The following is a 57,671-nucleotide window of genomic DNA, read 5'->3' as shown; positions in this document are numbered from 1 at the left end:
GCTAAACCGTGCAGAAATGACTTACGCACTTTGCCACACATTAGGTGTTCGTCCACAAGTCGCTGCGCTTTAAGCAAAGTCTAAGAAGTAAAGCCTAAGTGCTTGTAAAAGCCTCTGGCTGTAAAATTTCAAATCCTATAGATACAAAAAAGGCTTGGACTCTAAGAGTTCAAGCCTTTTGCTATTCTAGCTTCTAGCTTCTAGCTTCTAGCTTCTAGCTTCTAGCTTCTAGCTTAACTTAAGCAAGAGCGCCAAGTTCAAGCAGTACTTCTTCAGCCCATACAATCCATGCTTCACGGATAAGTAGGTTACGACGAAGAGTAAGACGCTCAAGGCGTGCTTGCTTGTCTAGAGTTGATGGCGTTGCGTAGTAAGCTGCTTCAATCTCTTTGTAGTGAGAAACCAGTTTGCGAGACTCTTCTACTAGCTCAGCAAGTTGTACACGGTAAGCGTCAGAAGGTTGTACAGCACAAGCCATTAGCTTAGCTGAGAACTCGTCACGAACGGTTGGGTGTGCAGTTGGTTGTTCAAACCATTCACCTAGCGCGCTACGGCCAGCATCAGTGATAGAGTAAACTTTACGATCTGGTTTGCCTTCTTGAGGCTCAAGCACGCAAGTTACCTGGTCGTTCTGAGCCATTTTATTTAGCTCGCGGTAAACTTGTTGGTGGCTAGCTTTCCAGAAGTAACCAATGCTTGCGGAGAATTCTTTTGTGATATCGTAACCAGTAGCATCGCGTGTACTTAAAACGGTTAGAATTACGTGTGGTAATGACATGTCTGAAATCCAAATGGTAAACAGTAAACAAATACTTAAACAACAAGTGTGCTTCTAATGGCACGTTATATTGGTTATGTCTAAGTAGCACCAACTCATCGGTTGGTTATGTCACCTTACAAAGCCGTTTATCACCTAGGTTGACCAGTTTATTGATCAAATTGCTGCAGATTATTTTTTTGGAGTGTTTCCGCAGCGGAGCAGTAGTATATCTAAATAATAAGCATAAAGTAGAATACATGGACAAAATAACCCAAAAAACTGACAAAATACTCACTAGTGGTTATTTTGCAAAATAAAAAGGTCGCGCGTGGCGACCTTTTGTTCTTTTTATAGTAGAAATCACTAATTAACCAGTGTTTCGCATACCTGCTGCAATGCCTGCAATCGTCACCATTAGCGCTTCTTCTAGCTCTGCTGGTGGTGTTTCACACTTACGAGTACGGTACAGCAGTTCTGCTTGAAGCATGTTTAGTGGCTCCACGTAGATGTTACGTAAGCGAATTGACTCAAGCCCCCAAGGGTCGCTCTGCATCAAGTTCTCGTTATTTTCTACATTCAGTACCGCTTTGATGTCTTTTTGTAGCTGTTCACGCAGTAACTCACCCAGAGGCAATAGCTCTTCGTCAACAAGACGTTGATCGTAGTACTTCGCAATTTCCATGTTGCACTTCGAGTACACCATTTCCAACATACCCAGACGAGTTGAGAAGAATGGCCATTCACGACACATCTCTTCCAGTAGCGCTTGATGGCCTTGGTCTACAGAGTATTGAATGGCTTCACCAGCACCTAGCCATGCAGGAAGTACCAAACGGTTTTGGCTCCAAGAGAAGATCCATGGAATTGCACGTAGGCTTTCTACGCCGCCATTCGGGTTACGTTTTGCAGGGCGAGAACCAAGAGGCAGTTTACCTAGCTCCAGTTCAGGCGTCGCTTGACGGAAGTAAGGTACGAATTTCTCTTCACCACGAACCACGTTACGGTAAGCCTCACAAGAGACTTGAGACAGCACTTCCATTAAGTCGCGCCACTCTTGTTTTGGCTCTGGTGGCGGCAGAAGGTTCGCTTCTAGAATCGCACTTGCGTAAAGGTTAAAGCTGTTTACAGCAACGTCTGGTAAACCAAGCTTAAAGCGGATCATTTCGCCTTGCTCAGTTACACGTAAACCGCCTTTCAAGCTCTTAGGTGGCTGAGAAAGAAGAGCAGCGTGCGCTGGCGCACCACCACGACCAACCGTACCGCCACGACCGTGGAATAGAGTCAGTTCAATGCCTTCTTCATCACAAACTTTAACCAGCTTGTCCATCGCGTCATACTGGGCCCAACCTGCAGACATTACGCCCGCATCTTTCGCTGAGTCAGAGTATCCGATCATCACCATTTGGTGGTTCTGGATAAATCCACGGTACAAGTCGATGCTCATTAGCTGCTTCATTACCGCTTCTGAGTTGTTCAAATCGTCTAGCGTTTCGAACAGTGGACATACGTCCATGCGGTATGGGCAACCACATTCTTGCAGAAGCAAGTGAACAGCCAGTACATCCGATGCAGTACGAGCCATAGAAATCACATAAGCGCCGAAGGCTTCACGAGGTTGAGCTGCAATTACCTTACAGGTGTCCAAAACCTCTTTGACCTGTTCAGATGGCTCCCAGTCGCGCGGTAGCAGTGGGCGTTTTGAGCTTAATTCATTGGTTAAGAAAGCAATCTTGTCTTGCTCGCTCCACTGGTCGTAATCGCCAATGCCTAGGTAGCGAGTCAGTTCAGATAGGACATCTGAGTGACGGGTACTTTCTTGACGAACATCGAGACGAACTAAATGCACACCGAATGCTTTTAGGCGACGTAGGGTATCAAGCAGAGAACCATCTGCGATTACGCCCATGCCACATTCGTGCAGCGATTGGTAACACGCGTAAAGTGGTGTCCAAAGTTGGTCGATGTTCTGCAGTGTTTCTTTCTTCGGTACTTCAGCATCATGCAGTTTTGCGTCAAGCACTTCTAGCGTGTTGTTCAGCAGAGTGCGTAGGCTCTTAAGGATTGCACGGTAAGCTTCGTGCTCATCACCTGCTAGTTCACGAACCGCATCATTACACTTAGTCATCGACAGCTCGGTAATCAGCTCATTAACGTCGCCTAGGTAAAGGTCTGCAGCTTTCCAGCGAGATAGGCGCAGCACTTCTTTAGTGATGGTGTGCGTTACGAATGGGTTACCATCGCGGTCACCGCCCATCCAAGATGAGAAGTGTACTGGGCGTGCATCGATCGGCAGGCCTTCACCAAGGTAGCCTTTTAGTCGGCCATCCATGTCGCGTAGAAAATCTGGTACTGCTTCCCATAGAGAGTTTTCTACAACCGCAAAGCCCCACTTAGCTTCATCAAGTGGCGTTGGGCGTTGTTGACGAATCACATCTGAGTGCCAACCTTGAGCGATAAGTTGCTCTAGGCGACGTTCGGTTTTCACGCGCTCTTTGTGTGATAGGTCGCTTAATTCTAATTTAGACAGACACTCGTTGATCTTAACCAGCTTGTTGATCATGGTGCGACGAGTGATCTCTGTTGGGTGTGCAGTCAAAACGAGTTCAATGTTCAGGTCGCGAACAGCTTGAGCCGCATCTAGCTTGCTGATGTCGTTTTGGTTTAATTTGGAAAATAGAGATTGCAGCACGTCTGGTTCGCAAACATGCTCCTCACAGTGGCGAGAGATGGTGTGGTACTGCTCTGCCATGTTGGTGAGGTTGAGAAATTGGTTAAATGCACGAGCAACAGGAGTGAGTTGTTCGTTCGGCAGGTTTTTGATTTCTTCAACTAGGCTGTCACGGTCAGCTTTGTTGCCTGCGCGGGCGGATTTGGAAAGTTTACGGATAGTTTCCACTTTCTCTAAGATAACGTCACCATGTGCATCTTGGATTGTGTTACCTAGCAAGCGTCCCAGCATGCTTACGTTACTCTTGAGAGCGGCGTATTTCTCGTTCATTGTCATCCTGCCTCGTAAAAAAATTACATCCATTGTTCCTTGTTAAGTACACAATCTAGCGAAAACTGCTGTATCTAGTCAAATAAAGCATTCTAAGTTTGCAATTATTAGGTTTAGAAATGTGGGAGAAGTAAATTTTTCAATACTGTGGAATAAAGTGAAATTTAATTACAAGAACAGGCTATGTCAGAGATAACAGAATAAAAGCCACCTTTTGGGGTAGCTTTTGTATAAAAATATCGAACGGGTAGCAATAACTAGAAACAATATTTACGGATCGATTTACTCAGAACATCAATTGTTGGGTCAATAAAATCGAAGCTTAAGAACTCATCCGGTTGGTGAGCCTGGTCGATTGACCCCGGACCTAGTACTAAGGTTGGACACAGCTCTTGAAGGAAAGGTGCCTCTGTACAGTAGTTCACGGTTTGCGATTCAATCTCGCACACCGATTCCATACCACCAATAAATGGATGATCGTGTTGGCACTCGTAACCCGGAATCGGCTCATGCAGCGGAGTAATGTCAATTCTGCCCGGCCATTTTGCTTCTACTTCCTTGAGTGCGCTGCGCAGCATGTTATCCAACCCATCTAAGCTGATGCCTGGTAAAGGACGAACGTCGTAATGTAGTTCACAACAGCCACAGATTCGGTTAGCGCTATCACCGCCGTGAATATGGCCAAGGTTTAGAGTCGGACTTGGAATAGCGAAACCTGGGTGGTGATACTCTTTGACTAACTTGTCACGCAGCTGCATCAAAGCAAACAGCACTTCATGCATGATTTCGATGGCGTTGACACCTAATGCAGGATCCGAAGAGTGACCTGATTTACCGGTTACTCGCACGGCATTGGCGACATGACCTTTATGACCACGTATAGGCACAAGGCTGGTTGGCTCACCAATGATGCAGTAATCCGGTTTAAATGGTGCATTCTCCGTGAAGTGACGTGCGCCTAGCATGGTGGTCTCTTCATCACAGGTTGCCAATACATAAAGTGGCTTCGCCTGTTTGCTCCAATCCATCTTCTTTGCCGCTTCATAAACGAAAGCGAAAAAGCCTTTCATATCGGCCGTGCCTAACCCATAGAAGCGATTGTTGTGTTCTGTTAGTGCGTGAGGATCGAAGTTCCAACGCCCTTCATCGAATGGCACTGTGTCGCTGTGTCCCGCTAATAACAAGCCACCTTCACCTGAGCCCATCTTTGCGACCATATTATGCTTGCCGGGCTCGACCTCCACGACCTCAACGCTAAAGCCTAAGTCTTTAAACCATTGAGCCATTTTTTCGATCACTTTTTCGTTGCCATGATCCCAGCTTGGATCGGTAGAACTAATAGAGTCGGTGGAAATTAGGCCTTTGTAGACCTCAAGAAAACTCGGTAATTGCATAATATCTTCACTTCTACTATTGACAGGAAAACTATAAGTCGGTAAAACACATATTAAATCATATTTAATGCATAAGAAATCAAATAAAGCCAAAAATTAAGTATGAATAGTCAAATTTTGAAATGTAACTTACCTCAGGAATGGATGTGTTGAGATGTTGAAAACCACGATCATTGGCGCAAGCGGCTACACAGGAGCAGAACTGGCTCTAATGATAAACAGACACCCTGAGCTCACGCTATCAGGTTTATATGTCTCAGCCAATAGTGTAGACGCAGGTAAACCTATTGCGGCACTGCACGGTAAGTTAGCTGGCTTGATTGATATGCCAGTACAGCCATTAACGAATCCAGAAGAAGTAGCAAAGCAGTCTGATGTGATTTTCTTAGCTACCGCACACGAAGTAAGTCACGACCTAGCGCCAATTTTTCTAGAAAACGATTGCCAAGTCTTCGACCTATCGGGTGCATTCAGAGTTAAAGGCGAGAACTTCTACCAAGAGTTCTACGGTTTTGAACACCAACACGAACAATGGCTAGATAAAGCCGCTTACGGTTTAGCGGAATGGAATGAGCAAGCGATTAAAGAAGCTCAACTTGTTGCAGTCGCGGGTTGTTATCCAACCGCATCACAATTGGCGATTAAGCCTTTGGTTGAAGCGAAGTTACTGGATGAGAACCAATGGCCTGTGATTAACGCGACCAGCGGTGTTACTGGAGCGGGTCGTAAGGCGACTATGGTTAACAGCTTCTGCGAAGTGAGTCTGCAAGCTTACGGCGTATTCAATCACCGTCATCAACCTGAAATGGCTGCACATTTAGGATGTGATGTGATTTTCACTCCGCACCTCGGCAACTTTAAGCGCGGTATTTTAGCGACCATCACCATGAAACTGGCTGAAGGCGTGACAGAGCAACAGATACAAGATGCCTTTGAGCAAGCTTACCAAGGTAAACCTGCAGTGAGACTACTCGAAGAGACACTGCCAAGAATTCAAGATGTAGAACAGACGCCTTTCTGCGACTTAGGTTGGAAGGTTCAAGGTCAGCACATCATCGTTGTTTCAGCGATTGATAACTTATTAAAGGGTGCATCTAGCCAAGCGATGCAGTGTTTAAATTTACGTTATGGTTTTGCGCCATTAACTGCGTTAGTGTAAAGGAATCTAGATATGAGCCTTAATAATCAACCATTAATCATAAAGTTAGGTGGCGCTGCGCTATCTTGTGGTGAAACACTCAGCAAGTTATTTGGTGCTATTTCAGCTTACCAACAGCAGGCACAGCGACCTATCGTGATTGTTCACGGCGGTGGTTACCTTGTTGACGACCTAATGAATAAGTTGAACCTCGAAACCGTCAAGAAAGAAGGGCTACGTGTTACTCCTTATGACCAGATCCCTGTGATCGCTGGTGCACTAGCGGGCACGGCCAACAAACTACTTCAAGGTCAGGCAATTAAAGATGGTATCAATGCCGTTGGTTTGAGCCTTGCAGATGGTGGTTTATGCAAAGTGAGCGAACTGAACCCTGAGCTGGGCGCAGTAGGAAAAGCGGAGCCGGGCGACTCAACCGTTCTGCAAGCGATTCTTAATGCGGGCGCACTGCCAATCATTAGCTCAATTGGTCTGACTGAGCAAGGCCAACTGATGAACGTCAATGCCGATCAAGCAGCGGTTGCCGTTGCAGGCGCACTTGATGCTGAACTGGTGCTACTTTCTGATGTAAGTGGTGTGTTGGATGGCAAAGGCCACCTCATTCCAAGCCTTAATCAACAGCAAGCTGATGACCTTATTACAGGCAAAGTGATTACTGACGGCATGATCGTTAAGGTTCAAGCTGCACTAGAAGCCGCTAACGACCTTGGACGACCAATCGAAGTTGCCACTTGGCGATACCCAGAAAAGCTAACACAACTGTTTTCAGGTAAAAGCATAGGAACACAGTTTTTACCTCAGTAGGTCTTACAACGAGTCACTACTTAAAGAATTTAGACAAATTAAATAAACATATAATTATGAAGTCATTTCCAACGCTGACCGCCATGTGCAGTATGGAAACTAGGAGAAAGAAAATGAGCAAAGTTAACGTAAAGAAAGTTGTAGTAGCCTACTCTGGCGGTCTAGACACATCAGTAATCATTCCATGGTTGAAAGAGAACTATGACTGTGAAGTGGTTGCGTTTGTTGCGGATGTTGGTCAAGGCGACGAAGAGTTGATTGGTATCGAAGAGAAAGCGAAAGCTTCGGGTGCTTCTGAGTGTTACATCGCTGACCTTAAAGAAGAGATGGTGGCAGATTACATCTACCCAACGCTAAAAACGGGCGCTTACTACGAAGGCAAATACCTACTAGGTACTTCTATGGCTCGTCCAATCATTGCGAAAGCGCAGGTTGAAGTTGCTCGTAAAGTAGGAGCAGACGCACTGTGTCACGGTTGTACTGGTAAAGGTAATGACCAAGTTCGTTTTGAAGGTGCATTCGCAGCACTGGCACCAGACCTACACGTAATTGCACCATGGCGTGAGTGGGATCTAGTGAGCCGTGAAGAGTGTCTAGATTACCTAGCAGAACGTAACATTCCTTGTACTGCTTCTCTGACTAAGATTTACTCGCGTGATGCAAACGCATGGCACATCTCTACAGAAGGTGGCGTTCTAGAAGATACATGGAACGCGCCAAACGAAGATTGCTGGGCTTGGACTGTAGACCCAGAGCAGGCACCAAACGAATCTGAAACAGTGACGCTTAAAGTTGAAAAAGGCGAAGTGGTTGCGGTTGATGGTGAAACAATGACGCCATACAACGCACTGGTTTACCTAAATGAGAAGGGCGCTAAGCACGGTGTTGGTCGTATCGATATCGTAGAAAACCGTCTTGTTGGTATGAAGTCTCGTGGTTGTTATGAAACTCCGGGTGGCACAATCATGATGGAAGCACTGCGTGCAGTAGAGCAGCTGGTTCTTGATAAAGCGGCATTCGAATTCCGTGAAGAGCTAGGTGTTAAAGCATCTCACCTTGTATACGATGGTCGTTGGTTCACTCCGCTATGTAAGTCAATCCTTGCAGCGACAGAAGAACTAGCACAAGACGTGAATGGCGAAGTGGTTATCAAACTTTACAAAGGCCATGCAACGGTGACTCAGAAGCGTTCTGACAACAGCCTGTACTCAGAAGAGTTTGCAACCTTTGGTGAAGATGAAGTTTACGACCAAAGCCACGCTGAAGGCTTCATCCGTCTTTACTCGCTATCAAGCCGTATTCGTGCTCTGAATAGCCAAAAGTAATGCTAACAATGAGTTAGTGAGCTAGCCTTTGATGAAAGCTTAAAGGTCAGTAAACAGACATTATTATGCAAAGCCCATTCACTATTGATTAGTGAGTGGGCTTTTTAGTTTCTATTCGCCGAATAAATCAGCTTCGGTTTTTACTATCGAATGGCATATAATTCGCGCTCCACGCTGAAAATAATCAATGGATTGAACTTCTGGTGAATAAATATGTTAAAATAATGAATTAATACTTTATTTTCATTTTGAATTGCCGTAAGTTTAAACCATCAGAAAAATACTGAATCTTAATCAGAATTATCATTTGCAAAAACAGTGAGCACTGTGCAATTAGGAGATACACAATGGCATTATGGGGCGGTAGATTTACCCAAGCAGCAGACACCCGGTTCAAAGATTTTAACGATTCTCTTCGTTTTGATTACCGATTGGCTGAGCAAGACATTGTGGGCTCAATTGCCTGGTCTAAGGCTCTACTGTCGGTCAACGTATTAACAGAAGAAGAGCAGCAGAAGCTTGAGTTAGCGCTGAATGAGCTAAAACTTGAGGTGATGGAAGATCCTGAACAGATTCTACGTTCTGATGCAGAAGATATTCACAGCTGGGTTGAGCAACAACTTATCGGCAAAGTCGGTGATTTGGGCAAAAAGCTTCACACAGGCCGTTCTCGTAATGACCAAGTGGCGACCGACCTGAAACTGTGGTGTCGTCAGCAAGGTAACCAACTGCTATTGGCATTGGATCGCCTACAGAGCCAAATGGTCAACGTTGCTTCTCAGCATCAAGAAACTGTGCTTCCTGGCTACACTCACTTACAACGTGCTCAGCCGGTAACTTTTGCTCACTGGTGCTTGGCTTACGTTGAAATGCTTGAGCGTGATTATTCTCGTTTGAATGATGCGATTAAGCGTCTAGATACATGTCCGCTGGGTTCTGGTGCCCTTGCCGGAACTGCTTACCCGATGGACCGTGAAGAGTTAGCTCACAACTTAGGTTTCCGTCGTGCAACGCGCAACTCTCTAGATTCAGTCTCTGACCGTGACCATGTGATGGAGCTGATGTCGATCGCTTCTATCTCTATGCTTCACCTTTCGCGTCTTGCAGAAGATATGATTTTCTACAACTCAGGTGAATCAAACTTCATCGAGTTAGCAGATACCGTGACTTCAGGTTCATCTCTGATGCCACAAAAGAAAAACCCGGATGCGTTAGAACTTATCCGTGGCAAAACTGGCCGTGTTTACGGTTCACTAGCTGCAATGATGATGACAGTAAAAGCTCTGCCTTTGGCGTACAACAAAGACATGCAAGAAGATAAAGAAGGTCTGTTCGACGCTTTAGATACTTGGAATGATTGTATGGAAATGGCAGCGCTCTGTTTTGACGGCATTAAAGTGAACGGCGAACGTACACTTGAAGCGGCGAAACAAGGCTACGCGAACTCAACTGAACTGGCTGATTACCTAGTAGCGAAAGGGATTCCTTTCCGTGAAGCTCACCATATTGTCGGTGTAACAGTAGTAGCGGCGATTGCTAAAGGCTGTGCATTAGAAGAATTAACCATCGCAGAGATGAAAGAGTTCTCTGAGGTGATTGAAGAGGATGTATATGACATCCTGACCATTGAATCGTGTCTTGAAAAACGTAGCGCGCTAGGTGGTGTATCTCCACAGCAAGTGGCTTACGCGGTTGACCAAGCTGAGAAACGTTTATCACAGCGTGACACTTCCATCGTTAAGGTTCGTCCTGCTCGTCTGACTGATATTGAAGCGTTAGAAGGCATGGTCGCTTACTGGGCGAACATGGGTGAAAATCTACCTCGTTCTCGTAATGAACTGGTGCGTGATATTGGCTCGTTTGCGGTCGCGGAACATCATGGAGAGGTGACAGGTTGTGCATCACTCTATGTGTATGACTCTGGCTTAGCAGAAATTCGCTCACTCGGTGTTGAGGCTGGCTGGCAAGGTCAAGGGCAGGGTACTGCGATTGTGCAGCACTTGGTTGAGAAAGCGCGACAAATGGCCATCAAGAAGGTGTTTGTGCTGACTCGTACACCAGAGTTCTTCATGAAGCATGATTTCTTACCGACATCGAAATCTCTACTGCCTGAGAAGGTACTGAAAGATTGTGACCAGTGTCCTCGTCAACATGCGTGTGATGAAGTGGCGTTGGAAGTGAACTTGGTAGAGCAGATTATCGCTAAGGTTAATGTTGCATAAGACATTGATTTTATAGCTCCTAAAAAAAAGATCAAAAATCTGATCTTTTTTGGGAACAAACTAAGAAAAGCCCGGTCTATTAAAGTACCACTGCTTTTTCTTAGAATTTTCTAAGAAAGCCCTAGAATCGATTGGTTCTGGGGCTTTTTTCTATCCGCTGTTTGGTAAATGATAATAGCTCGATAATTACGGTGCACGATTGATGTATTGAACCTATCATCTAACCATTATTGCCTATCCAGCAAACTCCTCAGCTAACGCTTTTTGTTCCTTAAAGGCAGCACCACTAACTTCATTATCCAATGCAGCGATAACAAGCCACTGAACGCGAAAGCGGCCATCATCAAGGCGATGGCATTGATGGTTTTCGGGTCTTCCCTGAAAAGTAACCACCATGTTCCCCAACTCAAGAGCGACAGCACCATGAGTTGGTTCATACAACGTTGGCAGCGACCGAGTTTGTTGAAGATTTTTTCATTTTTATTGCAATGAATACATGTCATCTTGGGCTTGATTCGCGTTATGCTTGTTGCCCTGATAATACCACGTCACAAGATATTGGATCACGGTGACATAGAGAGAGAAGATCGATGATTGAGCGCCAAGAAACCAAGCAACGTATGAGCCGTATTGTTAAACACAACGGTACTATCTACCTATGTGGCCAAGTTTGTGCTGATGCAACTAAAGACATCACTGAACAAACACAGACCATGCTAGATAAAGTAGAAGCGCTACTTGAGCAAGCAGGCAGCGACAAAGAGCACATGCTGTCAGCAACGATTTACTTGAAAGACATGAAAGACTTCCAAGAAATGAACGCAGTATGGGATGCATGGGTTCCAGAAGGTCACGCTCCAGCTCGCGCATGTGTGACTGGCGACATGGCTCGCGAAGCACTGCTAGTTGAGATCTCTGTGATTGCAGCTGAGAAGTAATTCTCTCGCATTTAGCGATAAGTAACGGTTTTAAGAGATTCCAGATACCTCGTCCCTCGGTTCTGGAATGACGGTTTAAGTTTTGGTTTAGTGGCTTAAATAAATCAACGTCATTCCCGAAAGCGACGAAGGAGCGTAGTCGGGAATCTGTTATTTGTTCGTTGCCGAAAAACAAAAAGGAAAGCCAATGGCTTTCCTTTTTAGTATCTAATTTATGTGTTCTGTCTCAATCAACCGAGATTAACAACCAGGTCCACAATCTAGACAGTGTTTCACCATCTCTGGACCTAAGTGCAGTTTCGCGTTGAGGTCACGCAGCGCTGTTCGTACACCCTCTTCAATTACTGGGTGATAGAACGGCATGTCTAGCATTTCAGAAACCGTCATCTTGTTCTGGTGTGCCCATGCTAACAAGTGAGCTAAGTGTTCTGCGTTTGGTCCCATCATCTCAGCACCAAGGAAGCGGCCTGTACCTTGCTCGCCGTAAACGTGCAGAATACCTTTGTTGCGTAGCATCACTCGTGAACGACCTTGGTTCTCGAACGACACTTCACCCGTTGCGAAACAACCACATGTGCCTAAGCGGGTGGTGATCTCTTTGTAGGATTCACCAACCATCGCGATTTGCGGGTCAGAGAATACCGCTGAGATTTTAGAGCGGCGTAGACCTGCACGAATCTCAGGGAAGCGACCAGCGTTGTCACCTGCAATGCGGGCTTGGTCTGCTGCTTCATGTAGCAGAGGCAGTTGGTTGCTTGCATCACCTGCAATGAATACTGATGGCAATGATGTTTGTAGCGTGTAGTGGTCAGCGATTGGAACACCACGCTCATCAAGTTCTAGAGAGGTATTCTCTAGGCCAAGTTTGTCGGTGTTGGGACGACGCCCCGTTGCTGCCAGTACGTACTCAACGACGTTAGTTTCTAGTTCACCTTGCTTATTGATGAACTGGATTTCGACGCGAGCCTCACCCGATTCAGTGGTAATACGCTTCATGCTTTCGATTTTCACGTCGGCATCTAGGTAGAACTCTTCATTGAAGGCTTTATCTGCGTAAGCCATGATCTCTGGGTCGGTTACTGGGCCAACTTGACCACCTAAACCGAACAGTTTGGTCTTCACACCTAAGCGGTGTAGTGACTGGCCAAGCTCAAGACCAATAACACCAGGGCCAAATACTGCAACCGATTCTGGTAAATCATCCCAGCTGAACACGTCATCGTTAATGATCAGACGGTCTCCAAGCTCATTCCAAACGGCAGGGTATGCAGGGCGAGAGCCAGTTGCGATAACAATACGTTTAGCGGTGACAACCGTGTGGTCATCAATTTGTAGTGTGCTGTCGTCTAAAAACTTTGCGTAGCCAGAGATCTTGTCTTGCTCTGGGATTTCATCAACACCTTCTAAAACAAAACCAACAAAACGGTCACGTTCAAACTTCACTCGGTCCATCACTTCACGGCCGTTAATCACGATATCACCTTGTGGGTGAACGCCAAAAGCTGGTGCTTTCTCGATTTGGTGTACGCTTTCCGCTGCTGCAATAAGCAGTTTAGATGGCATACAACCAACACGAGCACAGGTTGTACCGTAAGGGCCGCCTTCAATCATCACGACACTGTCAGTGTGTGCTTTTGCAGCGCGGTAAGAACCTAAACCTGCCGTACCGCCCCCGATAACTGCTACATCTACATTGACTTGTTTCATAATAATTTTCTCGCAATGGCTAAATTTGGTTTGAACGAACCCCTCCAACTCTGGTGATTTTTTGAGAGTCAGGATAGTGGGTCAGTTTTGTGATTCTGTTTTATTAGGTTTAGCTTGTGGTTCTGCTTTTTGTTACTAACTATAGGTTAGTAAAAGACAGGCGAGTCACCAGCTATATTCTTTTTTCCAAAACTCAGATAAGAGCGTTTGGAATGGCTAACCCACAAGAGGGTGGGTTAGCTGGTATTACTGCTATTTATTTACTAAGCGTTTACTTGCGACTAAGTGATTAACCTAGGAAAGCTTCTAGTTCTTCGCTACCACCGATGTGTTTGCCACCGATGAATACTTGAGGAACGGTAGTGCGACCAGAGATTGCACGTAGGCTTACTGTTGTTGCATCTTTACCTAGAACCACTTCTTCGTAGTTCAGACCTTTGTCGATTAGGTTCTGTTTTGCTTTCATACAGAAAGGACAGCCTGGCTTAGTGAATACTGTGATTGACTCTTGCTCTTTGTGCTCAGGAGCAAGGTAGTTAAGCATAGTATCTGCATCAGAAACCTTGAACGGGTCGCCTGGTACGTCTTCTTCGATGAACATTTTTTCTACCACGCCGTTTTTAACCAGCATGCTGTAGCGCCATGAACGTTTGCCGAAACCGATGTCGTTTTTCTCAACTAGCATACCCATGCCGTCTGTGAAATCACCGTTACCATCTGGGATGAATGTGATGTTTTCTGCTTCTTGGTCTGATTTCCAAGCGTTCATTACGAATGTGTCGTTTACTGAAACACACAGAATGTCATCAACACCGTTTTCTTTGAATACAGAGTGTAGCTCGTTGTAACGAGGTAGGTGGCTTGAAGAACATGTTGGCGTAAACGCACCTGGTAGGCTGAATACGATAACTGTTTTGTCTTTGAATAGCTCTTCAGTCGTTACGTTAACCCATGCATCACCTTGGCGAGTTGGGAATGTTACTTGAGGGATTGATTGACCTTCTTTAGATGCAAACATATTGATTTCCTTAAATAGTATTTTTAATTTTGTTCTATCAGAGCTTAACGTTTTTCTTCGCTCTGTTTCGTTTCGTTGAGCCCATTATTAGATAAATCCTTTGATAGCTCTAATCGTTTGATGTTATGGTTTTGATAGGTAAATTCTATCAATGGCATTTTTCTTTTAAATGTTTTTGTTAGAACCCTTGTTCTTATTAAAACCTGAGGTAAGAAACTGATCATGAACATTCGTGACTTTGAATACTTGGTAGCGCTCGCAGAGCATAAACACTTCCGAAAAGCGGCAGAAGCGTGCTTTGTCAGTCAGCCAACACTAAGCGGTCAAATACGCAAACTAGAAGATGAAATCGGACTTCAGTTAACCGAGCGTAGTCCAAGGAAGGTGATATTTACAGAATCAGGGTTACAACTTGTTGAACAAGCCAAGCGTATTCTCAATGAAGTGAAAACTTTTAAAGATATGGCGAGTGGCCACGGTGAAGCGATGACGGGGCCAATGCACATTGGTTTTATTCCAACCGTGGGTCCTTACATCTTGCCTAAGATTGTTCCTCATCTTAAAGAGAGCTTCCCAGATCTTGAGCTTTACTTGCATGAAGCTCAGACCCATCAGCTAGTGAGTCAACTTGAAGATGGCAAGCTTGATTGCTTGGTACTGGCTGCAGTTGACGAAACCGCGGTGTTCAAAGAGATTGATGTGTATGACGAGCCCTTAAGTGTTGCCGTTCCATGTGACCACGAGTGGGCTCAGCAAGACACTATCGATATGCTGCAGCTAAATGGACAGACCGTACTGGCGCTAGGTGACGGTCACTGTTTAAGAGACCAAGCCTTGGGCTTCTGTTTTGCGGCGGGCGCCAAAGATGATGAGCGCTTTAAGGCGACTAGCTTAGAAACGCTGCGTAACATGGTTGCGGCGGGGGCGGGTATTACCTTGCTTCCTCAGCTATCTGTGCCGAAAGAGAAGCAGAAAGACGGTGTGTGTTACGTACCTGCGGTGAATCCAACGCCTTCACGTAGAATTGTCGTGGCTTACCGTCCGGGTTCTCCATTGAAGGGACGTTTCGAGCAATTGGCTGAGACTATCCGAACTCAACTGGAGAAAACAGCTTAACACTCGATCTCAGAGCCCAAGCTGGTAAGGTATAGATATAAAAAAAGGGTTGATATGAATTCATATCAACCCTTTTTGTTGGTTCAACTTACTAGGTTCAACAAACCCTAGCTAGAACAGTTCTTCTACTGCTTCACCTGATGAGGTTGAGTAGATGTCGTCATTGAAACGTTCTGTGATGTACTCGGTTGGCTCAGTGCCTTTTTCGAAGTACTCGAACATTGATGAGCTATCGAACTTATTAGTCAATAAGCCAGTTTCACGGTCGATACGAACACGAACGATGTTCTCCGGAATCTCTTTACGTTCAGCAGGAACACCCGCTAACGCAGTACCCATGAAATCAACCCATGCAGGTTCTGCTGTTTTCGCGCCAGCTTCTGCACCCGTAATTTGGTTCTTACCAAGGTTTGAGTTCGCTTTGGTTCTGCCTAGGTTGCGGTTGTGGTTATCAAAACCAACCCATACCGTTGCAACCATGCCAGGGCCGTAGCCGCTGTACCAAGTATCTTTCGAGTCGTTAGTCGTACCGGTTTTGCCGCCAATATCACGACGTTTCAGTGGTTGTGCACGCCAACCTGTACCGTTCCAACCTGTACCCGCACTCCAATCACCGCCGCCCCAGATGTTGCTGTACATCATTTCACGAACTAGGAATGCGTTCTGCTCAGAGATAACTTGAGGTGCGTATTGAACTTTCGCATCCACGTCTTGCTCTGCAAACTCATCCGCCATTGGATCGGCTGTGATGGTCTGTTTGCAATCTTCTTTACAGACGACTTTTGGTGTCGCTTCAAACTCAGTCTCGCCAAATGGAGTCTCAACGCGGCTGATGTAGAAAGGTTCAACGTAGTAACCACCGTTAGCGAATACCGAGTAACCTTGCGCTACTTTCATTGGCGTTAAGCTACCAGCACCTAGCGCAATAGTTTCAGAGCGCGGTACTTCGTCAATATCAAAACCAAATCGAGTAAGGTAGTTACGAGTATCATCCAGGCCTACTTCGCGTAGTACACGTACCGCCATTACGTTTTTAGACTGAGCTAAGCCAATACGTAGACGAGTTGGACCCACATAAGTCGGTGGCGAGTTCTTTGGTCGCCATGCTGTGCCTTGGCTCTTATCCCATTGGTTAATCGGGGCATCATTGATCAGTGAGGCTAGCGTTAAGCCTTTCTCAATCGCTGCTGAGTAGATAAATGGTTTGATACCAGAACCCACCTGACGAATAGATTGCGTTGCACGGTTGAACTTGTTGTGTACGAAGTTAAAGCCACCCACCATCGACAACACAGCGCCGTTGTTCGGATTCATTGCAACAAATGCGGTGTTCGCATTAGGTACTTGGCTAAGTCGCCATACAACTGGTGTTTCTGATTCTGCAGTCGCTGACTCTTCTGTCGGCTCTTCAGAGACTTCATCGCCTGTAACGGCTTCATGGCGAACCCAGATTTGTTCACCAACAGCTAGAATCTCTTTTGCTTGAGAAGGCGCTGGTCCTTGGCGGTTATCCGTTAGGAATTTGCGTGCCCAGTTCATACCTTGCCATTCGATAGTGCCTTTACCTTGGTTCTTAACCCAAATTTGCGCACTTTTCGAATTAACTGCGGTAACAACAGCAGGGACTAGGTCACCATAGGTTGGTTGAGACTTAAGGTGTTTAACGATTTGTTCTTGATCCCACGCTGATTGCGCAGTCTGCCACAATACTTTTTCAGCGCCACGGTAGCCATGACGCTCATCGTAGCCAAGTAGGTTCTTAATTGCGGCTTGGTTCGCTGCTTTTTGCAGTTTCGAATCAACAGTCGTGTAGACCTTCATGCCTGATGTATAAGCTTCTTCACCGTAGCGTTCCACCATCCAAGCACGTGCAACTTCTGCAACATACGGCGCGCTCAGTTCGATCTCTGCACCGTGGTATTTCGAGATAAGTTCTTCGCTACGAGCGTCATCGAACTCTGCTTGAGTGATGTATTGCTCGTCTAACATACGACGCAATACGACGTTACGACGGTTAGTCGCGCGCTCAACAGAGTAAATAGGATTCATTGTCGAAGGTGCTTTGGGCATACCCGCAAGTGTCGCAATTTCACTCAGTGTTAGATCAGGAAGATCCTTACCGAAGTAAACACGTGCTGCAGCGCCAAAACCATACGAACGGTGACCAAGGAAGATCTTGTTTACGTAAAGCTCCATGATCTCTTCTTTACTAAGCAGTTGCTCAATGTGGATCGCAATGAAGATCTCTTTGATCTTACGCATAATCTTTTTCTCATTAGATAAGAAGAAGTTACGCGCAAGCTGCTGAGTAATGGTACTCGCCCCTTGTTTTGCTGAACCCGACATTGCAACCACGAGTGCTGCACGTGTGATACCGATTGGGTCAATACCAGGGTGCTCATAGAAACGGCTATCTTCGGTGGCAATCAGAGCCTCAACTAAGTGGCGAGGAATCTCGTCATAAGTCACCGGATTACGACGCTTTTCGCCAAATTGAGAGATCAACTTACCGTCTTGACTGAAGACTTGCATCGGCGTTTGGAGTTCTACGTCGCGCAAAGTGGCAACATCAGGCAACTCTGGTTTTACGTAATAATAAAACCCGAAAATTGTACTGACTCCAAGAATCATGCAAATCAATGTAAATATGAATAATCGCTTTATGAACTTCACCGGATAATCCCTGATTAGTTAAGGCTGATAAGCAGCAAACCCTTGTACTCTAGGCTAAAAACTTAGCTTTCGTTTATTAACGCTTATTTAACTAATAATCACAACCCCTAGATAATCAACGAAATGCTTGGCACTTCAGGAGCTAGGTCACATGGGTTCATCATTAATTACAGGTATAGATATAAATCATCACAGCATCAAAGCCGTGGTACTAAAACCCGTGGGGGAGTTGTATGCCCTAGTGGGATACAAAGAGCTGCCGATTTCGGACGACATTTTTACAGCTAACCATACTTTGGAGTATCAGAAAACTGTTAAGAAACTTAAAGAACTTAGGAAAGGACTGCCTTTTGGCTGTCGCAACGTCGCCATTTCGGTACCTGATAACACGGTGATCAGCAAAGTACTACAAATAGAGAGTGAGTTAGAAGACAGAGAAAAAGAGTTTTCTATCTATCAAACCTTCGCCCATCAATCTCCCTTTCCTATCGAGGAGCTGAGTTTAGATTTTGTAAAGCTGGAAGACAAACGATTTGGTAAAGGTTCGACAAGCAGTTATCAGGTGTACGCCACTCGTAAGGAAGTCGTCGATAGCCGAGCGGATACATTAACTAAGGCTGGTTTTAAACCTGTGGTGGTAGATACACAGGCCCATGGGCTGCTAAACATCTGGCAATTGGCTTCGCGCTTGTATCCCGATAAGAATAACTGGTTGCTGGTGGATGTTGGAATCGACCAAACGTCGTTAGGAGTTATCCCGCAGAATTCAGCGCCTTTCTATAAAGACATCGCTTTTGGTACTCAAGATCTTCGCAGCTCGGATAACCCAAGTGATATAGAAGGTGTGTTCGGCACGGCTGAAGATACCCATCAATTCATTGTTCATTTGATTGAGAAGCTCAAGCGCCAATTACAGCTCTATTCATCGGGAAATGCGCAGCAACCTATCTCTGGGATCTGGCTGATGGGTGAGGGTGCGAGTATTCCTATGGTAACCGAAGAGTTAGAGCGCCATTTTCAGCTGAGCTGTGAGTCATTGAATCCTTTGTCTCTGTTTGAGAACAAGGTCGCCAAGAGACGTCGACTGCCAATGGACTGGCAACACTTTGGTATTGCCGCGGGTATGGCGATGAGCGGACTCAAGTGGCAGGGAGAAAAGCATGTTGCATCAAATTAACTTGCTGCCGTGGCGTGATGAGATTCGTGCTCAGCATAAGAAGCGTTTTGTTCATTTGGTTATTCTTGGCGTCATCATTGCGCTTGGTGGGCAATGGGCGGTCGGTAACTACTTTTATGACCAACAAGCCAGGCAGCAAGCGCGCCTCAATTATCTTAATCAATACATCGCTGAGCTCGACCGACAAATTCAGTCATTAAAAGTCGCCGAACAAGAGCACAAAGCCATTCTCACTCGACTTGATGTGGTGGAGTCTTTGCAGCTTGGCCGCAATAAAACCACCGACTTCATGAACCTGATGCCAGAGCTGATTCCTGAGGGCGTGTATGTCGACAAGATAAAGATGAATGGTCAGGAGATTGAGATGTCGGGCATCAGTGACAGTACCGCTCGTCTTGCGACTATGTTGGACAACTTAGAGCGCTCAGATTCCCTGGAAGGGGTCGAGATGCACTCTATCGTTCATAACCGCAAACGCTTCAATAAAGAATTTCAGACCTTCAAGGTCTCTTTTGTGTTTAGCCCTGTCTCTTTAGAAAACACAACCGCGAGCAGAAAAGAGAAGGAGACGCATCATGGCTAACCTTCAAAATAGAATGAGCTTGCAAGATCTCGATGTTGATGAGATCACCGAGTGGCCATTGCTGCCTCAGCTTCTCGTGATTCTGGTGTTGATAGTGTTAATCCAAGGTGTAGGCACTTGGCTTTATGTGTTGCCACTCGACGATGAACTGCAACAGATGAAGCAACAAGAACAAACCTTAAAGACGACCTTGCGAATTAAGGCCAATAAGGTTGCAGCCTTGCCTAAATTGCAGAGTCAGCTGGATGAACTAACCAGTCGCTACGATTACCTGTTAGAGCAGCTGCCTGTTCAAAAAGAGCTAGCCAGTATGTTGGCGTCTGTGAATGAACTCGGCTTGGATAATTCGCTGACCTTTACTCGAATCGATTGGGGACAAAAACAGAACAAGGAGTTTCTCTATCGTTTACCGCTCAATATCGAGCTGACGGGTGACTACCATGAGATTGGTGACTTTTCGGCTGCCATCGCTAAGCTGCCGCGCATCATTAGCTTTGATGATGTGAACTGGCAGCGAGTTAGCCAAGAAAGTAGCACTCTGCACTTTAGGGTTCGAGCTTATACCTACCAGTTTAAATCGGAGGTCAATGATGAAACCCAATAGCGCGCTTTACTCAATCGTGTTGCTGCTTGCACTGTCAGGCTGCAAAGCAAATCAGGATTCACTCCCAGACTTCGTGGCACAGGTTGAAACTAAGGCGAGAAAAGATGTCGAGCAACTTGTCCCAGCAACTGAATTCACGGCGGCGACTTATCAGCGCCGAGCCTTTCGTCCTCCCTTTGAACTTCCTAAAGAAGCCATTGTGCAAAACCAGCCTTTGGTTAAGAAAGACTGTTGGCAACCTAGCGCTCGCTCTCGTAACGGAAAGTTAGAGAAGTACCCGCTGAGCAAGCTTCGTTTAAGAGGTGTAATGGGCAGTGGTTCAAGTGTGTTTGGGCTAGTGCAAACACCGAAAGGCAACGTGGTAAACGTCAAGAAAGGCCAGTTTATCGGCCTAAACAATGGCCGAGTTACTAAGGTGACCAGCCAGTACGTTCAGATTAATGAAACTCTTCCAGATGGCTTAGGTTGTTGGCATAAGCGCAACGTTAGGCTGGCTCTGAAGTAAACCAATGTCACATGATGTGGATATGAGATGTAAATATGATTAAAGGAATAAGTGAGTCAATGAACAAAGGGCTGAAAGGCTTGATGGTGTCTGTGATGTTGGTTTTTAGCGTATTTAGTTACGCAGAGAGCCTACCAAATAAATTAGAGAATATTGATTTTAGGGTTAATAAGGATAAAGACGCCGTCATTATCATTGAGCTAGCGACCAGCACCGCTGTGGTGGATGTTCAACGTGCTCAGGAAGGGTTAAGTATCGAGTTGATCAATACTCAGGTTGATGATGACAAGCTTTACCTACTAGATGTAAAAGACTTCGCTACCTTGGTTGAAGGTATTGAAGTCTATAAAGAGACACCAAGCACTCGGCTTCTAGCGACGATTAGCAATGACTATCAGTATGAATACAATCTAAAGGGACGTTTTATTGAGGTGGTGATCAGCAAACCAGTTATCGATCAAGTGACCAAAGAAAAAAGCGTTCTAGAGAAAGAGGGCAAGCTGATATCGATTAACTTCCAAGACATCCCAGTACGAAATGTCCTGCAGCTGATTGCCGACTATAACGATTTTAACTTAGTCGTATCTGATTCGGTCGCCGGAAACCTCACTTTACGTTTAGATGGCGTACCTTGGCAGCAAGTTCTCGACATTATCTTGCAAGTTAAAGGCTTGGATAAGCGAGTTGATGGTAATGTTATCTTGGTCGCGCCGAAAGCGGAGCTCGATCTTCGAGAGCAACAAGCGTTAGAAAAATCGCGTTTAGAAGAGGAGCTTGGGGAGCTTAAGTCGGAAATCATCAAGATTAACTTTGCTAAGGCCACCGATATTGCCGACATGATTGGCGGTGAAGGTGCGGTCAGCATGTTGTCTGATCGCGGTTCGATTACCATTGATGAGCGCACTAACTCTTTATTGATTCGTGAGTTGGAGGAGAACATTGCCGTGATACGAGGCATCATTGAATCCTTAGATATTCCTGTGAAACAGGTGCAGATAGAGGCGCGTATCGTGACCGTCACTGAGGGTAATCTTGATGAGCTTGGCGTGCGCTGGGGTGTTTCCTCGACCAACGGAAGCTTCACCGTTGGTGGTTCAATAGAAGGTAATCATCCATCACAAATCACACCGTATGACGATGATGGTGGCAACAGTGCGATTGATGACTACCTCAACGTTAACTTAGGGGCGACATCGCCGAATGCATCGAGCATTGCTTTTCAAGTCGCCAAGCTTGGGTCGGATACTTTGCTCGACCTTGAACTGTCGGCACTTCAACAAGAGTCGAAAGCTGAGATTATTTCTAGCCCACGCTTAATCACCACCAATAAAAAGCCCGCTTATATTGAGCAAGGTACTGAAATCCCTTACTTAGAGTCTTCTTCAAGTGGTGCAACGTCGGTCGCATTTAAGAAAGCGGTATTGAGCCTCAAGGTGACGCCGCAGATCACACCCGACAATCGTTTGGTATTGGATTTGAGCGTGACTCAAGATAGACCTGGGCAAGTGGTCAAGACCGGAACAGGGGAAGCGGTAGCAATTGACACGCAAAGAATAGGTACGCAAGTGCTTGTTAATAATGGTGAAACTGTCGTTCTTGGCGGGATATTTCAACACAGCGTAAGCAGCACGGTGGATAAAGTTCCTCTGTTGGGAGACCTGCCAGTTTTGGGTGCATTGTTCCGTCGCAGCTATGAAAATGTGGGTAAAAGTGAACTACTTATTTTTGTCACACCCAAAGTTGTGATTCAGTAATGAACAATTAGATTAAAAATAAAGTTGCATTAGTGGCACCTAACCTTGATAATTTCGGGTCTTATCACGAATTATCTGTGAGGAATCGGTGCCACGGGCCTTTTAATTTCAGTACTTGTACTGACCTACCTTGTGGCGATGTCATTGAATTAACGTTGTAAATTACTGCTAAAAACATGGCTGAGAAACGCAATATTTTTCTTGTTGGCCCAATGGGCGCCGGCAAAAGTACAATTGGTAGACACCTAGCTTCCCAACTTCATATGGAGTTTCTAGACTCTGACACTGTGATTGAAGAGCGCACTGGCGCAGACATCGCATGGGTTTTTGATGTTGAGGGCGAAGAAGGTTTCCGTAAGCGCGAAGAATCTGTAATCAATGATCTGACAGAAGAACAAGGTATTGTTCTTGCGACAGGTGGTGGTTCAGTGTTGAGCAAAGAAAACCGTAACCGTCTATCTGCACGAGGCATTGTTGTATACCTAGAGACAACAATTGAAAAGCAACTTGCTCGCACTAACCGCGACAAGAAACGCCCTCTACTTCAAACAGACAACCCGCGTGATGTGCTAGAAGATCTAGCTGTATCTCGCAACGCACTATACGAAGAAGTGGCGGACTACACAGTTCGTACTGACGACCAAAGTGCAAAAGTGGTAGCCAACCAGATCGTAAAAATGCTAGAAGAACGTTAAGTTCATTTTTCGGAGAGCAAACCCATGGAACGGATTACGGTCAATCTAGCTGAGCGTAGCTACCCTATCTCTATTGGCGCCGGGTTATTTGAAGACCCGGCGTACCTTTCTTTTTTATCAGGCAAACAGAAAGTTGTTGTTATCAGTAATGTGACAGTAGCGCCTCTTTATGCAGATAAAATTTTATCGCTATTGGATCAAGTAGGCTGTCAGACATCTCTTCTCGAGCTGCCAGACGGTGAACAGTACAAAACCCTTGAAACGTTCAATTCAGTGATGAGCTACATGCTTGAAGGAAATTACAGCCGCGATGTGGTGGTGATTGCTTTAGGTGGTGGTGTAATCGGTGACTTGGTCGGTTTTGCTGCCTCTTGTTACCAGCGCGGTATAGATTTCATTCAAATCCCGACGACCCTTCTTTCTCAAGTGGACTCTTCTGTTGGTGGTAAAACCGCAGTAAACCATCCTCTTGGTAAGAATATGATCGGCGCTTTTTACCAACCGAAATCTGTGATCATCGATACTAACTGTTTATCAACGCTTCCAGAGCGTGAGTTTGCAGCTGGCATTGCTGAGGTGATCAAATACGGCATCATTTACGATGAAGCCTTCTTTGATTGGTTGGAGCAGAATCTAGAGAAACTTTATCAACTTGATGAAGAGGCACTGATCACCGCGATTGCTCGTTGTTGTGCAATTAAGGCTGAAGTGGTGGCTTTAGATGAAAAAGAGTCAGGAATCAGAGCGTTATTGAACCTAGGTCATACATTTGGTCATGCGATTGAAGCAGAACTAGGCTATGGTAATTGGCTACATGGTGAAGCTGTGTCGTCAGGCACTGTAATGGCAGCGAAAACTGCTCAATTACAGGGGCTGATCTCTCAGCAGCAACTTGAGCGAATTATTTCTATACTCAAGAATGCGAAATTACCAATCCATACGCCAGAAAGCATGTCTTTTGAAGACTTTATGAAGCACATGATGCGCGATAAAAAAGTGCTGTCTGGTCAGTTGCGTTTGGTATTACCAACAAGTATTGGTACTGCTGAAGTGGTTGCTGATGTGCCTCAAGACATCATTAAACAAGCGATCGATTTCTGCCGTACTCTTTAAATTTGGTTGTGAGGTTGCCTAGCTAAACTCTAGGCAACTGAAGCGTTTTACTGATCGATCTTATCAGTAGGGATCCCCAATGAGTTTGGCTCATGAATTAAGAGTATTAGAGTTAGAATCTCAAGTTGAGCTGCTAGAGCGCTTACAGCTTTTGACTAACTTTGGTTCAAACCTAGTCACGGTTGCTGGTAAAACTGGCTCGGGCCGTTCTTGGTTAGCTCAGCGTTATCTGGAAGCGTGGTCGACTGAAAAAAATCAGTGTTTACTGCTTTGTCATCCAAGCCAAGACGATCAACAACGCCGCGCGCTTATTCTTAGCCAAATTGTTTCTGATCCCCTGTTTAATGAACATGATTCTTTATCAGATAGCCTGACTAGGTTACTGGATGGAGAGCCGTGTAATGTGGTTATCGTCGTTGATGATGCCCAACGACTTTCTGAGCTATTGGTATCCGAATTATGGATGTTGGTACTAGAAGCTCAATCAAACCCTCAATGGACGATCAATATCGTTCTCTTCTCGGAACCTGGCCACTTAGATACGTTATTAACGCGTTTGAGTTACGGTCAACAACACAAGCCTATCGATCTCGAGATCGATGACCTTTCGCAACCAGAAGCTGAACATTTCTTTGAATCACTGGTGATTCGATATGTTGATGATGAGTCTGAAACTCGCGTGCGACGTGCGTTTAGTAAAGCGCAACCTCTGCCCGGTGAGTTAATGGCTTTAGGAGAATTGAAAGTGGAAAAAAGGATTATTATTCGCTCAATTATTGGCTCACCGATCAATATCGCGATTGTGGTGGCCTTGTTGTTGGTTTTAATTGGTGGCGGCTATTGGTGGATGTTCAGTCAGCCAACACCAGACGATAAAGCGCAGTCGCTTATCGCACCGATTGAACAGACAGCTATCCCAACTTTTGAAGTGGAAAGTGGTACCGAGCAAGCTGGTATCGACGGAATGGTAGATTCTGAAACCGAAGCTGACATGAGTTACCAAGGCGCTGACGACGATAGCTCATCTTTGCCGCCAACTGTCGTTGAAGATACCGCGAGTGTTGGGGAAGTGGAACAAGATCAGCAACGCGTTGTGATCACCTCTGACGTGGTTGATGCTCTGCTTGATGATAAGCCTGAAAGTGCCGATACCAGCGCGATTGATGCGGCTGTTGAGGAAAATACAGAGGCAGCGGCTAGCGCGCAACCTGATGCAGCACAAGCCGAACCACAACCAACAGTTGATGAAGAATCAGATCTAACTGATTCAACACCGCCGACTAAAAAGATTACCTTCTCATTTGCTCGTGAAGAGTTACAAGCTATCTCGCCGCGCGCGTATACCTTGCAGTTGAGTGCGATGACCTCATTGGAGGATGTGCAATCCTTCATTGAAGAATATGACCTTGAGAACAAGGTTCGTATTTACCCAACACTTCGTAACGACACCAAGTGGTTTATCATCACTTATCAAGATTACCCAACGATTCAAGTGGCGCGAGACGCGGTAAGTGCGTTATCAAAACCCCTTCAACAGTTGGAACCTTGGGCAAAATCGATGAATCAAGTGCATCGAGAGATAGAACGTGCGAAATAACCCTGAGCTTAGCCTCAAAATATGTTACATTCCGCAGCCTTATTTTTGAGTTGATAGATAGAGCAGTAAATGAAAAAGCAGCGTGCCTTTCTAAAATGGGCTGGTGGTAAATATGGCCTAGTTGAAGACATCCAACGTCACCTGCCACCTGCTCGTAAATTGGTAGAACCGTTTGTCGGTGCCGGCTCAGTATTTCTGAATACTGACTTTGAACAGTACCTGCTTGCAGATATCAACCCCGATCTTATCAACCTGTACAACCTACTTAAAACCGATCCTGAAACTTATATCACGGAAGCGAAGCGCTGGTTCTGTCCTGAGAACAACCGCAAAGAAGCCTTCTTAGATATTCGCGCTGAGTTCAATGGTACAGATAACGTCATGTATCGTTCGTTGGCTTTCTTGTATATGAATCGATTTGGCTTTAATGGCCTATGTCGTTACAACAAGAAGGGCGGTTTTAACGTCCCATTTGGTTCTTACAAAAAACCTTACTTCCCAGAAGCCGAGCTGGAGTTTTTTGCCGAGAAAGCGAAAAAGGCCACCTTCGTCTGTGAGGGATACCATGAAACCTTTAGCCGCGCGCGCAAAGGCTGTGTGGTTTACTGCGATCCTCCATACGCACCGTTGTCGAACACGGCTAACTTTACCTCATACGCAGGTAATGGCTTTAGCTTAGATGACCAAGCTGCATTGGCGGATGTTGCTGAAAAAGCAGCAATGGAGCGTGGTATTCCTGTTTTGATTTCAAACCACGATACGACACTAACGCGTCGCTTATATCATGGTGCTGAGTTAAACGTGGTCAAGGTGAAACGCACCATCAGCCGTAATGGCGCTGGGCGTAATAAAGTTGATGAGCTGCTGGCGCTTTTCCATAAAGAGAAAAACCAGCAACACACATCAGCGGAATAGTTCTGGTCAGAACAGCCGCTAAACTCATTAAATTGAGTGACCAACGGATACTTTCTTAAACTAATCTTTCGAACTGCTAGGATCTGCTTAGGTGCTTAGGTAGAATTGCACACCAAATAGTCTTGGGCTTGAGTCTTGTATTTGTGTATGAGATATCACTAAGACGGTGACATTCGTAATTTACTCACTCTTAAGAGGTTTGGTATGAAAGATTTTCTAATCGCTCCATCGATTTTGTCTGCAGATTTTGCTCGTCTTGGTGAAGACGTAGAAAAAGTACTCGCAGCTGGTGCTGATGTTGTGCACTTCGATGTGATGGACAACCACTACGTACCTAACCTGACTTTTGGCGCGCCTATTTGTAAAGCGCTGCGCGACTACGGTATTACTGCTCCTATCGATGTTCACCTTATGGTTAAGCCTGTGGATAGTATTGTTCCTGAGTTTGCAAAAGCGGGCGCATCAATGATTACCTTCCACGTTGAAGCTTCAGAGCACATCGATCGCACTCTACAGCTCATCAAAGAGCACGGTTGTAAAGCGGGTGTGGTTCTTAACCCTGCAACACCGCTTTCTTGCCTAGATTACATCATGGACAAAGTAGACATGATTCTACTAATGTCTGTGAACCCTGGCTTCGGCGGTCAATCTTTCATTCCTCACACGCTAGATAAACTACGTGCTGTTCGTAAGCTGATTGATGAGTCAGGCCGCGACATTCGCCTTGAGATTGATGGCGGTGTGAAGGTGGATAACATCCGTGAAATCGCAGAAGCGGGTGCAGATATGTTCGTTGCGGGTTCTGCTATCTTCAACCAACCGGATTACAAAGAAGTGATTGATGAGATGCGTGCAGAGCTTGCAAAAGTAAACGCATAATCGTAAAACTACAGATAGATTTAATATTAAGGGGCTCATTGGCCCCTTTTTTACGTCTTATCGCTCAACACATAAGACGAATATAATTAATAGGAAAGTAAGATGTCATTAAGCTCAATAAAACTGATCGCCTTTGATTTGGATGGAACCTTGTTAGACAGCGTGCCTGATTTAGCTGTCGCCGCTGACCAAGCTTGTCAGGAGCTGGGTTTCCCTTCAGTGAGTGAAGAACAAGTTCGCGACTATGTTGGCAATGGTGCTGACGTGCTTATCGGGCGTTCACTCAGCCGTAACCTAACTGTTGATCCAAGCCTAGATCCTGAGCTGTTGAAGAAAGCACGCATTTTGTTTGATGATTTCTACGAGCAGGGCGGCCACAAGCTGAGCCACCTTTACCCATCAGTAAAAGAGACGCTGGCAGAGCTGCATAATGCGGGTTTCACTATGGCGCTTGTGACCAACAAACCATCGAAGTTTGTACCCGACGTTCTGGCGCAACACGGTATCGATAAGTACTTTGTTGATGTTTTAGGCGGCGACTCTTTCCCAGAGAAAAAACCGAATCCAGTAGCGCTGAACTGGTTGCTAGAAAAGCACAACGTTAAAGCGGAAGAGATGTTGATGGTTGGTGATTCAAGCAACGACATCAAAGCGGCTAAGAATGCGGGTTGCCACTCGTTTGGTCTGACTTATGGCTACAATCACGGTGAGCCAATTTCAGCATCAAACCCTGACTATGTGGCGGATAACGTTGCTCAATTACTAGATGTCGTTCTAGTTTCAGCATAAAGCGGACAAAAGTTAGCTAACCCACTAGCAAAATACTTATCAATGAGTACACTGGATGAGCCGCGCAGAAAGAGCTGTGCGGCTTTTCTATATTTAAGTTAAGAAGCTAAGCGTTCAATAAACTTAGCGAATAAGCAAAGGAATTAAAACCATGAGCAAGCCCATCGTATTGAGTGGTGTTCAACCATCTGGTGAACTAAGTATCGGTAACTACTTGGGTGCTCTACGTCAATGGCAACAGATGCAAGATGATTACGATTGCCAATACTGTGTTGTAGACCTTCACGCAATTACGGTTCGCCAAGACCCGAAAGCACTGCATGAAGCGACTCTAGACGCACTCGCAATCTGTCTTGCTGTCGGTGTTGATCCAAAGAAGAGCACGCTATTTGTTCAGTCACACGTACCAGAGCATGCTCAACTTGGTTGGCTTCTTAACTGTTACACGCAAATGGGTGAACTGAGCCGTATGACTCAGTTTAAAGATAAGTCTGCACGTCACTCAAACGACGTAAACGTAGGCCTATACGACTACCCAGTGTTGATGGCTGCAGACATCCTGCTTTACGGTGCTCACCAAGTGCCAGTAGGTAGTGACCAGAAACAACACCTAGAGCTAGCGCGTGATATCGCAACTCGTTTCAACAACATCTACGGTCCTGAAACGCCAATCTTCCAAGTGCCAGAACCTTACATTCCAACAGTGAATGCACGTGTAATGAGCCTGCAAGATGCGACTAAGAAGATGTCTAAGTCGGATGATAACCGTAAGAACGTGATTACTCTGTTAGAAGAGCCTAAGTCGATCATCAAGAAGATCAACAAAGCGCAAACTGATGCAGAAACACCGCCACGTATTGCTCACGATTGGGAAAACAAAGCGGGTATCTCTAACCTAATGGGTCTTTACTCAGCAGCGACAGGTAAAACGTTTGAAGAGATCGAAGCGCAATACCAAGGTGTTGAGATGTACGGTCCATTCAAGAAAGATGTAGGCGCAGCATTAGTTGAGATGCTTGAGCCGATTCAAGCTGAATACCACCGTATCCGTGCTGATCGTGCTTACATGGACGCAGTAATGAAAGCGGGTGCTGAAAAAGCGTCTGAGCGTGCTGCAGTAACACTGAAAAAAGCATACGAAGCAGTAGGTTTTGTTACTCGCCCATAGGGTGAACTAACACGACTCGCTTGAAAATTTGAGCCCAAAGTAGCTTTTGTTTACTTTGGGCTTTTTAATGCCCATTCCATTTACCTTCCTCGAAACCCCCTTGTTTGAATTGATAATTTACGCAGTATCTGACTAGCATATCCATCATATTAATGCTGTGCAGGTGATCTTATTCAGCACTTCTGAACTTTATAAATTCATACTCATTTCTATATATGTTGGAAATATATAACGTGCCAAACAATTGATGATTCCAAAGTGATAAGTTCCTCATTTTCTTGCCAACTGACTTATTCCTTTCATAAATAAACCTGATAGTTACCACAAAATACATGACTGCCCATAGATGGCAGTGACTATAAATCAATGAACTCAGGTGAAACGGATGGCTCTTTTACACAAACCTTCATTGCTAGCAGTGGCAATTGGTAGCTTGTTAACCACAAGCGCACACGCTGATTTGTTTATTTCACAATATGTGGAAGGCGGCAGCTACAACAAAGCGGTTGAGATCGCCAATAACGGCGATAGCAGCATTAACTTAGATGGTTACTCACTGGCGAAGTCTGCCAATGGCAACGGATCATGGGGCGCCACTTTACCTTTAGATGGCCACGTTTTAGCGCCCGGTGAGGTGCTTGTTGTTGCTCATACCAGTGCTAGTGATGAGATTAAGGCGGTCGCTGACATTCTAAATGCTTCATTGGCTAATCATAATGGTGACGACCCGCTAGCTATCTTGAATGCAGATGGTTCGGTGCATGATGTTGTTGGTTTGATGGGCGATGTGGACTGGGGCAAAGATGTTACTTTGGTTCGTGCGACACAAACACCTTCTGCGACGTTTGATGCTTCACAATGGGTATCGCTACCAAAAGACAGTATTGAAGGGCTAGGTTCACTAGACAGTGTTGAGCTGCCAGAAGCCTTTACTTGCACACAAGATGGCTCAGACCCGGTATTTACCACCATTCAAGAGATCCAAGGCGAGGGTGCAACATCACCGTTCATCGATGGCTACCCGTACATCACCGACGATGAATACTTCGTAAAAGGTGTAGTTAGCGCAGTGACTACTGGCCTAACCAAAGGCTTCTATCTGCAAGCGATTGAGGATGACTTCAATTCAAGTACCTCTGAAGGTCTATTTATTCACACTAACCAGTCAAGCTCAGATTTAGTTGCGGGTGATGTGGTGTGTGTGAAAGGTAAGGTTCAAGAATACTACAGCCACACTCAGCTTAAAGTTGAAAACAACCAATGGCTAAAGCAGGGCGAACAGCAATCCCCTGAAGCGACGGTGATTGAAGCGCTAGACAGTGATGAGAACTTCGCTGCAACGCTTGAACGCTACGAAGGCATGTTGCTGAAAACAACCGAAGCGCTTGATATGCGAGTGACGCGTACCTTCGGTTATGACTACGCAGGTCGTCGTAACAACATGGTATTAGCCCATGAGCGTATCAACATGCAGCCGAACCAGCTTTTTGCTGCCGGTTCTGATGAAGCGAAACAACAAACAGAAGACAACGCTGATCGTCGCCTTTTCGTTGAAACGGATCAAAAAGCGGGTGACGGACAAGTTCCTTTCTACCCAGATTTTGGCCGTACCGACATCGACCAAGATGGTTCGACCGAAGACTACATCCGTATCGATGACACCATTGTCGGCCTAGAAGGTGTGTTGACTTACAGCTACGGTGAATACCGTTTAATTGCGACTAACCAGATCTCGGCTGAAAACTTCGTTCGTAACGACCCACGTACTGACAAACCAGACATGGATGAAGGTGACCTGCGTATTGCGACCTTCAATGTATTGAACTACTTCAACTCTCCATTTGGCGGTGACGCGAACCAGCACGGCAACAACCGTGGCGCGAACACCATCACTGAGTTTGAAATGCAGCAAGAGAAGATTGTGAACGCGATTCTTCGTCTAGACGCTGACATCATTGGTTTGATGGAAATTGAGAACAACGGCTTTGGTGAAGGTTCAGCGATTCAACAGCTTGTTAACCAGCTGAATGATCGCATTGAGCGTAAGAAAGACCGTTATACGTTTGTCGCTGTTGATTCAAATGAAGATGGCGTAACCGACGAGATGGACTCGATTGGTACTGACGTAATCACAACGGGTGTTATTTACCGTAAGAAGGTAGTTAAGCTAAAAGACAGCCGCGTTATCGCGATGCCAAGCCAACAAGCACCAGAGGTGTTAGACGATTCAGGTAAGGTGATTGAGGACGGTAAGAACTACCAGCGTGACTCATTAGCGCCAACCTTCAAGGTCAAAGGTACCAAAGAGAAACTGACCGTAGCGATTAACCACTTTAAATCTAAAGGCTCTAAGTGTTGGGAAGATGCAGCACCGGTTGAACAGGGTGGTCAAGGTGGTGTTGATGCCGACAAGCAAGGCTCATGTGAGAACTTCCGCGTAGCTGCGGCGGTGGCACTGGGTGAAGCGCTCGATGGTATCAAAGGTCACAAAGTGATCCTGGGTGATATGAACTCGTACGGCATGGAAGATCCAATGCTGGTGCTAACGGATTACTCTGAAGAGAAATACGGTAAGCAAATCAAAGCGGCTCGTAACACTTACATTGATGGTGTTGAACAGTTTGGTGATAACGGCGCGGTGATTACTAAGAACTACGGTTACATTAATGCTGTGGCTCAAAAGCACCCAGACAGCTGGAGCTACTCATACAATGACGAAGTGGGCGCACTGGATCACCTGTTGATCAGCGACAGCCTGAAAGACATGGTTGTGGATGCAACTGACTGGCACATTAACGGTGGCGAATCGACGTTGTTTGACTACAACGAAGAGTATAAAGGCGATCTGCCTAAGTACCAAGATCACTTCCGTTCATCGGATCATGATCCTGCGGTTCTTGAGCTCAGAGTCGGCGGTTCATTCGGCTTGGGTGCATTGATGTCATTGTTTGGTCTAGCAATGTGGCGTCGTCGCAAGTAGCTAAATCGTAAGTAGATTGGCAAGCCATACAAGCAAGCCAATTCAGGTAACTTAAGGCTATCTGTAAACAATTAAGGTCAACTTAGGTTGGCCTTAATTATTGGCGAAATGCAGTTTCCACTTGCCTTTCGCTATGGGTATTGCACAATACCGCCCCTATATCTCCCAATCCTTTAGTATTTAGCAAACGATTTCGACCCATGTTACTTATCATCGATAACTACGACTCCTTTACCTATAACTTGTATCAGTATTTCTGTGAGTTAGGGGTAACTGTAAAAGTTGTTCGCAACGATGAGATTGATATTGCGGGCATCGAAGCGCTAAATCCTAGTCATCTTGTTATCTCGCCGGGTCCTTGTACACCGGATGATGCGGGCATTTCTCTACAAGTCATCGAACACTTCGTTGGTAAACTGCCGCTCTTAGGAGTGTGTCTTGGTCATCAAGCCATTGCCCAAGTGTTTGGTGGTGAAGTGGTGAGAGCCAGACAAGTGATGCACGGTAAAACCTCTCCGATACGCCACAATGGCAAGAGTGTTTTTCAAGGGCTCAATAACCCTCTAACCGTGACACGTTACCATTCTCTAGTGGTGAAAAATGGCACGCTACCTGACTGCTTTGAACTGACATCTTGGACGGAATTTGAAGATGGCAGCATGGATGAAATCATGGGTTATCAACATAAAACCTTGCCGATTGATGCTGTACAATTTCACCCAGAGTCGATTAAAACAGAGCAAGGACACCAGCTTCTCGCTAACTTCTTAGCGCGTTGAGTGTTTAAATTTGACTCTTTCTCCGTCTAAATAAGCCAGTTGAACCTGTTAGCCCATTCGTTAAGCGTTTAAATTCGGGCGCTACGCGTCTCTTACTCCTCTGACGCCGATCACTTTTTATAACATTTCTCTCTCTTCAGGCTAAGTTTTTAGCCTATGCAAAATTATTCGCCTTATTTCGTCTCGAACCCTATATACCGCAATGCCAGTAAGGCTTTGCTATTACTGGTTATGCGTTTAGGTAAAAAAAGCTTCATAAAACAGATTAATTGATGCATAAATAGTCATAGGTAGTGACGTTTAGCTGGTTGTTAGGGATGGCTAAAGAATAATCTACTATTGAAAACGTTAATTAAATGTAAATATAATGCTGCAGCGGGATTATGGCGAGAGAAAATATCTTTGTCTCACTTATGAACCAGTACGCTTATTTGCGAAGCTTGCGGTATCGAGAAGGAATGTACGATGACAGTGGAAAAAAAAGTAGAACGTAGTCTGTTTAATGAGGTGATGGTGCCTTGTTATAACCCAATGGAAATGATCCCGGTAAAAGGGGAAGGCGCACGCGTTTGGGACCAACAAGGCCGAGAGTATATCGACTTTGCTGGTGGTATCGCTGTGAGCTGTTTGGGTCACTGTCACCCAGCAATGGTTAACGCGGTTACTGAGCAAGCAAACAAGATTTGGCATTTAAGTAATGTAATGACCAATGAACCTGCATTACGTCTAGCGAAGAAGCTAACAGACGTATGTTTTGCAGAAAAAGTATTCTTTGCCAACTCTGGTGCAGAAGCGAACGAAGCAGCATTGAAGCTAGCTCGTCGTTGGGCAGCAGATGTTCACGGTCCTGAGAAATCTGAAATCATTGCATTCAAACAAGGTTTCCACGGTCGTACTTTCTTTACCGTAACGGTCGGTGGTCAAGAGGCTTACTCTGATGGCTTCGGTCCTAAACCGGGCGATGTAACTCACCTGCCTTACAACGATATTGCAGCGCTAGAAGCGCACATCTCAGATCGCACATGTGCAATCATGATGGAACCTCTGCAAGGCGAGGGCGGTATCATCTCTCCAACATCTGAGTTCGTGAACACGGTTCGTGAACTGTGTGACAAACACAATGCGCTGCTTATCTTTGATGAAGTACAAACAGGTAATGGCCGTACAGGTAACTTTTACGCTTACCAAGGTCTAGGTGTAACACCTGACATCCTAAGCACAGCGAAATCACTAGGTGGCGGTTTCCCAATCGGCGCAATGCTAACAACGTCTGAACTTGCGACACACCTAAAAGTGGGTACGCACGGTTCTACTTACGGTGGTAACCCACTGGCGTGTGCCGTTGCTGAAGCGGTTGTTGACGTAGTAAGCCAACCTGAAACGTTGGCTGGCGTGAAAGAACGCGAAGCACTATTCCGTGATGGTTTAGCTAAGATTAACGACAAATACCAAATATTCAGTGAAGTTCGCGGTAAAGGCCTATTGCTAGGCGCTGCGCTTAATGAAGCATGGCAAGGTCGTGCTCGTGATGTATTAGTAGCAGCAGGCGAACAAGGCTTGATGGTACTGGTTGCGGGTGCAAACGTGGTTCGTTTCACACCATCACTGGTTATCACTACACAAGAAATTGAAGAAGGTTTATCAAAACTAGACAAAGCAATCGCTACGCTAGTTTAGCCTGAGCGGCGTCATAGGAATGATCGCCATTAGAGCGATCCCATGACGTACTGCTAAAGGCCCAAGCTTCTGGTTTTGGGCCTGTTTTGCATCTGGAGGGAATATTGATGCTAGTTGTTCGCCCAATAAAATTATCTGATTACGATGCGCTGCATACCTGCGCGGTTGAATCTGGTCACGGATTCACATCTCTTCCGGTTAACGAAGAACTGTTAACTAACCGAATTACTCACTCTGAATACAGCTTTGCTAAACAAGACGTGACTGAACCCGGTGATGAAGGCTATCTAATGGTTGGCTTCGACACTGAAACGGGAGAAGTCGCTGGTACGACAGGCATCGAAGCCTCAATTGGCTGGGATGTTCCGTTTTACTCTTACCACATCAGCAAAGTGGTTCACTCATCGCAAAAGCTTGGCGTGAATAACGTCGTGAAGCTACTGACTTTCGGTAATAACTACACAGGATGCAGTGAGATCTGCACACTGTTCTTGCGCCCAGCTTTCCGTGGTGGATTGAATGGTCGTTTGATGTCGAAGTGTCGCTTCCTGATCATGTCTGAGCACCCAGAGCGTTTCTCGAAAACGATTTTTGCTGAGATGCGTGGTGTATCGGATGCGGAAGGTAACTCACCTTTCTGGCAATGGCTGCAAGAGCACTTCTTCTCAATTGATTTCACGCTTGCAGATTACCTAACTGGTATCGGTAAGAAAGGTTTCATTGCTGACCTAATGCCGAAGCTGCCTATCTACGTGAACCTACTGAGCAAAGAAGCTCAGGCGGTGATTGGAGAGGTACATGATAATACACGCCCAGCACTTAAGTTGTTGGAACGTGAAGGTTTCACTAACCGCGGTTATGTCGACATCTTTGATGCAGGCCCAACGGTTGAGTGTGATTTAAGAAACATTGAATCAGTGCGTCATGCGATTCGAGCTCAGGTTCAAATTGCAGAGCACTCCAGCTCTAAAGACTTCCTAATTGGTAATACCTCGTTTGAGAACTTCCGCGCAGTAGCCGCGAAAGGCGCGTATGACCAAGCAAGCGACACAGTGATTTTATCATCTGAAGTAGCAAGCGCTCTTGAAGTAAAAGAAGGCGAATTCGTTCGCATGTTGGCTCAATAAGAGCGGCGATTATCTGTCGAAGATTTTAAGGATAGAAGTATGACTCAGTGGATAGCAGGACAGTGGGTGGCAGGTCAAGGCGACGCCATGACATCAGTAAGCCCATACAACAATGAAGTCGTGTGGCAAGGCGATAGTGCAACACCAGCGCAGGTTGAATCTGCAGTAGCAGCGGCTCGTGATGCGTTCTTAGTTTGGAAGAAACTGAGCTTTGCAGAGCGTGAAGCGGTCGTGTTGAACTTTGCTGATAAAGTAAAAGAGAACAGCGAAGAGATAGCACAGATTATTGCAAAAGAGACGGGGAAACCGATTTGGGAAACTCGTACTGAAGCGGGCGCAATGGCGGGTAAAATCGCTATCTCTATTCGTGCATACCACGAGCGTACAGGCGAAGCTTCGCGTGAAGCGGCGGGTAACCAAATCGTACTGCGCCATCGTCCATTAGGTGTTATGGCGGTATTTGGCCCTTACAACTTCCCAGGTCACCTACCTAACGGTCATATTGTTCCAGCACTGCTATCTGGTAATACCGTGGTATTTAAGCCGTCAGAGCAGACACCTTGGACAGGTGAGTTTGCGATGAAGCTATGGCAAGAAGCTGGCCTTCCTGCTGGCGTGATCAACCTAGTGCAAGGCGCGAAAGAGACAGGTATCGCACTAGCCGATGCTAAAGGTCTTGATGGCGTGCTATTCACGGGTAGTGCTAATACCGGTCATATCCTTCACCGTCAATTCGCAGGTCAACCGGGCAAGATGCTGGCGCTAGAGATGGGTGGCAACAACCCGATGGTGATCAGTGACCAATTTGGTGATGCTGACGCGACGGTTTATACCATTATTCAATCGGCTTTCATCAGTGCAGGTCAACGTTGTACGTGTGCTCGTCGCTTGTATGTTCCTGTTGGCGAGAAGGGCGATCAATTGCTCGATAAGCTCGTTGCGGCTACCTTGAAGATTCGTGTTGATCAGCCATTCGCTGAGCCTGCACCCTTCATGGGCCCACAAATCTCTGAAGCGGCAGCTAAGTTCATTCTGGACGCGCAAGCTAATCTGCAATCACTAGGTGGTGTCAGCCTAGTCGAAGCAAAAGCGGGCGAAGCGGCGTTTGTTTCTCCGGGTATTATCGATGCAACCAACATTGCTGAACTGCCAGATGAAGAGTACTTCGGCCCATTGTTGCAAGTGGTTCGCTACCAATCGCTAGAGCAAGCGGTTGAATTAGCTAACGACACACGCTTTGGTTTGTCTGCAGGCCTTGTATCAACAGACGATTCTGAATGGGAATACTTCGTTGACCATATCCGTGCGGGTATTGTTAACCGTAACCGTCAGCTAACAGGCGCAAGTGGTGATGCACCGTTTGGTGGTCCGGGTGCTTCAGGCAACCTACGCCCAAGTGCTTACTACGCAGCTGACTACTGTGCTTACCCTATGGCTTCAATGGAAGGTAGCGAAACTCAACTACCAGCATCGTTTAGCCCAGGTATTGAGCTTTAATTTAGGCTAATGAGTCTTAGGCTCATTGGTTAAGCTTGAAATAGGGAAGTGGTGTTATCGCTTCCCTTTTCCATCACGTCCGACACCTAGATTGGGCGGTAGATAATAATAGAACAAGTATGTCACAGGCTGATGGCTGCTGACTCTGTGTCTCAGCCTCTCCCTTTCTAATCCAAATTACTAGCTTGCTAGAACCTCTGACAAGGAGTCACCATGACGCCCGATCTACTCTTTAAATCACTATGGGACGATTACATTCACAGGCTGTGTCCATCGGCTGAGAAAGTGCATCACTTGCTGAAAGAAGATGAAGCGCTGATCAACGACCATATTGCACTGCGTACTTTTAATGTTGCCCCTCTCGGTATTGAAACACTAGCTAAGCCTTTCCTTGAACTGGGTTACAAGGCGTGTGGCGACTACCTGTTTGAGAGCAAGAAGCTAGTGGCTAAACACTATGAGCACCCAGACCCGAAGCAGCCAAAAGTGTTCATTAGTGAATTGAAGGTCGAAGAGTGTTCTAGTGAATTACAACAGATCGTTGCTAAGTTAGTTGAGCAGGTTGATGCAAGCAAGCTTCAAGGTCATGAGTTCTTGTTTGGTGGTCGCCAATGGAATTTGAGCTTCGCTGATTTCCAAGCACTAGCTAAAGAGAGCGAATACGCATCTTGGCTAGCGGCTCATGGATATGGTGCAAACCACTTTACGGTAAGTGTGAACCAGCTGAATAACTTTGATGAAGTGCAGGTGGTGAATGACTACCTGAGCGAGTCTGGCTTTACTATCAACGCATCTGGCGGTGAGGTTAAAGGCTCTCCAGAGGTCTTATTAGAGCAATCATCAACAATGGCAGACAAAGTCCCAGTTTCATTTGTTGAAGGCAATGAGATGATTCCAGGCGGCTTCTATGAGTTCGCTAAGCGTTATGCGATGGCTAACGGTGAGCTTTACACCGGTTTTGTGGCCGCATCGGCGGATAAGATCTTTGAGAGCACCAACAGTTAATAAAAGGTACGAGAACGGACTTATCCTAGATATGCGAGTACGCTTCGCTTCGAGGAAGTTTACAAATAGGATTCTGTGAGTTCTTCTCGCATCTCGCATCTGCTCTCTGGATCTTAAGAAAACAAAAAAGCCACCAAATTTGCATTTGGTGGCTTTCAAATTTTTGGCTCAGTTAATCGAGATTAACGAGTGCCGTATACCACGATAGTTTTACCGTGTGCAGAAATTAGGTTCTGCTCTTCAAGCATCTTCAAGATACGACCTACTGTCTCTCGAGAACAACCAACGATCTGGCCAATCTCTTGACGAGTGATCTTGATTTGCATGCCATCAGGGTGAGTCATTGCATCTGGCTGTTTCGCTAGGTTAAGTAGCGTTTGAGCGATACGACCGGTAACGTCAAGGAACGCTAAGTCACCAACCTTTTGGCTAGTTACTTGTAGACGGTTTGCCATTTGCGCTGAAAGGCGCATCAGGATATCTGGGTTCACTTGGATAAGTTGACGGAATTTCTTGAAAGAAATTTCAGCTACTTCACAAGGAGATTTAGCACGAACCCACGCAGTACGCTCTTGGTCTTCTTCGAAAAGTCCAAGTTCACCGATGAAGTCGCCTTGGTTTAGGTAAGAAAGAATCATTTCCTTACCTTCTTCGTCTTTGATAAGAACAGCCACAGAACCTTTAACGATGTAGTACAAGGTTTCTGCCTTTTCACCAGCATGAATCAAAGTACTTTTTGAAGGGTACTTATGAATATGACAGTGTGAAAGGAACCACTCTAATGTTGGATCGGTTTGAGGTTTACCTAGAACCATAATATCTCACTTCCTCTGCAGGGTATGCTTGCCGCTTTCCGTATTTTAGCTAAGCCTGAATTGACTCAGTTAGGATAAGAGCACTCGTTGAGTGCTGCAAGCTATCTTGTGTTTCGTTTAAGAATAGTATCCTTTTTCAGGTACTATTTCTTGATTTTAATCGTGACCAAGCTACGATTTTTTACGCAAAATTGTGCACATGATCACGGTATGAAAAGTAATCAACCAGAATGTCGTTTTGTTAACCTATTTTTCCGGTTTCGATTAGTTGTTGTAGAATTGGCCTTACAATGAGCTCCATAGCAAAACTCATCTTGCCTCCTGGCACCACGAGCGTGTTATGACGTGACATAAATGAGCCATCAATCATAGCCAAAAGGTAAGGGAAATCGACGTTTTTGATGCCGCGCAAACGTATAACTACGAAGCTTTCGTCTAAACTTGGAATCCCCTTGGCGTTAAGTGGATTCGATGTATCTACGGTAGGGACACGCTGAAAGTTGATATGAGTACGCGAAAACTGCGGGGTAATGTAGTTAAGGTAATCATCCATTGAGCGAACAATAGAATCCATCACCGCTTCGCGAGAGTGCCCACGATCGCGTGTGTCACGAACGAATTTCTGGATCCACTCCAAGTTTACGATCGGTACCATGCCGATAAGCAGATCGACGTGTTGCGAGACGTTAATGTCGCCATCGACTACGCCACCATGAAGGCCTTCGTAGAACATCACATCCGAGTTTTCAGGGATCTCTTGCCATGGCGTAAAGGTGCCGGGCATTTGGTTGTAAGGAACGGCTTCATCGAAGGTATGTAGATAGCTACGGACTTTACCCGTGCCTTCATTTCCGTATTGACGGAAGAACTCTTCTAATGCGCCAAAATCGTTAGCTTGTGGACCAAAGTAGCTGATGTGCTTACCTTGCTCGCGCGCCTTACGGATCTCGACATCCATCTCTGGTCGAGTGAAGCGATGGAAACTATCCCCTTCAACCCAAGCTGCCTTCACGTCCATCATATTGAACATTTTGCGGAAGGCTTCTGAGGTAGTGGTGGTGCCGGCTCCAGATGAACCCGTCACCGCAATAATTGGATGTTTAGCGGACATGACAACCCTTGTCTTTTGAGTAACTTACTTGTTAGCAATCGTTTACCACTATAACACGGCTCCTTTATGAGCGCAGCTTAGAAGCGTTTTGTGACTTGAATATCAACGGTTTCATGCAGCTCAGAAAACACGATGCTGACTTCCTTTGAGGCTAATTGATGTTTCACTTGGTCAATTTTGTTTTGCAGTGAAACCTCTACGTCACCGTAGTCTGTGCCTTCACGTAGCACGAATTCTTTAATGAGGTTTTCCAGCGTTTCTGGTGCGATGTCTTGCCATGGGATGATCATAAATACTTCTCTCTTTTATGTTCATAAATAGGTTTATTGATGTGTTGATTAGTGTGTCTAGCGACGCCTATCACTCAGCCCTTAAAAGGCTCGGCCATTATGCCGAATCTTGAATACTTTCATAGTAGGCGGGTAATGCTTCTTCTAACCAAAACCTTGGTTTGAGCGTGCTACCGGTAATGAACCCCACATGGCCGCCTTTTTGAAACAGACGATAATCGATATTGTCAGGTAGAACGAATTTTGGAATCACATCGTCAGTCATGAAAGGGTCATCTTTCGCATGAATGATCTGTGTGGGTAGCTTAATCCGATTCAACTTCGGCAAGGCAGAGCATTGAGCATAATAATCTTGTGCATTCTTGAAGCCGTGCAGAGGCGCAGTAATTCGCTCATCAAACTCATACAGCTTGTCGATCTTCTTGATGCTTTCCGCTGATATACCAATCTTCTCTTGCAGCAGCTTGTGTTTCTTCAATGCATTCGATTTCAAAGAATTGAGCAGGTACTTCTTATAGAGTTTGGAGAAGCCTTGTTCAATACGGCTTGAACAACAAGCAAGGTCAAAGGGGGCTGAAACAATCGTCGCCGCTGAGATTAACGGATCATCAGCATAGTCGGCGAGATAATTAGCCAACATGTTGCCGCCTAGCGATATGCCAACCGCAACCTTAGGGTTATTGGGAAACCTTGAGTGTAGATGCCTTAAAAAGAAGCGCGCATCTTCGACTTCTCCAGAGTGGTAAGCACGAGCTAAGCGATTTGGCTTTCCGCTGCAACCTCTGAAGTGCATCATCACGGACAACCAACCATCCTTAGCAAACGCATTCATCAGTCCGTTGGCGTAAGGGCTCTCAAAGCTACCTTCTAAACCATGGAATAGAACGAATATCGGCTTGTTACTTCGATCATCATTGCTTGGGTTGTCACAGTCTGGTGATTCGCTCCAAGCAAGATCAAGAAAGTCACCATCGGGAGTTTCTAAGGTTTGCCAGTGAGGATGAAACAGCGCCTGTTTTCTAATAAACCGTGGCACTAAGGTTTGTAAGTGCGGATTAGAGAGACCAGCGGCTGCGGTAAATATTGTCATAAAAACGATCCATGCTTCTTTGATGGGCTTTGATAACGTGTTGAGCTTGCAGTGAAACGCCCACGTTTTTATTTGAGCTTGGTTGATTCTCGGCATAAGCGCAAGGCTTTCACTTATACGAGACACAAAAACAGGCTATGGGTAACCAGTTGAATAATATCAATGTTAGGTGCGTTAAACACTTAATTGTGCGTATTAGTCAGTGCATGCAAATGAAGAGAGACAGGGCGCAGTTAAGCTTGGATCTTGATTGAAGAAAAAGGAAAGAGAATGAGCTAGGGCTGAGGTGCTGGTTCAGAAAAAGCGTCGTAGAGGTTTTCTGCTCCTAATAAACGACAGTACTGAAACGCGAGCGGTGATTGCTGGTTAGCGTAAAGCTGTAGGGAGTTTATACAGTCGACGAGATCGGACTGTTGTTGCTTTTCAAGCTGTAACTCAAACTGTAAGGCTTCACGGTATAGTGAGTCGACAACGTGTGCTTTGAGGTGTTTACGTAGCTCTCGATAACTATGAAGCAGGGTTTCAGAGCGGCTCAAGCATTGTTGTACTTTGTGCCACTCTTCTTCAGCAAAAGACAATTGCTGCTCATCAAGCCATTTGAGAAGCAACAGTAAATTGACGTTGCCGTGGAACTGGTTTTGCAAAGCTAGGCACGCATCCTTTACACCGCGCACACTGTAGTACTGAAGGCTAAATTGCCATAGTCGTTCCAGTGTTAGTGATATTGGGGCGTGCTCTGGGCTCATAAGCTATCCATATCCTGTTCCATCTGCTCAAGCTCTTCTTGAGTGGACATCCAATCCATTTCAACTTCTTCTAGCTGTGACTTACTGCTCGCTTGGAGAGCGAGTACTTTATTCAGTTTAGCCTTATTTTCAGCTTCATACAGTGAAGTGTCGGATAATTCTTGCTCGGCTTCTTCAAGAGCCTGAGTTAATTTATCCATCTGTTTTTCAAATTGAGTAAGCTTTTTACGCAGTGGTGCCGTCAGTTTACGGAACTCGGCTTCTTTACGTTTTTGCTCTTTTTTCGCTGCTGCACTGTTGGCACCGTCTTTTGCTGGTGCCAATGCTTGTGCTTCTTTGCGCTCAACTTTCTGCTGTTCGGTTAGCCACTTGTAGTAATCGCTTAAGTCACCATCAAACGGTGCTACTTGGCGGTCGTGTACAAGGTATAAATCATCGGTAGTTGCACGCAATAGGTAACGGTCGTGCGATACGATAACCATTGCGCCTTCAAACGTCTGCAGGGCAAAAGTCAGCGCTTGACGCATGTCGAGATCCAAGTGGTTGGTTGGTTCATCGAGTAGCAACAGGTTTGGTTTTTGCCATACCAGTAGCGCTAATACTAAACGTGCTTTTTCACCACCGGAGAAAGGTGCTACTTTATCGAGCGCTTTTTCACCTTGGAAACCGAAGCTACCTAGGTAATCACGCAGTTGTTGTTCGGTGTGTTTAGGCGCAATCTGCATCATGTGTTGCAGCGGGGTTTCTTCAGGGTGCAGCGTTTCCAATTGGTGCTGTGCAAAGTAACCAATCTTAACGCCTTGCGAATAGCTCAGTTCGCCGCCTTGTTGTTTCAGTTCGCCTGAAAGCAACTTAATCAGCGTGGATTTACCAGCACCATTTCGACCAAGCAAACCAATACGACTGCCCGGTACTAGGTTCAAGCGAATCTTTTCTAGAATTAGGTTGTCGTCGTAGCCCGCAGATACCTCATCCATCATCATGATTGGGTTTGGTAGTGCGTCTGGCTCTCTAAACTCAAAGCTGAATGGGTTATCAAACTGAGCAGGTAGTACTTGTTCCATTTTCTCTAGCGCTTTAATACGGCTTTGCGCTTGGCGAGCCTTTGACGCTTTGTAACGGAAACGGTCAATGTAGCTCTGCATGTGAGACATCTGTTTCTGCTGCTTTTGGTACATCGCTTGTTGCAGAATCAGTTTTTGCGCTCGTTGGGTTTCGAACGATGAGTAGTTACCCGTGTACTCATTGAGCTGTTGATTTTCAACATGCACGATGCGGTTGACGATAGGGTCTAAGAAGTCTCTATCGTGCGAGATAAGCACTAGCGTACCAGGGTAGCTTTGTAACCAACGCTCTAGCCACATTACTGCGTCTAAATCCAAGTGGTTGGTAGGTTCATCGAGTAGCAGTAGGTCACTGCGACACAGTAGGGCTTGCGCTAGGTTTAAACGCATACGCCAACCACCTGAGAATTGAGTCAGGTTCCACGCCATTTGTTCTTGGCTAAAGCCTAGACCGTCTAACAGCTCGGCAGCGCGAGCCTTGATGCTGTAGCCACCAATGGTTTCAATCTTGCCGTGGATCTCTGCGACCAAGGTGCCGTTGTCGGCCTGTTCAGCTTTCTCTAGTTGATCTTCAAGGCCGCGGTATTCACGGTCACCATCAATCACGTATTCAATTGCTGTTCTTTCTAATGCTGGTGTTTCTTGAGCAACCCAAGCCATTTCCCAATGGGCAGGTTTGCTGAATGAGCCTGCATCAATAGACAGTTCGTCCTTAATTAAGGCGAATAGCGTAGATTTACCACAGCCGTTTTTACCAACCAAACCGATCTTGTCGCCAGGGTGAAAAGTCGCAGATGCTTGGTCGAGGAGTGGCTTACCGCCGCGTAGCAATTGAATATCAGAGAAAGTAATCATAATTGAAATAGCATAGAAATTAGAGGTGAACAGACGCCTGCATAGTAGGCTGAAACCAGATAAAAGTCGATCACAATGCAATTTGCGTTATGATGCCAATAACATATTAATAACTTTTGCTTAAATTCTTGTGGCCTTGCCACCGTTTAGCCTTCAAAGGAATGTTTCAAAGGAATGAGTAATACTCCCTCGACAGACAAACCCGTGCCAAAGGTGCTGGTCATCTATGCGCACCCTGAGCCGCAAACCTCTATCGCTAACCAGATCATGGTTAAAAAGATAGAGTCACTTGGGAATGTCAAAATCCACGATCTCTACGCCATCTATCCGGACTTCTTTATTGATGTGCCTTCCGAGCATGAGTTGCTGCTTGAATATGATGTGATTGTGTTCCAACACCCTTTGTTTATGTATTCATGTCCTTCGTTGTTGAAAGAGTGGTTTGATCGCGTGTTAGGTAAGGGTTTTGCCTTTGGTGAGCAAAGCGCACTTAAGGGCAAACACTGGCGTAGCGTTATCACAACCGGTGGTAAAGAAGAGGCGTTTGGTGCCGCAGGCTATAATAAATATCCATTACAAGAGATTTTGCAACCATTCGAGCTTACCGCTGCTTTGTGTCAGATGAATTGGATATCCCCTTTGGTTTTACACTGGGCACGAAATGTTACCGATATGACGCGTTACCAACACGCAGAAGCGTATCGAAATTGGTTGCGAGACCCGCTACAAGATATAGGAGCAGATGATGGCTCTGACTAATGATTTTCTACAAAGTAGCGTTATATTTTTAGCGGCTGCTGTGGTTGCGGTTCCTATCGCGCAGCGAGCTGGCTTGGGTTCAGTACTCGGTTACTTGTTAGCTGGTGTCGCGATTGGCCCTTGGGGACTTGGCTTAATCAGTGACGTAGAGGCGATTCTGCACTTCTCCGAATTCGGGGTAGTACTGCTGCTCTTCCTGATTGGCTTAGAGCTTAACCCGAAAAAATTGTGGCAGATGCGAGCCCCCATTCTCGGGCTGGGTGGCGCGCAAGTGCTGATCACCACCCTGATTATTACCGCCATCGCCTGTATGTTCGGTTTAACGTGGCAAACTAGCCTAGTGATAGGTATGGGCTTAGCTTTGTCTTCGACCGCAATCGCGTTGCGGGTTATTGAAGAGCGTGAACTCGGTGGTAAAGAAGCGGGGCAGTCTGGCTTTGCAGTGTTACTTTTCCAAGATATTGCAGTAATCCCTATGCTAGCAATGCTACCTTTGCTAGCAGGTAATACAGGCGGCAGCTGGGCGGACATGCTTTGGATGCTGGGTGGTGTGATTGGTCTGCTGGTCGGTGGCCACTTCTTATTGAGGCCTTTGTTCCGCTACGTCGTTATGAGTGGTGTGCGTGAGCTATTTACTGTTGCAGCGCTGTTACTTGTGATTGGTATTGCCGTCATCATGCAACAGATTGGCTTGTCGATGGCATTGGGTACTTTCCTAGCGGGCGTACTTCTGGCTGAAAGTGAATATCGACATGAGCTTGAAATTGCGATTGACCCATTCAAAGGGTTGTTGCTTGGTCTGTTCTTCATCTCTGTGGGTATGGCGGTGAATTTAGGCTTACTTGCTGAAAGCCCATTCGCGATACTGATTGCTGTATTAGCTCTCGTGGTTTTGAAAGGCTTAGTGCTGTATGGGCTAGCTCGTGTTTTCGGTACTCAAGCCAAAGCCCGTAGTCGCATGGCGATGATTCTCAGCCAAGGTGGTGAGTTCGCTTTCGTTATTTTTACCGCGGCGAGTGCTCAAGGTATCTTAAGTGGTGAACAAGTGTCGTTCTTACTGGTGGTTGTGAGTTTGTCGATGGTGACCACGCCATTGATGCTCAAGCTGCAAGACCGATTCTTTGCTCGTCAACTTAACCAAATCAGCGAAAACGCAATGTCTTCGGATGTTGTCGATCGCAGTCCTCGAGTGATCATTGCAGGCTTTGGTCGTTTTGGTCAGATCATTGGTCGTTTGATGTATGCCAATAAGATTCGTATTACCGTTCTTGAGAGTGATGCCAGCCAAATCCATATCCTTAGAAAGTTTGGCTACAAAGTATTTTACGGAGACTCGACTCACCTCGAGCTGTTACGCGCAGCTGGTGCTGATAAAGCAGAGGCGATTGTGCTGTGTACTGACTCTCCCGATGAAATCATGAAAACCGTCGATTTATGTAAGCAGCACTTCCCGCGCTTAAAGATCTTAGCTCGTGCACGAAGCCGTGTTGAAGCATATCAATTACTTAACCACGGTGTGAGTAACTACTCTCGTGAAACCTTCCTTGGTGCACTGGATTTAGGTCGTCAAACATTGACTGAACTTGGTATGCATCCATATAAAGCGAAGCGAGCAGAAGCACACTTTAGAAAGTTGGATAATGGTATGCTCAAAGAGTTACTGCCTCAGCATAACGAAGATGCCGAGTTGGCCCAAAGAGCGAAAGAGGCTCGTAAAGAGCTTGAAGAGATTTTTGGACACGAGATGGAAAACGATCACCAGTCTCGAAACTATTGGCAGTAGCCTGAATTGATAACTAATAGCTTGAGTTTAGAGATATAGCTTGAGCTAAGAAATAACAGTCTAGATAACTAATCTAATAATAAACGTGGTCTCTGCTTTTTCTTAAATAGATCTAGAGTGGAAGAACTACGAATCCAGAGTAGTAAAGGATAAGAACGTGAAACAGAAAAAACGCTTTATCGCAGGAGCAAGCTGCCCAAGTTGTAATACTCAAGACACACTCCGTTGGTGGATTGAAAATAATATCGAGCTGGTGGAATGTGTCGATTGTGACTTCACAGAACAGCGTAAACCGAAAACTGTAGAGAAATCTGAACACGCGAATCAAGAAATGATCGGTATTTTTAAGCCTGAATGATTGAGTTTCGTTAATTGATCCCCATAATATCCGGGTACAGAATTTTTCCTAAGCTCAACTGTTCGAGCTTAGTCCAAACCTCCTTGGAGCTCTCATGAAAATTGAAAAGAACGTAGTAGTTAGTGTTGCATATCAAGTGAAACTTGAAGATGGCGTAGTAGTTGACCAATCAACTGCAGAAGCTCCACTAGATTACCTTCACGGTCACAACAACCTAATTACAGGTCTTGAAAAAGAGCTTGAAGGCAAAGTAGCTGGCGACAAGTTCTCTGCAACGGTTACTCCAGAAGACGCATACGGCGAGCACAACGACGCACTAGTTCAACGTGTTCCTGCTGACGTATTCCAAGGTGTTGAGCAAATCGAAGTTGGCATGCGTTTCCTAGCGGATACTGACCAAGGTCCAATCCCAGTAGAAGTTACTGAAGTAGATGGCGACGAAGTTGTTGTTGATGGTAACCACATGCTAGCTGGCCAAACTCTAACGTTTGACGTTGAAGTTGTAGCGGTTCGTGAAGCGACTGAAGAAGAAGTTCAACACGGTCACGTACACCAAGAAGGCGGCTGTGGCGGTCACGACCACGATCATGACCACGAAGGCGGTTGCTGTGGTGGCGAAGGCCATGACCACGGTGAAGAGAAAAAAGACGGCTGCTGCGGCGGCGGTAGCTGTGGTTCTCACTAATACCGAATTAACGGTTTAGTTTAAGAATCTTGAAAGCCTCCCTTGCGGAGGCTTTTTGTGTTTAGGAGTCTAGCTTTTTGATCTCGCTTTTATCCACCAAACCAAGTGTCCGAAAGTCTAAGCATTCGAAAAAAGTTTGGTTTTCGCTATCAGACATCGAACCATGGATGTGGTATTGATAGCACAATATTATAAGACGACGTCAGTGGAGAGTTTGTATGTCACAGCCTTTTTCAATTGCCATTCATGGTGGTGCAGGAACCATCTTGCGAGAGCAAATGAGCGATGAATTAAAAGCGGGTATTACCGAGGCTTTGGAAAAATCGGTTTTGGCTGGTTATAAAATATTGCAATCGGGTGGTGATGCTCTGGATGCGGTAGTCGCATCGGTTAAGGTGATGGAAGACAGTCCCCACTTTAATGCCGGCAAAGGCTCGGTTCTAACGCATGATGAATTTGTTGAAATGGACGCTTCTGTGATGCATGGCCGCGAAATGGATGCGGGGGCAATTGCAGGCGTTCGTCATATCAAAAACCCGATTGAACTTGCGCGTGATGTGATGCTGAAAAGCGACCATGTACTATTGATTGGTGAAGGCGCCGAGAAGTTTGCGTTTGAGCATGAATATACGTTTACTGAGCAAGACTACTTCTTTACTGAGCGCCGTTATGACCAGCTTCAGTCGATGAAAGAGAAAGGCATTTTTGCTTTGTCTGAAGCGAAATATGATGAACAGCAAGCTGAGAAATACCCTGACGACAAAAAGTACGGCACGGTCGGTGCAGTCGCATTAGACCAAGCGGGCAACTTAGCGGCAGCCACCAGTACCGGTGGCGTGACCAATAAGAAATACGGTCGTGTCGGGGATTCTCCGATTATTGGTGCAGGAACCATGGCTGAAAATGGCAACGTTGCTGTCTCAACAACCGGGATGGGCGAGTTCTTCTTAAGAAAGATGGTTGCGAGTGATGTGGCGGCACGAATGCGTTATCTCAAAGAAGATGTGCATACCGCTTGTGAACACATTATCCAAGGTGAACTGAAAACCATGGGCGGGGAAGGTGGCTTGATCGCTATCGATGACCAAGGCGATATTCATTTTGGTATGAACAGCTCTGGGATGTATCGTGCAAGCGTTGATACTCAAGGCCGTGTAGAAGTGAAGATTTATGCTGATGAGTAATCTCATACAGGCGTAAATTAAATTACCAAGTACATAAACAAAGGGCGACAGATATTTTCTGCCGCCCTTTGTTTTTCAATTGTGGCAAATGAGCAGTAGCCCATTTGAATCGAACTTAATAGTGTGGAGGTGGCGTCTCTTCTGATGCGTCTGCTAGGTTAGAGCCATCCATATTTTTCACTTTGCCAACCACGAACTTCATCTGATCTTGCATTCTCGTGATCAACATTTGCTGTTGGCTAAGCGCTTCATTGAGTTCTTCAATGGTCTGTTCTTGGAAAGCTAGCTGACACTCTAGGTCATTAACGCGGCTTTCTAGTTGTTCAACTCGCTTTTCTGTCATCGTTCTTAATCCACATTCCAAGCTTGGGCAATGCCCGCTGAGGTGCCCGATATCACACGGTTCTTATCATCAAAGGCTGCATCATACACTACCGCACGAGGAGGGCGAGCATCTTTTAGTGGCTCAGCATCGTGGCGAGAAATTCGTTTGCCATCCTGAGTATTCCACACACTCACTTGGCTAGATGGTGTGCCTGTCACCAACATACTGCCGTCATCAGAAAAACGAGCACTCGAGAAAATCAACTGTCGAGACCAGCTTTGCAGTTGTGCTTGAGGTTCGCCCGTTTCAAGATCCCAAATCATTGCTTGGTTGCCGCCATCAGAGGTAAAAGCCAGCTCACCATCGCGTTGTAGCGCGACTCGTACTACTCTTTGTTCATGCTCAAAGGAGCGCAATACCAAGCCCGACTCAGTATCCCAAAGGTAGGCTTTGTAGTCGTTACCCCCTGATAGGGCGTAGCGACCATTGGATGAAAGGGACACGGAATTCACTTTTTCTCGGTGAGCAAGGAACTCCAGACGGCGTCCGGTGACTAAGTCCACATAGATGGCTTTGCCATTAGAAAGGCCAAGCAGTACTTTTTCACCATTGCTAGAGATATCGACATCGCGAATCAAGCCGTCTGAGATAGACCATAGCCCTTGTGCTTGAGTCCAAGATAAGTCCCAAACGGCGAAGTTCATTTGGCTCGCGGTAATGGCAAAACGGCCATTGTCCGAGATACGGATACGTGATACTTGGTTTTCTAACTGATCTTGTGGGCCAAGCTGAGCCAACTCTTGGTTTTGGGCGAGATCCCAAAGCAGTAGTTGTTTTTGCTGAGAGTAGAGCAGGGCGAAGCGTCCATCTCTGCTGAGTGCAAAGCTGGTGGCACCGTTGGGTTCAATTTCCCAACGTTGCTCATCATCTTGGAAGAAAAAACATCCATTTAACAAGGTGATGACAATTGCACATAGCAATGAATGGAAAAATATTTGCATCACGTCTAATAATCCGGTTTTTGTCGAAAGACATATGACTAGTATATTGTTATAACTAACGTATTCACACCAATCTAATCATTAGATTTGTGCACAATAACCAATGGCTTGGCCATTAATTGGAGAATTCAATGAAATCAGTTTTAAAAGTATCACTGCTTGCCGCAACGGTTATGCTAGCAGTTGGTTGTCAGAAAGAAGAACCAAAGGCAGAAGCTCCACAGGTAGAAGAAGTTAAAGTTGAAGCAGTAAACTTTAAAACAGAAGATGACAAAGCGGCTTACGCAATCGGTGTATCTTTCGCGAACTACCTAAGCACAAGCATTGATAAGCCAAGTGAGCTAGGTATCAACCTAGACAAAGATATGGTTCTTCAAGGTATCGAAGACGTATTTGCAGAGAAAACAGCACTTAACGAAGAAGAAACTCGCGCAGCTCTTGAAGCTCTAGACAAGCGTGTTGCTGAAACGATGCAAGCACAAGCGGCAGAAAAATCTGCAGAAGTGAAGAAAGCTGGTGATGACTTCCGTGCTGAGTTCGCTAAAACTGAAGGCGTTAAGCAAACTGAATCTGGCCTACTTTACCAAGTAATGACACAAGGTGAAGGCGCTTCTCCAAAAGACACCGATACCGTTCAAGTACACTACAAAGGTACACTAACTGATGGTACTCAGTTCGATAGCTCTTACGATCGTGGCGAACCAGCAACATTCCCACTAAACCGCGTAATCCCAGGCTGGACTGAAGGCGTACAGCTGATGCAAGTCGGTTCTAAGTACAAGTTCGTTATCCCGCCAGAGCTAGCATACGGTGAGCAAGACACACCGACTATCCCAGCTAACTCAACGCTAGTATTCGAAGTAGAACTACTAAACATCGATAACGCTGAAGCAGCTCCTGCACAGTAATATCGGTCAAAAACCTCGTACTAAAATACGTTGATTGAATAAAAAGCCTAACTTTGAGTTAGGCTTTTTTTATGATTTGAAGATGAGTATTTGATTTTTAAACTTGTTCTAAATCACTAGTTGCAATGTTAGCTAGGTGTGCAATTAAAATTTTCTGATAAACTTACATAAATTTGTTGATTTTTCACACGAAGGTAAGGAATAAGTGACTACTACAGAAACAGTCAATGCAGATGTGTTACTTGAAATGGAATCAGTCCACGTTATGCCATTCAGTGAACACGATAAAATCATTCTAAGATCTTATGAGGCCGTTGTTGACGGTATTGCGAGCCTTATTGGTCCGTTTTGTGAAATCGTTTTGCACTCTTTAGAAGACCTCAATACTTCTGCGATTAAAATTGCCAACGGCGAAAATACAGGTCGTCAGGTTGGCTCGCCGATCACCGATCTTGCATTGAAGATGCTAAAAGATATTGAAGGTTCTAAGCGTAACTTCTCACGTTCATATTTCACTCGCGCTAAAGGTGGAGTGTTGATGAAGTCGATCACGGTTGCTATCCGCAACGGTGAAGACCGAGTGATTGGCCTACTGTGTATTAACGTGAACCTAGACGCGCCATTCTCACAAGTACTGCAATCGTTCATGCCTACGCAAGACGCAGACGAAGCCGCATCATCGGTTAACTTCGCTAGTGACGTTGAAGAACTTGTCGACCAAACGGTTGAACGCACCATAGAAGAAATTAACGCTGACAAATCGGTATCGAATAATACTAAGAACCGTCAGATCGTGATGGAGTTGTACGATAAAGGTATTTTCGACATCAAAGACGCGATTAACCGCGTTGCTGAGCGACTGAACATCTCTAAGCACACCGTGTACCTATACATCCGCCAACGTAAAACAGAGGATGAAGAGGGTTGCTAAGCTATACACTCCTAGTTAATGGGCCGGTGTATGGCTCACAGTCAGCAAGAAGTGCCTACCAGTTTGCCGTGGCTCTGATTAAACAGGGCCACAAACTTCACAGTGTGTTCTTCTATCAAGATGGCGTCAGTAACGGCTCAGACCTTACCGTACCGGCTAACGATGAATTTGACTTAGCTTCAGCTTGGCAAAAGCTGGCTGATGAGCACGATGTTAGCCTTGAAACCTGTGTGGCTGCTGCGCTAAGACGCGGAGTGATTAGCTCTGAAGAAGCAGAGCAACATCAACTAAGTGCCTCTAACCTAGCAACTGGATTTACTCAGGCCGGATTAGGGAGCTTATCGGAAGCACTACTAACGCAAGATAGGGTGGTGCAGTTTTGAGAAAGTTAGCCTTTATATTTAACAGTTACCCTCATACGACCGCTGCGGGTAGAGAAGGGTTAGACGCCCTGCTTGCTGCGTCCGCATACAGTGAAGACATTGCCGTGTTCTTTGTTGGTGATGGGGTGACTCAGCTTCTTAAAGCGCAGCAGCCCGACGAAACACTATCGCGTGACTACATCTCTGCATTCAAACTTATGGACCTTTACGACATCGAACAGGTGTATGTGTGTCAGCATAGTCTGAGTCAGTTTGGTCTTTCAGCAGACAACCTGTTGATCGATGTGACCACCGTTGAAGCCGACGAGTTAACGCAGAAGTTATCTCAGTGCCAACAGATACTGACTTTCTAAGGGACGCTATGCTTCATATCGTAAAATCAGTCGACAAACTTAAACTCGCATTGACCTACTCTCAGCCACAGGATCAGTTCCTTTTGGTGGAAGATGCGGTGTATGTTTGCCTTCCAAATCATGAGTTATTCACTCAAATCTGCGCAGTAGAGCAGGTGTCGGTGTTAAAACCAGATCTCGATAGCCGAGGTTTACAACTACTTGTCTCAAGTACCATTGATCAAGTTGACTTCGATGGCTTCGTTAAACTGACGGTTTTGAAAGACAAATCAGTGACTTGGTAAGCGTGTTTTATCAGTTTGGTTAAAATTAGACCATCCTGAGCTCTAGACGGCTAAAAAAGATCTGTATATTTCTTGACACACCTCCCACTGCTGAATAGAATTTTGCGTCCCTAATTACGACTTGTGATTAGGGATAGATTTTTCACAAAGCTTACTTTCAAGTAAATTTCAGGAGCTAGTTAATGGCAACTATTAACCAGTTGGTTCGCAAGCCTCGTGTAAAGCAAGTTGTTAAAAGCAACGTGCCTGCACTAGAAGCGTGCCCACAAAAACGTGGTGTATGTACTCGTGTTTACACTACTACACCTAAAAAACCTAACTCGGCACTACGTAAAGTATGTCGTGTACGTCTAACCAACGGTTTCGAAGTAACTTCGTACATCGGTGGTGAAGGTCACAACCTTCAAGAGCACAGTGTTGTACTAATCCGTGGCGGTCGTGTAAAAGACCTTCCGGGTGTTCGTTACCACACTGTTCGCGGCGCGCTAGACTGTGCTGGCGTTAACGACCGTAAACAAGGTCGTTCTAAGTACGGTGTGAAACGTCCTAAGTCTTAATGCATTTTCTTTTTTAAAAGAAAGCGTTAAGTAAGGCCAAACACTATTTTATTTATTATTCTGAAAAGTTTTGGAAAAAACCTGAAGAAGACAACGGAGAATATCCATGCCACGTCGTCGCGTAATAGGTCAGCGTAAGATCCTTCCAGATCCTAAGTTCAAATCTGAATTGCTGGCAAAATTCGTTAACATCCTTATGGTTGACGGAAAGAAATCTACTGCAGAGAAAATCGTTTACACTGCACTAGATTCAATGGCTGAGAAGTCTGGTAAAGACCACTTAGCTGTATTTGAAGAAGCTCTTGAAAATGTTCGCCCAGCGGTAGAAGTTAAATCTCGCCGTGTAGGTGGTTCAACTTACCAAGTACCTGTAGAAGTTCGTCCGGTTCGCCGTAACGCTCTTGCTATGCGTTGGGTAGTTGAAGCTGCGCGTAAGCGTGGTGAAAAATCTATGGCTCAACGCCTAGCTGCTGAAATGCTAGACGCGTCTGAGAACAAAGGTACTGCGGTTAAGAAACGTGAAGACGTTCACCGCATGGCTGACGCAAACAAAGCGTTCGCACATTACCGTTGGTAATACCTTTTTAGTGCTGCAAGGTTCCTTGCAGCACTTCTTTAGTTCCTATGCTTATGCTAGGAACTATTGCTATTTCTAGGGCAAGCAATTTTTAGCGAAGCATCGCTTTTAACGCATAATCTAGGCATAGCAATAGTCCCTAAGTCTCTAATAAGAGGATTCAACCGTGGCTCGTAAAACTCCTATAGAGCAATACCGTAATATCGGTATCGTTGCTCACGTAGATGCAGGTAAAACAACCACAAGTGAACGTATTCTGTTCTATACCGGTCTTTCTCATAAAATCGGCGAAGTTCACGATGGTGCAGCAACCATGGACTGGATGGAGCAAGAGCAAGAGCGCGGTATTACGATCACTTCAGCAGCAACCACTACGTTTTGGCGTGGTATGGAAGCTCAGTTCTCGGACCACCGTATCAACATCATCGACACTCCTGGACACGTTGACTTCACAATCGAAGTAGAACGTTCTTTGCGTGTACTTGATGGTGCAGTTGTTGTGTTCTGTGGCTCATCTGGTGTTGAACCTCAGTCAGAGACAGTATGGCGTCAAGCTGATAAGTACCAAGTTCCACGTATGGTTTTCGTTAATAAAATGGACCGTACCGGCGCAGACTTCTTGCGCGTAGTTGAACAGATCAAGGACCGCCTAGGCGCAACTCCTGTTCCAATTCAACTGAACATTGGTGCTGAAGAAAACTTCCAAGGCGTTGTCGATCTTATCAAGATGAAGGCAATTAACTGGAACGAAGCTGACCAAGGCATGACTTTTACGTACGAAGATATCCCTGCAGACATGCAAGAAATGGCTGAAGAATATCGTACAGAACTTGTTGAAGCTGCTGCAGAAGCAAATGAAGAGCTGATGGATAAGTACCTTGAAGAAGGTGAACTAACAGAAGCTGAAATCAAACAAGGTCTTCGTACTCGTACCCTTAATAATGAAATCGTACTTGCTACTTGTGGTAGTGCATTCAAAAACAAAGGTGTACAAGCTGTTCTAGATGCAGTTGTTGATTTCCTTCCTTCTCCAGTCGATGTACCTGCAATTAAGGGTATCGATGAAGACGAGAACGAAGCAGAGCGTCACGCAGACGACAAAGAACCGTTCTCAGCGCTAGCATTCAAGATTGCAACAGACCCATTCGTTGGTACTTTAACTTTCATCCGTGTTTACTCTGGTGTTGTTGAAAGCGGTAAAACAGCTTACAACTCTGTGAAGAAACAACGTGAACGCTTAGGTCGCATTGTTCAAATGCACTCAAACAAGCGTGAAGAAGTAAAAGAAGTACGAGCAGGTGACATCGCAGCCATCATTGGCCTGAAAGATGTGACTACTGGTGAAACCCTTTGTGACCAGAACCATAAGATTGTTCTTGAGCGCATGGAGTTCCCAGACCCAGTTATTCAGATCGTTGTAGAGCCAAGCTCTCAAGCTGATCAAGATAAAATGACTATCGCTCTAGGTAAACTAGCAGCGGAAGACCCATCGTTCCGCGTTGATATGGATGCGGAAACTGGCCAGACTCTAATTTCTGGTATGGGTGAACTACACTTAGATATCATCGTTGACCGTATGAAGCGTGAATTTAGCGTGAACTGCAACGTTGGTAACCCGCAAGTGGCTTACCGTGAGACTATTCGTGGTACAGCGAAAGCGGAAGGTAAATTTATCCGTGAACATGGTGGTAAAGGTCAGTACGGTCACGTATGGCTGAAACTGGAACCATCAGAAGCTGGCGAAGGCTTTGTCTTTGTGGATGAAATTGCCAATGGTATCGTACCGAAAGAGTTTATTGCTTCAGTCGCTAAAGGCGTTGAAGAGCAGATGAACAATGGTGTGCTTGCTGGCTATCCAGTTTTGGATATCAAAGCTACACTATATGATGGTTCTTACCATGAAACAGATTCAAGTGAGATGGCGTTTACAATCGCTGCCTCTATGGCTTTCAGAACGGGTGCACTTGAAGCGCAACCAGTTTTGCTTGAGCCTATGATGAAAGTTGAAGTAACTACTCCAGAAGACTGGATGGGTGACGTTGTTGGCGATATTAACCGTCGTCGCGGCATCATCGAAGGTATGGACGAGGGGACAGCTGGCCTGAAGATAATTCGTGCACAAGTTCCGTTGTCTGTCATGTTCGGTTACGCAACTGATTTACGTTCTGCGACACAAGGTCGTGCTTCTTACTCTATGGAGTTTAGTGAGTACGCTGAAGTGCCTAACAATGTTGCAAAAGCAATCATTGCAGAGCGTGGTTAAACAAAAGGAAGGCATTTTTTTTCATTTTTTGAAAGAACAATGCGTCCAAATATTGCGCTAACGAGAGTTGGCGCATAAAATAGCAATTTCTGGCGCGTCTCGCTCAATAATGAACGTGGCGAATCATAACTAGGAAGGAACACGATTGTGTCTAAAGAAAAATTTGAACGTACGAAACCGCACGTAAACGTTGGTACTATCGGCCACGTTGACCACGGTAAAACAACTCTAACTGCTGCTATCTGTACTACTCTTGCAAAAGTATACGGCGGTGTTGCTAAAGATTTCGCATCTATCGATAACGCTCCAGAAGAGCTTGAGCGCGGTATCACAATCGCAACTTCTCACGTTGAGTACGACACTCCAGCACGTCACTACGCACACGTAGACTGTC

55 protein-coding genes (1 of these 55 running past the window's edge) are annotated in these 57,671 nt (G+C 45.6%); 39 read left to right on the top strand and 16 right to left on the bottom strand.

All coding sequences use genetic code 11. The features are described from left to right. Positions 1 to 73 carry the final stretch of a methylenetetrahydrofolate reductase gene (metF, locus tag CWO27_RS15675; protein WP_029405383.1) on the top strand. 827 nt of this gene lie to the left of the window's left edge, so 73 of the gene's 900 nt are visible here — the last part of the coding sequence; the start codon falls outside the window, past its left edge; the stop codon is at positions 71 to 73. A gap of 165 nt (positions 74 to 238) precedes the next feature. Here the strand turns inward: metF and CWO27_RS15670 are convergent, their stop codons facing one another. The 3 genes from CWO27_RS15670 to argE form a co-directional block, all read right to left on the bottom strand. Beyond that, on the bottom strand, positions 239 to 778 hold the full coding sequence (locus tag CWO27_RS15670; RefSeq protein WP_102433311.1) for a PadR family transcriptional regulator: 540 nt from the start codon (positions 776 to 778) through the stop codon (positions 239 to 241). A gap of 349 nt (positions 779 to 1,127) precedes the next feature. Then, positions 1,128 to 3,764, bottom strand: a complete 2,637-nt coding sequence (gene ppc / locus CWO27_RS15665; protein WP_170960799.1) for a phosphoenolpyruvate carboxylase — start codon at positions 3,762 to 3,764, stop codon at positions 1,128 to 1,130. A gap of 251 nt (positions 3,765 to 4,015) precedes the next feature. Beyond that, positions 4,016 to 5,152 (bottom strand): acetylornithine deacetylase, encoded by a 1,137-nt coding sequence (gene argE, locus CWO27_RS15660; protein WP_102530065.1) that lies wholly within the window; start codon positions 5,150 to 5,152, stop codon positions 4,016 to 4,018. A 154-nt stretch (positions 5,153 to 5,306) separates the two neighbouring features. Between argE and argC the strand changes: the two genes are divergently transcribed. The 4 genes from argC to argH all read left to right on the top strand — a co-directional run bounded on the left by argC (position 5,307) and on the right by argH (position 10,659). After that, positions 5,307 to 6,311: an N-acetyl-gamma-glutamyl-phosphate reductase gene (argC, locus tag CWO27_RS15655; RefSeq protein WP_102433309.1), complete on the top strand. Its 1,005-nt coding sequence runs from the start codon at positions 5,307 to 5,309 to the stop codon at positions 6,309 to 6,311. A gap of 12 nt (positions 6,312 to 6,323) precedes the next feature. Continuing rightward, positions 6,324 to 7,112 (top strand): acetylglutamate kinase, encoded by a 789-nt coding sequence (gene argB / locus CWO27_RS15650; protein WP_017061138.1) that lies wholly within the window; start codon positions 6,324 to 6,326, stop codon positions 7,110 to 7,112. A gap of 113 nt (positions 7,113 to 7,225) precedes the next feature. Further along, positions 7,226 to 8,437, top strand: coding sequence for an argininosuccinate synthase (locus CWO27_RS15645; RefSeq protein WP_017632086.1), 1,212 nt, complete (start codon positions 7,226 to 7,228; stop codon positions 8,435 to 8,437). A 347-nt stretch (positions 8,438 to 8,784) separates the two neighbouring features. Further along, complete coding sequence (argH, locus tag CWO27_RS15640; RefSeq protein WP_017061136.1) at positions 8,785 to 10,659, top strand: argininosuccinate lyase; 1,875 nt, start codon at positions 8,785 to 8,787, stop codon at positions 10,657 to 10,659. A 254-nt stretch (positions 10,660 to 10,913) separates the two neighbouring features. On the opposite strand, the gene CWO27_RS15635 is transcribed toward argH, so the two are convergent. Then, a complete protein-coding gene (locus CWO27_RS15635; protein WP_080967687.1) occupies positions 10,914 to 11,162 on the bottom strand; it encodes a DUF3624 domain-containing protein in 249 nt (82 codons plus the stop codon). Positions 11,163 to 11,249: 87 nt separating this feature from the next. On the opposite strand from CWO27_RS15635, the gene CWO27_RS15630 reads away from it, so the two are divergent. Beyond that, entirely contained in the window at positions 11,250 to 11,597 is a 348-nt protein-coding gene (locus CWO27_RS15630) for a RidA family protein (RefSeq protein ID WP_004729674.1), read from the top strand. 240 nt (positions 11,598 to 11,837) lie between these two features. On the opposite strand, the gene CWO27_RS15625 is transcribed toward CWO27_RS15630, so the two are convergent. From CWO27_RS15625 to CWO27_RS23785, 3 genes are all read right to left on the bottom strand, one after another. Next, a complete protein-coding gene (locus tag CWO27_RS15625; RefSeq protein ID WP_055319906.1) occupies positions 11,838 to 13,304 on the bottom strand; it encodes a dihydrolipoyl dehydrogenase in 1,467 nt (488 codons plus the stop codon). Positions 13,305 to 13,593: 289 nt separating this feature from the next. After that, on the bottom strand, positions 13,594 to 14,322 hold the full coding sequence (locus CWO27_RS15620) for a glutathione peroxidase (RefSeq protein WP_102433307.1): 729 nt from the start codon (positions 14,320 to 14,322) through the stop codon (positions 13,594 to 13,596). A gap of 44 nt (positions 14,323 to 14,366) precedes the next feature. Then, the gene (locus CWO27_RS23785) at positions 14,367 to 14,546 is read right to left on the bottom strand and encodes a hypothetical protein (protein WP_107899209.1); all 180 of its coding nucleotides are present in this window, start codon (positions 14,544 to 14,546) and stop codon (positions 14,367 to 14,369) included. Between CWO27_RS23785 and oxyR the strand changes: the two genes are divergently transcribed. Continuing rightward, complete coding sequence (gene oxyR / locus CWO27_RS15610; RefSeq protein ID WP_102433305.1) at positions 14,545 to 15,438, top strand: DNA-binding transcriptional regulator OxyR; 894 nt, start codon at positions 14,545 to 14,547, stop codon at positions 15,436 to 15,438. The two genes, CWO27_RS23785 and oxyR, sit on opposite strands and share 2 nt — an antisense overlap. Before the next feature lie 111 nt (positions 15,439 to 15,549). Here the strand turns inward: oxyR and CWO27_RS15605 are convergent, their stop codons facing one another. Continuing rightward, on the bottom strand, positions 15,550 to 18,111 hold the full coding sequence (locus CWO27_RS15605) for a penicillin-binding protein 1A (protein ID WP_170960798.1): 2,562 nt from the start codon (positions 18,109 to 18,111) through the stop codon (positions 15,550 to 15,552). A gap of 151 nt (positions 18,112 to 18,262) precedes the next feature. Here CWO27_RS15605 and pilM point away from each other — a divergent pair, with 151 nt between their 5' ends. The 18 genes from pilM (at position 18,263) to CWO27_RS15515 (ending at position 38,955) form a co-directional block, all read left to right on the top strand. Beyond that, positions 18,263 to 19,288 (top strand): type IV pilus assembly protein PilM, encoded by a 1,026-nt coding sequence (pilM, locus tag CWO27_RS15600; RefSeq protein WP_102433303.1) that lies wholly within the window; start codon positions 18,263 to 18,265, stop codon positions 19,286 to 19,288. Then, complete coding sequence (locus CWO27_RS15595; protein WP_102433302.1) at positions 19,272 to 19,871, top strand: PilN domain-containing protein; 600 nt, start codon at positions 19,272 to 19,274, stop codon at positions 19,869 to 19,871. Before pilM ends, CWO27_RS15595 begins: the two co-directional genes overlap by 17 nt. Then, positions 19,864 to 20,475, top strand: coding sequence for a type 4a pilus biogenesis protein PilO (locus CWO27_RS15590; RefSeq protein ID WP_048659164.1), 612 nt, complete (start codon positions 19,864 to 19,866; stop codon positions 20,473 to 20,475). The genes CWO27_RS15595 and CWO27_RS15590 overlap by 8 nt, the downstream gene beginning before the upstream one ends. Beyond that, complete coding sequence (locus tag CWO27_RS15585) at positions 20,462 to 20,980, top strand: pilus assembly protein PilP (protein ID WP_048659163.1); 519 nt, start codon at positions 20,462 to 20,464, stop codon at positions 20,978 to 20,980. Before CWO27_RS15590 ends, CWO27_RS15585 begins: the two co-directional genes overlap by 14 nt. 59 nt (positions 20,981 to 21,039) lie before the next feature. Next, a complete protein-coding gene (locus CWO27_RS15580; protein ID WP_102479222.1) occupies positions 21,040 to 22,734 on the top strand; it encodes a type IV pilus secretin PilQ in 1,695 nt (564 codons plus the stop codon). A gap of 176 nt (positions 22,735 to 22,910) precedes the next feature. Beyond that, positions 22,911 to 23,429, top strand: coding sequence for a shikimate kinase AroK (gene aroK, locus CWO27_RS15575; RefSeq protein WP_017061125.1), 519 nt, complete (start codon positions 22,911 to 22,913; stop codon positions 23,427 to 23,429). 24 nt (positions 23,430 to 23,453) lie between these two features. Further along, positions 23,454 to 24,542 carry a 3-dehydroquinate synthase gene (gene aroB, locus CWO27_RS15570; RefSeq protein WP_017061124.1) on the top strand — a complete coding sequence of 363 codons (1,089 nt, stop codon included), beginning with the start codon at positions 23,454 to 23,456 and terminating at the stop codon, positions 24,540 to 24,542. A 79-nt stretch (positions 24,543 to 24,621) separates the two neighbouring features. Further along, the gene (locus CWO27_RS15565; RefSeq protein WP_107899208.1) at positions 24,622 to 26,139 is read left to right on the top strand and encodes an SPOR domain-containing protein; all 1,518 of its coding nucleotides are present in this window, start codon (positions 24,622 to 24,624) and stop codon (positions 26,137 to 26,139) included. A gap of 69 nt (positions 26,140 to 26,208) precedes the next feature. Next, positions 26,209 to 27,054 carry a Dam family site-specific DNA-(adenine-N6)-methyltransferase gene (locus CWO27_RS15560; RefSeq protein ID WP_048659159.1) on the top strand — a complete coding sequence of 282 codons (846 nt, stop codon included), beginning with the start codon at positions 26,209 to 26,211 and terminating at the stop codon, positions 27,052 to 27,054. Between the two features lie 204 nt (positions 27,055 to 27,258). After that, positions 27,259 to 27,933 (top strand): ribulose-phosphate 3-epimerase, encoded by a 675-nt coding sequence (gene rpe / locus CWO27_RS15555; RefSeq protein ID WP_017068835.1) that lies wholly within the window; start codon positions 27,259 to 27,261, stop codon positions 27,931 to 27,933. A gap of 102 nt (positions 27,934 to 28,035) precedes the next feature. Next, positions 28,036 to 28,722 (top strand): phosphoglycolate phosphatase, encoded by a 687-nt coding sequence (locus CWO27_RS15550; RefSeq protein WP_048659158.1) that lies wholly within the window; start codon positions 28,036 to 28,038, stop codon positions 28,720 to 28,722. A gap of 151 nt (positions 28,723 to 28,873) precedes the next feature. Next, complete coding sequence (gene trpS, locus CWO27_RS15545) at positions 28,874 to 29,890, top strand: tryptophan--tRNA ligase (RefSeq protein WP_016796005.1); 1,017 nt, start codon at positions 28,874 to 28,876, stop codon at positions 29,888 to 29,890. A 385-nt stretch (positions 29,891 to 30,275) separates the two neighbouring features. Then, complete coding sequence (locus tag CWO27_RS15540) at positions 30,276 to 32,870, top strand: ExeM/NucH family extracellular endonuclease (RefSeq protein ID WP_107899207.1); 2,595 nt, start codon at positions 30,276 to 30,278, stop codon at positions 32,868 to 32,870. Positions 32,871 to 33,070: 200 nt separating this feature from the next. Continuing rightward, the gene (locus CWO27_RS15535; RefSeq protein ID WP_048605375.1) at positions 33,071 to 33,649 is read left to right on the top strand and encodes an aminodeoxychorismate/anthranilate synthase component II; all 579 of its coding nucleotides are present in this window, start codon (positions 33,071 to 33,073) and stop codon (positions 33,647 to 33,649) included. Positions 33,650 to 34,114: 465 nt separating this feature from the next. Beyond that, on the top strand, positions 34,115 to 35,326 hold the full coding sequence (locus CWO27_RS15530) for an aspartate aminotransferase family protein (RefSeq protein ID WP_012604934.1): 1,212 nt from the start codon (positions 34,115 to 34,117) through the stop codon (positions 35,324 to 35,326). Positions 35,327 to 35,433: 107 nt separating this feature from the next. Further along, a complete protein-coding gene (gene astA, locus CWO27_RS15525) occupies positions 35,434 to 36,453 on the top strand; it encodes an arginine N-succinyltransferase (RefSeq protein WP_009848917.1) in 1,020 nt (339 codons plus the stop codon). Positions 36,454 to 36,492: 39 nt separating this feature from the next. Continuing rightward, a complete protein-coding gene (gene astD / locus CWO27_RS15520) occupies positions 36,493 to 37,950 on the top strand; it encodes a succinylglutamate-semialdehyde dehydrogenase (RefSeq protein ID WP_107899206.1) in 1,458 nt (485 codons plus the stop codon). Between the two features lie 213 nt (positions 37,951 to 38,163). After that, positions 38,164 to 38,955, top strand: coding sequence for a DUF1338 domain-containing protein (locus CWO27_RS15515; protein ID WP_107899205.1), 792 nt, complete (start codon positions 38,164 to 38,166; stop codon positions 38,953 to 38,955). Positions 38,956 to 39,137: 182 nt separating this feature from the next. Here CWO27_RS15515 and crp read toward each other — a convergent pair whose 3' ends face one another. From crp to CWO27_RS15485, 6 genes are all read right to left on the bottom strand, one after another. Then, positions 39,138 to 39,770: a cAMP-activated global transcriptional regulator CRP gene (gene crp / locus CWO27_RS15510; RefSeq protein ID WP_004729651.1), complete on the bottom strand. Its 633-nt coding sequence runs from the start codon at positions 39,768 to 39,770 to the stop codon at positions 39,138 to 39,140. A gap of 241 nt (positions 39,771 to 40,011) precedes the next feature. Next, complete coding sequence (locus tag CWO27_RS15505) at positions 40,012 to 40,881, bottom strand: phosphoribulokinase (RefSeq protein ID WP_004729650.1); 870 nt, start codon at positions 40,879 to 40,881, stop codon at positions 40,012 to 40,014. 77 nt (positions 40,882 to 40,958) lie between these two features. Next, complete coding sequence (locus CWO27_RS15500) at positions 40,959 to 41,171, bottom strand: YheU family protein (RefSeq protein WP_004729649.1); 213 nt, start codon at positions 41,169 to 41,171, stop codon at positions 40,959 to 40,961. Positions 41,172 to 41,268: 97 nt separating this feature from the next. Continuing rightward, complete coding sequence (locus CWO27_RS15495; RefSeq protein WP_102433325.1) at positions 41,269 to 42,261, bottom strand: hydrolase; 993 nt, start codon at positions 42,259 to 42,261, stop codon at positions 41,269 to 41,271. 275 nt (positions 42,262 to 42,536) lie between these two features. Beyond that, positions 42,537 to 43,007 carry a TIGR02444 family protein gene (locus tag CWO27_RS15490; RefSeq protein WP_048605369.1) on the bottom strand — a complete coding sequence of 157 codons (471 nt, stop codon included), beginning with the start codon at positions 43,005 to 43,007 and terminating at the stop codon, positions 42,537 to 42,539. Continuing rightward, positions 43,004 to 44,926, bottom strand: coding sequence for an ABC transporter ATP-binding protein (locus tag CWO27_RS15485; protein WP_048659152.1), 1,923 nt, complete (start codon positions 44,924 to 44,926; stop codon positions 43,004 to 43,006). The genes CWO27_RS15490 and CWO27_RS15485 overlap by 4 nt, the downstream gene beginning before the upstream one ends. A gap of 174 nt (positions 44,927 to 45,100) precedes the next feature. Here CWO27_RS15485 and kefG point away from each other — a divergent pair, with 174 nt between their 5' ends. The 5 genes from kefG to CWO27_RS15460 all read left to right on the top strand — a co-directional run bounded on the left by kefG (position 45,101) and on the right by CWO27_RS15460 (position 49,695). Then, positions 45,101 to 45,685 carry a glutathione-regulated potassium-efflux system ancillary protein KefG gene (gene kefG / locus CWO27_RS15480; RefSeq protein ID WP_048659151.1) on the top strand — a complete coding sequence of 195 codons (585 nt, stop codon included), beginning with the start codon at positions 45,101 to 45,103 and terminating at the stop codon, positions 45,683 to 45,685. Then, positions 45,672 to 47,468 carry a glutathione-regulated potassium-efflux system protein KefB gene (kefB, locus tag CWO27_RS15475; protein WP_102433294.1) on the top strand — a complete coding sequence of 599 codons (1,797 nt, stop codon included), beginning with the start codon at positions 45,672 to 45,674 and terminating at the stop codon, positions 47,466 to 47,468. Before kefG ends, kefB begins: the two co-directional genes overlap by 14 nt. Positions 47,469 to 47,625: 157 nt before the next feature. Further along, positions 47,626 to 47,826, top strand: coding sequence for a YheV family putative zinc ribbon protein (locus tag CWO27_RS15470; protein ID WP_029235422.1), 201 nt, complete (start codon positions 47,626 to 47,628; stop codon positions 47,824 to 47,826). A 94-nt stretch (positions 47,827 to 47,920) separates the two neighbouring features. Then, complete coding sequence (gene slyD, locus CWO27_RS15465) at positions 47,921 to 48,511, top strand: peptidylprolyl isomerase (protein WP_017061108.1); 591 nt, start codon at positions 47,921 to 47,923, stop codon at positions 48,509 to 48,511. Between the two features lie 218 nt (positions 48,512 to 48,729). Next, positions 48,730 to 49,695, top strand: coding sequence for an isoaspartyl peptidase/L-asparaginase family protein (locus tag CWO27_RS15460; RefSeq protein WP_102433292.1), 966 nt, complete (start codon positions 48,730 to 48,732; stop codon positions 49,693 to 49,695). 115 nt (positions 49,696 to 49,810) lie between these two features. Here CWO27_RS15460 and CWO27_RS15455 read toward each other — a convergent pair whose 3' ends face one another. Both CWO27_RS15455 and CWO27_RS15450 read right to left on the bottom strand, forming a co-directional pair. Continuing rightward, complete coding sequence (locus CWO27_RS15455) at positions 49,811 to 50,038, bottom strand: SlyX family protein (RefSeq protein WP_009848930.1); 228 nt, start codon at positions 50,036 to 50,038, stop codon at positions 49,811 to 49,813. Between the two features lie 5 nt (positions 50,039 to 50,043). Next, positions 50,044 to 51,021 carry a WD40 repeat domain-containing protein gene (locus CWO27_RS15450; protein WP_048659148.1) on the bottom strand — a complete coding sequence of 326 codons (978 nt, stop codon included), beginning with the start codon at positions 51,019 to 51,021 and terminating at the stop codon, positions 50,044 to 50,046. Positions 51,022 to 51,152: 131 nt separating this feature from the next. Here CWO27_RS15450 and fkpA point away from each other — a divergent pair, with 131 nt between their 5' ends. From fkpA to CWO27_RS15405, 9 genes are all read left to right on the top strand, one after another. Beyond that, positions 51,153 to 51,929 carry an FKBP-type peptidyl-prolyl cis-trans isomerase gene (fkpA, locus tag CWO27_RS15445; protein WP_048659147.1) on the top strand — a complete coding sequence of 259 codons (777 nt, stop codon included), beginning with the start codon at positions 51,153 to 51,155 and terminating at the stop codon, positions 51,927 to 51,929. Between the two features lie 205 nt (positions 51,930 to 52,134). Continuing rightward, positions 52,135 to 52,860 carry a helix-turn-helix transcriptional regulator gene (locus CWO27_RS15440; RefSeq protein ID WP_004729851.1) on the top strand — a complete coding sequence of 242 codons (726 nt, stop codon included), beginning with the start codon at positions 52,135 to 52,137 and terminating at the stop codon, positions 52,858 to 52,860. After that, the gene (gene tusD / locus CWO27_RS15435; RefSeq protein ID WP_017063709.1) at positions 52,854 to 53,243 is read left to right on the top strand and encodes a sulfurtransferase complex subunit TusD; all 390 of its coding nucleotides are present in this window, start codon (positions 52,854 to 52,856) and stop codon (positions 53,241 to 53,243) included. Before CWO27_RS15440 ends, tusD begins: the two co-directional genes overlap by 7 nt. After that, on the top strand, positions 53,240 to 53,596 hold the full coding sequence (gene tusC, locus CWO27_RS15430) for a sulfurtransferase complex subunit TusC (RefSeq protein WP_102433290.1): 357 nt from the start codon (positions 53,240 to 53,242) through the stop codon (positions 53,594 to 53,596). Before tusD ends, tusC begins: the two co-directional genes overlap by 4 nt. A gap of 8 nt (positions 53,597 to 53,604) precedes the next feature. Continuing rightward, positions 53,605 to 53,880, top strand: a complete 276-nt coding sequence (gene tusB, locus CWO27_RS15425) for a sulfurtransferase complex subunit TusB (protein WP_048659145.1) — start codon at positions 53,605 to 53,607, stop codon at positions 53,878 to 53,880. 182 nt (positions 53,881 to 54,062) lie between these two features. After that, on the top strand, positions 54,063 to 54,437 hold the full coding sequence (gene rpsL / locus CWO27_RS15420; RefSeq protein ID WP_004737194.1) for a 30S ribosomal protein S12: 375 nt from the start codon (positions 54,063 to 54,065) through the stop codon (positions 54,435 to 54,437). A 106-nt stretch (positions 54,438 to 54,543) separates the two neighbouring features. Next, entirely contained in the window at positions 54,544 to 55,014 is a 471-nt protein-coding gene (rpsG, locus tag CWO27_RS15415; RefSeq protein ID WP_010435163.1) for a 30S ribosomal protein S7, read from the top strand. A gap of 166 nt (positions 55,015 to 55,180) precedes the next feature. Beyond that, positions 55,181 to 57,277, top strand: a complete 2,097-nt coding sequence (gene fusA / locus CWO27_RS15410; RefSeq protein ID WP_017061101.1) for an elongation factor G — start codon at positions 55,181 to 55,183, stop codon at positions 57,275 to 57,277. A 147-nt stretch (positions 57,278 to 57,424) separates the two neighbouring features. After that, on the top strand, positions 57,425 to 57,671 hold a 247-nt coding region (locus CWO27_RS15405), incomplete at its 3' end, for a GTP-binding protein (protein ID WP_258185197.1).

The organism is Vibrio sp. 10N.286.51.C3 (assembly GCF_003050065.1).
Taxonomy (GTDB): domain Bacteria; phylum Pseudomonadota; class Gammaproteobacteria; order Enterobacterales; family Vibrionaceae; genus Vibrio; species Vibrio crassostreae.
The sequence above is the reverse complement of the archived record's forward strand: the minus strand, read 5'-3'. Positions and strand labels throughout refer to the sequence as shown.

Coding starts and splice junctions, on each gene's coding strand:
- CWO27_RS15670 (WP_102433311.1), bottom strand. CDS start 778: ATGTCATTACCACACGTAATTCTAACCGTTTTAAGTACACGCGATGCT.
- ppc (WP_170960799.1), bottom strand. CDS start 3,764: ATGACAATGAACGAGAAATACGCCGCTCTCAAGAGTAACGTAAGCATG.
- argE (WP_102530065.1), bottom strand. CDS start 5,152: ATGCAATTACCGAGTTTTCTTGAGGTCTACAAAGGCCTAATTTCCACC.
- argC (WP_102433309.1), top strand. CDS start 5,307: ATGTTGAAAACCACGATCATTGGCGCAAGCGGCTACACAGGAGCAGAA.
- argB (WP_017061138.1), top strand. CDS start 6,324: ATGAGCCTTAATAATCAACCATTAATCATAAAGTTAGGTGGCGCTGCG.
- CWO27_RS15645 (WP_017632086.1), top strand. CDS start 7,226: ATGAGCAAAGTTAACGTAAAGAAAGTTGTAGTAGCCTACTCTGGCGGT.
- argH (WP_017061136.1), top strand. CDS start 8,785: ATGGCATTATGGGGCGGTAGATTTACCCAAGCAGCAGACACCCGGTTC.
- CWO27_RS15635 (WP_080967687.1), bottom strand. CDS start 11,162: ATGACATGTATTCATTGCAATAAAAATGAAAAAATCTTCAACAAACTC.
- CWO27_RS15630 (WP_004729674.1), top strand. CDS start 11,250: ATGATTGAGCGCCAAGAAACCAAGCAACGTATGAGCCGTATTGTTAAA.
- CWO27_RS15625 (WP_055319906.1), bottom strand. CDS start 13,304: ATGAAACAAGTCAATGTAGATGTAGCAGTTATCGGGGGCGGTACGGCA.
- CWO27_RS15620 (WP_102433307.1), bottom strand. CDS start 14,322: ATGTTTGCATCTAAAGAAGGTCAATCAATCCCTCAAGTAACATTCCCA.
- oxyR (WP_102433305.1), top strand. CDS start 14,545: ATGAACATTCGTGACTTTGAATACTTGGTAGCGCTCGCAGAGCATAAA.
- CWO27_RS23785 (WP_107899209.1), bottom strand. CDS start 14,546: ATGATCAGTTTCTTACCTCAGGTTTTAATAAGAACAAGGGTTCTAACA.
- pilM (WP_102433303.1), top strand. CDS start 18,263: ATGGGTTCATCATTAATTACAGGTATAGATATAAATCATCACAGCATC.
- CWO27_RS15595 (WP_102433302.1), top strand. CDS start 19,272: ATGTTGCATCAAATTAACTTGCTGCCGTGGCGTGATGAGATTCGTGCT.
- CWO27_RS15590 (WP_048659164.1), top strand. CDS start 19,864: ATGGCTAACCTTCAAAATAGAATGAGCTTGCAAGATCTCGATGTTGAT.
- CWO27_RS15585 (WP_048659163.1), top strand. CDS start 20,462: ATGAAACCCAATAGCGCGCTTTACTCAATCGTGTTGCTGCTTGCACTG.
- CWO27_RS15580 (WP_102479222.1), top strand. CDS start 21,040: ATGAACAAAGGGCTGAAAGGCTTGATGGTGTCTGTGATGTTGGTTTTT.
- aroK (WP_017061125.1), top strand. CDS start 22,911: ATGGCTGAGAAACGCAATATTTTTCTTGTTGGCCCAATGGGCGCCGGC.
- aroB (WP_017061124.1), top strand. CDS start 23,454: ATGGAACGGATTACGGTCAATCTAGCTGAGCGTAGCTACCCTATCTCT.
- CWO27_RS15565 (WP_107899208.1), top strand. CDS start 24,622: ATGAGTTTGGCTCATGAATTAAGAGTATTAGAGTTAGAATCTCAAGTT.
- CWO27_RS15560 (WP_048659159.1), top strand. CDS start 26,209: ATGAAAAAGCAGCGTGCCTTTCTAAAATGGGCTGGTGGTAAATATGGC.
- rpe (WP_017068835.1), top strand. CDS start 27,259: ATGAAAGATTTTCTAATCGCTCCATCGATTTTGTCTGCAGATTTTGCT.
- CWO27_RS15550 (WP_048659158.1), top strand. CDS start 28,036: ATGTCATTAAGCTCAATAAAACTGATCGCCTTTGATTTGGATGGAACC.
- trpS (WP_016796005.1), top strand. CDS start 28,874: ATGAGCAAGCCCATCGTATTGAGTGGTGTTCAACCATCTGGTGAACTA.
- CWO27_RS15540 (WP_107899207.1), top strand. CDS start 30,276: ATGGCTCTTTTACACAAACCTTCATTGCTAGCAGTGGCAATTGGTAGC.
- CWO27_RS15535 (WP_048605375.1), top strand. CDS start 33,071: ATGTTACTTATCATCGATAACTACGACTCCTTTACCTATAACTTGTAT.
- CWO27_RS15530 (WP_012604934.1), top strand. CDS start 34,115: ATGACAGTGGAAAAAAAAGTAGAACGTAGTCTGTTTAATGAGGTGATG.
- astA (WP_009848917.1), top strand. CDS start 35,434: ATGCTAGTTGTTCGCCCAATAAAATTATCTGATTACGATGCGCTGCAT.
- astD (WP_107899206.1), top strand. CDS start 36,493: ATGACTCAGTGGATAGCAGGACAGTGGGTGGCAGGTCAAGGCGACGCC.
- CWO27_RS15515 (WP_107899205.1), top strand. CDS start 38,164: ATGACGCCCGATCTACTCTTTAAATCACTATGGGACGATTACATTCAC.
- crp (WP_004729651.1), bottom strand. CDS start 39,770: ATGGTTCTAGGTAAACCTCAAACCGATCCAACATTAGAGTGGTTCCTT.
- CWO27_RS15505 (WP_004729650.1), bottom strand. CDS start 40,881: ATGTCCGCTAAACATCCAATTATTGCGGTGACGGGTTCATCTGGAGCC.
- CWO27_RS15500 (WP_004729649.1), bottom strand. CDS start 41,171: ATGATCATCCCATGGCAAGACATCGCACCAGAAACGCTGGAAAACCTC.
- CWO27_RS15495 (WP_102433325.1), bottom strand. CDS start 42,261: ATGACAATATTTACCGCAGCCGCTGGTCTCTCTAATCCGCACTTACAA.
- CWO27_RS15490 (WP_048605369.1), bottom strand. CDS start 43,007: ATGAGCCCAGAGCACGCCCCAATATCACTAACACTGGAACGACTATGG.
- CWO27_RS15485 (WP_048659152.1), bottom strand. CDS start 44,926: ATGATTACTTTCTCTGATATTCAATTGCTACGCGGCGGTAAGCCACTC.
- kefG (WP_048659151.1), top strand. CDS start 45,101: ATGAGTAATACTCCCTCGACAGACAAACCCGTGCCAAAGGTGCTGGTC.
- kefB (WP_102433294.1), top strand. CDS start 45,672: ATGGCTCTGACTAATGATTTTCTACAAAGTAGCGTTATATTTTTAGCG.
- slyD (WP_017061108.1), top strand. CDS start 47,921: ATGAAAATTGAAAAGAACGTAGTAGTTAGTGTTGCATATCAAGTGAAA.
- CWO27_RS15460 (WP_102433292.1), top strand. CDS start 48,730: ATGTCACAGCCTTTTTCAATTGCCATTCATGGTGGTGCAGGAACCATC.
- CWO27_RS15455 (WP_009848930.1), bottom strand. CDS start 50,038: ATGACAGAAAAGCGAGTTGAACAACTAGAAAGCCGCGTTAATGACCTA.
- CWO27_RS15450 (WP_048659148.1), bottom strand. CDS start 51,021: ATGCAAATATTTTTCCATTCATTGCTATGTGCAATTGTCATCACCTTG.
- fkpA (WP_048659147.1), top strand. CDS start 51,153: ATGAAATCAGTTTTAAAAGTATCACTGCTTGCCGCAACGGTTATGCTA.
- tusB (WP_048659145.1), top strand. CDS start 53,605: ATGCTTCATATCGTAAAATCAGTCGACAAACTTAAACTCGCATTGACC.
- rpsL (WP_004737194.1), top strand. CDS start 54,063: ATGGCAACTATTAACCAGTTGGTTCGCAAGCCTCGTGTAAAGCAAGTT.
- rpsG (WP_010435163.1), top strand. CDS start 54,544: ATGCCACGTCGTCGCGTAATAGGTCAGCGTAAGATCCTTCCAGATCCT.